The following is a 57,671-nucleotide window of genomic DNA, read 5'->3' as shown; positions in this document are numbered from 1 at the left end:
GTATAGCTGCCCCACCGGAAAGACTCATGCCCAACGCTTCTACCATACAAGCCATAGTGGAAGCTGTTCCCATGGTCATACAGTGCCCAGGACTACGCGACATGCAACTTTCCACCTCTGCATATTCATCATAAGTAATTTCGCCTTTTTTTAATTCCTCTGTCAGCTTCCATACACTTGTTCCTGAGCCTATGTCATGTCCGTGATATTTTCCGTTTAGCATGGGGCCGCCGGGAACCACAATGGTTGGCAAATCGACACTTGCCGCACCCATTAATGTAGAGGGCGTCGTTTTATCGCAGCCAGTAAGTAGCACTACTCCGTCAATAGGGTTGCCTCTTATTGATTCCTCTGCATCCATACTAGCGAGGTTACGAAACAACATAGCAGTGGGTTTCATGAGCGTTTCACCTAATGACATGATTGGAAATTCCAGCGGAAAGCCACCAGCCTCCAATACTCCGCGGCGAACACTTTCAGCAATATCACGCAGGTGGGCATTGCAAGGTGTAAGTTCTGACCACGTATTACAAATCCCAATTACCGGTCTGCCATCAAACATGTCTTCAGGCATGCCCTGGTTTTTCATCCAGCTGCGATAGATGAGGCCCATTTTATCTTTTTTCCCAAACCAGGTCGAACTTCTATATGATTTCATATCCAGATATACTATGTTGCGCTATTTTTTAACTTCCTATTTAGATTTTTTGCCGGTAGCCCTGCTTATCGAACCAATCGTTTCACTTGCTTTGGCAGCCGTTTCGAAACCTATAATTTGTTTATCATGCTACGGTATTTACAAGTGAACCAATCTCTGAAATGGTTATTTTTACCATGTCTCCGCTTTGTAAGGTGAAATCATCTGTAGGGATTATGCCAGTACCTGTCATTAAATAAGTACCATGAGGGAAATCCAATTCCCGAAACAAGTAAGCCACTAAGTCCTTGTGCTTACGTTTCATTTGATTAATGGATATTTTCTCCTTAAAAAGGATTGCCGAATCTCTGGATATTTCGATGCTGATATTCGTATCCGGATCTATTGGGCCCTCTGTTACTAAAATGCAAGGACCTAAAGCGGTAGCTCCATTGTATGATTTTGCCTGCGGTAAATAAAGCGGATTTTCGCCTTCGATGTCCCTCGATGATACATCATTACCTATGGTATAACCTTCAATAGTGCCTGCTGAGCAAATAAATAAGGTCAGTTCCGGTTCAGGTACGTTCCATTTAGAATCTGCCCTGATCCGTATTTTTCCTCCGGAACCCACTGTACGGTAAGCTGGTGATTTAAAAAAAAGTTCCGGCCGGTCTGCATCGTATACCCTGGCATAAAAATCCCCACCTTTTGCTTCTTTTGATTCTTCTATTCTGGCTTCCCTGCTACGAAAATAAGTTACACCAGATGCCCACACCTCCTGGTTACCTATAGGTGTTAAAATAGCTGAATTGGTGAGCGCTTGTAAATCATCGTTAGGCTGAAGCTGTTGCAACTCACTACTGATCACTTTAAAAAGGTTGCTTCTGTTTACAAACCGGTCCCAGCTTTTCTCTTCTGTTAAGAAATATTGGTTATTGTGGTTGATAATAATCCCGCTCGAGGTATTATAGATTCTCATCATATTTGGTTAAGTTTTTTTGGATCGAAAATTAGATTTAAACTCAATTTTCATATCCAAGCGGTAAATAATAAAGCAAATAAATGCTTTTAAAGTACATTTACAGCATAATGTTAATATAATACAATTAAATGCTGCAATACTAAAATTAAGGATTATATGACCTGATTGGTGAGAATAGGATCATGATTAACTAACCGTTTTTTTAAAGATTAGCTCACCTTAAGCAAAATGATTTAGGAATTGTGTTAACCTAAATGCCCACTAAAAGCAGCCAGCAAATATCTATTCGGTAAATTTCCTCTCTTCCGTTTTAATATAACTGGACCTGTAATCCATTGGATTTTTTTTGGTAAGTGCTTTAAACTGATGATAAAAGTGAGAGATATTGTTATAGCCACAGGCATAGCCTACCTCCGTCATGTTAAATTCCTCTTCTACCAGCAACCTGCAGGCATTTCCAATTCTCACTTCCATTAAAAACTGGATATATGTTTTTTTTGTTTTGGATTTAAAGTACCTGCAAAAAGAGTGCTTTCCCATGTTAATTAATGAGGCTACATCTTCTAATGCTACTTTTTGGTGGTAATGATTAAAAGTATATTCGAAAATGGTGTTAATGCGGCTCTGGTCGATGCTGTTTACTTCCAGGTTAAAGCCATTGGATGATATTATTTCATATTCTTTCGTAGCAGCTATTATTTCTAAAGCAGATAATAAACTAATTAATTTACGGGCAGGCGATTCGTTAAGCATTTCCTCTGCTATTTTGCCAACCTTTCGTTTAGTTGCTCCTTTTAAACGCAAACCCAGCTTACTTGTGTTTAGCAGTTTAACAATCGGACTAATTTCAGGAAGGTTCAAAAATGTATCGCCCCAGATGTTATTTTGAAAAAGAATCACGATGGTTTCTCCAACTTTTTCCGTATCGTTTTCCAGGTATTTTTGTTCACACCGGAAAGTATGTGGCAGGTTTGATCCAAATAAAAATACATCACCATTTTTAAAAGGACCAACATGGTCGCCTATCAGGCAGGTACCGTAGCTCCTTTTAACAATCAATAACTCGCACTCGGGATGATAGTGCCAGGCACTTAATATCGCATGCCCTATATCCTTATGGATATTAAAGGAATGCTCCGGGTTTGGAGTAGCCTTTTTTAACGTAGCCTTCATGTTTATAATTGGTTAACTATAGCATGAAATTATAAATTATGTGCGATATAATGACTATCTAATTTACCTATTGATAGTAAGTATGTTAACAACGCCAGGTTTTATTATTTGTACATCAGATTGATTTTGCACCAAGGTTTTTCTATAAGCAATTGATAAACAGATAGATTTACAATACCCTGTTAAAACACAACAAAATCAGGAAAGACATATCTATGTTAATATGTTACAATTTTTTGCAGCAATACTGAAATTGCTTTTCATTAAAGTTGTCTTTATTTGCCTGTGTAACATAACTGTTTCGAAACCAAATATAAAAAGAAAGTAATGCTTCTATTCCCGCAATTATTTTCTTCAAACAAGATATTTCATTAAGCATGTTTGCCTTAGATGATCAGAACAGCGATTTAATTAACTAACTAACCAATATTTAATATGAGATAGATTTACTTAACGTCCAGCCACGGCACCTAGTTGCTATACTGCTTATATTCCAAATTGATTACACAACGTTTTCCGGGATATATAAGCTTTTTATTAAAAAACCAATGCTAACCAAATTATAATGATGAAAAAAAAATTACTTCCACTGGTATTTGCATATACTGTGTTAATGGGATTCATTCTTTTCGAGCCCTTAAATGCGTCAGCCGGTGGGCTAACAACCGGAGTCTTTAGTACGCCTTCAACAACCAAAAAGTTAAAAATAGCCTTTATAGGAATCTCAGGTAAAGTTACCGATGAACAGGGCGTTGGCCTGCCCGGCGTAAGCGTAGTTGAAAAGGGAACGCGGAATGCTGCTGTAACCAATTCATCTGGCAGCTATACCATAAATGTTACCAATAATAACGCGGTATTGGTGTTCACATCCGTTGGCTATAAACCCATAGAAATAACAGTAAATACAAAAACCGTAGTTAATGTGTCTATGGTAGCGATTACAAATGCTTTAAATGAAGTTATTGTAACTGCACTCGGCATAAAAAGGGAGGCCAAAAGCCTGGGATATTCAGCTCAAAAAGCCGACGTAGAGGCATTACAAACCAACCGTACAACTAACCTCGCCAATTCGCTTGAGGGCCAAATCGCCGGGCTGGACGTTTCTCCACCGGCCGCAGGACCAGGTGGGAGTACCAAGATTCGCTTACGTGGACAATCATCTTTTACTGCAGACAATTCGCCGCTCATCGTAATCAATGGCTTGCCAATGTCGCAGGGTGCAAGCAGCAGTAATGGTTATACACAAAATGTGGATCAGGGAGATAATATGCAAGGCATCAATCAGGATGACATCGAATCGATGACTGTTTTAAAAGGATCTACCGCAGCAGCCCTGTATGGTTCTCGTGCCGTTAACGGAGCAATCATTATTACAACAAAGTCGGGATCAAAAAATAGTGGCATAGGTGTTGAGTTCAACTCTAATTTTACGGTAAACCAGGCACTGGATTATACAGATTTTCAATATGAGTACGGACAAGGCGAGAATAATATTCGTCCGTCATCAGTAGGTACTGCGCAGAGTTCTGGTGCATGGAGCTTTGGTGTGCCGTTTGATAATGTACCAACGTTTCAGTTCGACGGCGTTCAGCGTCCGTATGCACCTGTTAAAGACAGGATAAAGACTTTCTTCAGACTTGCGCCATCGTGGAGTAATACAGTTGCACTTTCTGGCGGTAATGACAAAGGAAGTTTCCGGGTGTCCCTTTCTAATCAGGATGCTCAGGGTATAATACCAAACAACGATTATCATAAAAAGATTTTTAACGTTGGCATTAACTATAAACTTACCGATAAGTTATCTACACAATTTTACGTTAACTACGATCACCAGTTTAATAACAATCCGCCACTTGTAGGCGTACAGGGAAATGCAATTCCTACCTCAATTTACAGGTTGGCCAACTCCATTTCTTTTGATGTACTCCAGGCAGGCGCAATAGATGCCAACGGAAATGAAACACCTACTTCGAGGTTTGCAACCGTTACCAACCCCTACTGGATATTAGCGAAGCAATTTCAAAGACAAACAAAAGATCATTTGTTAGGTACTGCTGTGGTACGCTATCAGTTTTTTGATTGGCTATATCTTCAGGGCAGGGCAAATATGGACCTTTTGCAAACTACTTATGAATCAAACACGCCAACGGGTACGCTGGCTGTATCTGCAGCACCAACAGGGCTATATAATGGTAGCTATGGAATAAGTACAGCAAGTACACGCCAGAATAATTTTGACTTCCTGCTGGGTGGCGGGCACAAGTGGAAAGATTTTTCATTTAATGCAACAGTAGGTGGTAATCACTTTCCCTTAATTACATCTACATTTAATGAAGCGGTAACCAACTTTTACATCAGAGATTTATACACCATAGGAAACGGTGTTACGGCAAATTCGAGCTACAATTTAACTAAACAAACCGTAAATTCATTGTATGGTACTGCAGAGTTTTCCTACAAAAATTTATTATACCTAAATGTTACCGGCCGTACAGACTGGTATTCGGTACTGGCCAGAGATATAGATCATTATTTCTATCCTTCAATCAGCGGAAGTTTCGTTTTTTCGGAATTACTTCCAAATGCAAAATGGTTAAATTTTGGAAAGTTGAGAGTTGCTGTTGCAGAAACAGGAAGTGCCCAGGGGGTTGCTCCTTACAATGCATTAACATTTTTGCTAGCTCAAAATTCATTTAATGGGCTTCCTTTAGGCAGTATTAACGGAACAGCTTCACCAAATACCCAGATTAAGCCTTTTGGCGTAAATGAAAAAGAAATCGGTATTGAGTTACGTATGTTCAACAACAGAGTGAATCTGGATGTGGCTGCTTACGATAAAAAAACGACTAATCAAGCCGTTCCAATCAGCCTGTCTGCAGCAAGTGGATACAGCACCACGTTAGTTAACTTAGGTGGTTTGGACAATAAAGGATTAGAATTTAACCTGGAATTAATCCCTGTCCAAAACAAAAACTTTACCTGGAAAACGGCTTTTAATTCTGCTTTCAATTCTTCAAAAGTATTGTCATTAGCCAACAACCAATCGCAGCTTGTAGTGGGCAGTCCTGAGTTTTTTGGGTCTATAGTTCACGTGGTAGGTTTACCCCTTAACCAAATTGTAGGTTCAACTTACAAGCGGGATGCTTCCGGAAATATCGTATTATCGGGAGGCAAACCCGTAGCAAGTGCTACACCAGTTAATTTTGGTAGCGGCCTCCCTACAGCAACAGGGGGTTGGCTAAACACATTAAATTACAAAGGCTTTACCTTTATCTCCCATATTGATTATAAAGCAGGTGGTAAAGTACTTTCGAGTACCAGTTTAAACTTATTAAGAGAAGGTTTATCAAAAGAGTCTTTACCTGGCCGTGTAGGTGGCGTAATTTTTCCTGGCGTAAATGCTACTGACGGGTTACCAAACACCACCGCTGTAAATGCGGAAGATTTTTACGCAAATTATCGTTCAACGAATATCTTAGACCCTTTCATTTACAGCTCAAGCTTTGTTAAATTAAGAAGCCTTTCGCTGGGATACGACTTATCTAAATTTATCAATAAAAAATATGTGAAAAGCTTAGTGTTATCTGCCGTATGCCGTAATGTATTAATCATTAAGAAATATACGCCGAACATTGATCCCGAAGCAATAGCCTCAAGCGGGGATAACTTAACAGGTTATGAGCAGGCATCGCTACCAACAACACGTACTTTCGGATTTAACTTAAACGTAAAATTCTAACTCTATATACAATATGAAAAATTTAATCAGAATTATAGCCATCGCCATCTGTATTCCAGTAATTTCCAGTTGCAATAAAGGGTTTGATAAATTAAATATTAGTCCAAATAATCCAACAGAACTCGACGCGGCATTCCTGTTTACAAGTGCACAATTTGGAACACATGGAGCGACAATGGAAACTGAGCCAACCATTGTACAGCAATTTGTAAATCCGTTTTCAGGAATCACCTCGGCGTTTAATTTTAATCAGCTGAATCAAACCTATACTTCGCAAAATTGGAATGCTGAATATACAGGAACAAATAGTGGCGCAACAAGCTCTTCAGGCCCTGTTCAATTACTGGTCCAGATATTAAGCCAAATTAAAGGTAATGCAGCAAGAACAAATTTATATAATGAAGCCAGAATCTGGAAAGCTTATCAATTTATGATGCTGGTAGACACTTACGGAAACGTACCCTATAGTGAAGCCGGACAAGCCTATTTATCAAATGTGCTTACCCCTAAATATGATAATCAGGCCGCGATTTATACCGATCTGATCAAAGAAGTTACTGAGGCAACGGCAGCTTTAGATCCAACAAAGGATATCGTTAAAGCTGATGTATTTTATGGCGGCAATATCGCCCAGTGGAAAAAATTGGGTTATTCGTTACTACTTCGATTAGGTATGAGGTATAGTAAAATAGATCCGGCAAAAGCGCAAACTATTGTGCAAGCTGCGGTAACTGGTGGTGTAATGACATCAAATGCCGACAACTGTTACCTGAAATACAATGCAACTTACGTGAATCCCGTGAGCCAGACGATTACGGCGATAGCAAATACTTATTATTTAGCGGCTCCCTTTGTAAATCAGCTAAAAAATAGCGGAGATCCGCGATTGAAGTTTATATCCGGTAAATATGCAAACCCATTAGCTGCACCAACAAGCGTACCAGATACCACATCTGCAAATCAGTTCGGACTCCCTGTAGGCTATAGCAGTGCTACTTTACCAACTGCTCCGGGGTTTAGAGGTGCTAACGGTTCGGGTTTTAATTATTCCCAGGTTAATTACAGTATTTTCGGCAGTTTAACCGCCCCACAATTTTTCATCACTCACGCTCAAACACAATTCCTGCTGGCAGAGGCCGCTGTTAGAGGCTGGATCACCGGCGGTAGTACAGCTGATGTTTATTATGCTAACGGTATACGTGCGGCAATGGACCAATGGACAACCTATAACCCGGCAGCCATTATTCCTTTAGCTACTCAAAATGCATTTATTAATAATCCCGTTAACGCTTATAATGCGGCAAATGCACTCAACCTGATTAATACGCAATATTGGGTGGCTTCCTGGGGCAATGGTACCGAGGCATTTGCTAACTTCAGGAGGAGCGGTTTTCCAGCCTTATCGCCCAACACCATAGCAGGGCAAAATATAATTGGTGGTTTTGTTCGCAGGTTTGTTTATCCAACGCTTGAGCTTTCTGCAAATTTAACAAATTACCAGGCAGCGGTTGCAGACAATGGCGGACCAGATAATATGGACACACGTATTTTTTGGGATAAATAGAAAAAACCTCTATAGTTGCCGATTACCTAATACGAAAGAGGCTGTCTCATAAATACATAATGTCATCCTGAGCTTGTCGAAGGACTTGTAAAAAATGCTTTAATTGGCATTTCGACAAGCTCAATGTGACAACATATATGGATTAATTGATTTATGAGACAGCCTCTTTTTTAGCGGTTTTGCTGCCCAGTCAAATAAGTAACCCATAAACTGATGGGTTGACAAAAATATGGGTAACATTCTTATTAGTTTTAACGATATATCTGGATGCTCGACTAATTATTTTGTAATTTACTTTAAAGTATTATGAACCATAGACCAAATTAAATGTTAAACCGTAGAAATTTCCTCAGCTACGCTGCAACCGCAGTAGGAACTACTGCCCTGCTTTCTGCCTTAGATAATCCTGCCTATGCCCTTTTCAGTAAGACTATTGGCGCAAACGACCAAATCAATATTGGCGTAATCGGAATCAAAGGCATGGGATGGTCCGACCTCAAGGCGGCCCTCAAAGTACCGGGCGTAAACCTGATCGCCCTGTGCGACAGTGACGCCAACGTGCTTGATGAAAGGATAGCCGAATTAAAGTCGATGAATGTTGATGCCGCAAAAGTAAAAAGATATAAAGATTACCGTGCGCTGCTTGATAATAAAGATGTCGACGCCGTAATTATCGGGACACCCGATCACTGGCATGCCCTGATGATGATCCATGCCGTACAGGCAGGTAAAGATGTATATGTGGAGAAGCCGGTCGGCAACTCTATTGTCGAATGCAGTACCATGGTTAAAGCGCAGGAAAAATACAATAAGGTGGTACAGGCAGGTCAATGGCAGCGCAGTCAGCAACATTTTAAAGATGCGGTAGATTTTGTAAAGAGCGGCCAGCTGGGAAATATCAGAACGGTAAAAGTATGGTGTTACCAGGGCTGGATGAAACCTGCTCCCATAGTGCCTGATACCTTACCCCCTGCAGGCGTTGATTATGCCATGTGGCTTGGGCCGGCGAATAAAAGAGCATTTAATGCCAGCCGATATCACTTCAATTTCCGCTGGTTTTGGGATTATGCCGGCGGGTTAATGACCGACTGGGGTGTGCATTTATTGGATTATGGCTTGCTGGGTATGAATTCACCCGTACCCAAAACCATATCTGCATTAGGCGGTCGCTTCGCCTATCCCGATCTGTACGAAGAAACGCCTGATACGCTCACTACCCTATATGAGTTCGACAAATTCAACATGGTATGGGATTCTGCCATGGGTATTGATAACGGCTCTTATAACCGCAACCATGGGATTGCTTATATCGGTAACAACGGCACGCTGATCCTCAACAGGCAAGGCTGGGAAGTTATTGAAGAAAAGATAAGTGGCAATAAAGTGAGTAAGCCCTTTGTTAAATCCTCAGATAATGGACTGGACAATCATATGGTTAATTTCTTTAGTGTGGTGAGATCCAGAAAAAAAGAAGAACTGAATTGTTCTATACAGGATGCGGCGCATGTAGCTACCGTTGCCCAAATGGGAAATCTTGCCTTCAGAAGCGGGCAAAAACTATCATGGGACAATGCCAAACATCAGTTTACAGATCAGAAGGTTAACGATAAATACCTGCTGGCCCCGTATCACAACGGTTACAGCTTACCCAAAGTTTAACGCTAAAGTTTAAACAGATCAGGAGGTATCCATTTCCGTCCGGGATCACAACACAGACTATCAAATATATAAACCCTGCAAATCGCACGATTAGCAGGGTTTTGCTTTTGGGAATTGCCTATTCGTTAATTTTTCTTTTCAACTGACATACTTATCCAGTAAATTCCCATCTGCCCCCTCTTATCCATAATGCCTTTTGGTAACTGATTTTTAGGACAGCTTAAAATGGAACTATCTGCCCCTTTTACAAATGCAGTTATGGCTTCAAGTTTATTTTCTGAAAATGGAAGTATGGTGTATCAAGATATACAGCCACTTCAAATAGTTTCTTTATTCTTGCAAAGCCAAAGATCGATTTTGCGGTTGCGATGTCTTTTTATTCAGTTGTTTCAATCTTCCATTTTGAATTTTTTTGCACCATTTTAAATTTAACATTCCTCCTTTCTCTACTAAAATAATCGAATATGGAAACATAAACCGTGTCTTTGTTTACGGTAGTGAACTGAATGTCATACACTTGTTTTTCGTTTTTCACTTCATCATACTTAAAATTTAAAGTATTTGAAGCAAACTCATTGTCAAAAGCTCCACCTGTAATTATAGTTTTATTATTTATCAGATAGTTTTCTTTAGCCTATGCTTCCGTCAACGAAATAAGGATTTTCCAATATAAATTTTATTTCCGAAAATTTCTCAATTGGTGTTGTAAATCCGTCATAGCGTTCATCGTTTCCACAAACTCCGAGGGTTCTCGCAGTAACTATAAAAAGTGAATCTTTTGGGTTTAACTTATTCACAACTTCTTTAATTATTTCTTCTTTAAGTTGTTTTGAGTTTTTAACCTCTTTTCTTTCAATCTGACAAATGAAAATTGTCAAGACTGTCAAAGTAAGTATTATTAAGATAAGGTACTTTTTCATTGCAATTTTCTTTCACGGTTCTGTAAAATTGTCGCCAACGTTTTGGGCCTTTGCGTTCGGGCGGAAAATCGAATCACAAAAGCTGGTTTTATAAATAAAGTTCAATTGAAAAACTGCCGTTGAATTTTGCACTTCAGCCCGTTTGGCCAAACGGCGAAGTCCTCACCGAAGGTAGACCCTTATTGGCGGTAGTTTTTTAATAATTTCTAAATTCGTTTCCTTTTTCCACGATTGCCTTTTGAAAATTATTTATTTGTTCTTTCGTAGCTACAATTTCAGTCAATTCAAAAATGTAATTCTTCTTTTGATTTGCACTTATCCATTTCCCTATAATATTATTTTTAGTTAAGGTACCTAAAAAAGTACCTGAAAAATTTGCAGTTGATAGTTCGACCAAACTAATATTTCCGTCATTATTTCGAAAACCCTTTAATAAAATATAATTTTTTTTGTTGTCATATTTATATGTTCCAATAATTGGGTCTGCATTTATTCCTTCGTCTAATCCTTCTAAATAAAGTGTAATTTTTATCGTATTGTTAATTGTGCCTTTGTACAATTTGCCTGTTTGTCCAAATATTTGGGTAAAAGTTATTAAAAGGAAAAGTGTAAGTATTGTTTTCATTGTTTATTCAATTATTATCTTTTTGTATAAGTATAAGCGCATCCTTCATCACAAATTATTTGATATTTCGGGGTTACCGGATTCGAATAAATTTTTGTTTCGTCTTTTTTATCATAATAAACAAAATAGTATTCTTCTTTTTTATTTAGGGTTATTTTTAGTTTTTCTCTATCAAGAGTATAAGTTCCTAAATTTCACTGTTCATCTTTTACTTTATTGTTTTTTTCAAACGACAATATTTCTCCATTTTTTATTTGTGTAGTATAAATTTTAGCACCTCCATTACTTTCACTTTGGGCTGTTCTTTGCCATTTTCCTAAAATTGAAAATTCATTATGTATTGGATAATTTTAGTTTGATTAACATAATCATCGTTACTCGTATCAGTTCTGTTACGAGTATCTTTACCACCATAACAATAGGTTAAATTCAGCAATAAAATAGTCAAGACTGTTACTGTTAAAATTATACTTTTTGCCATCTCTATTTTATTTCAAGGTCTGTTCTGCAAAATTACTGCCAACTAGTAAATATGCGCTATGCTATAGCGTATATTTTTCACTTAAGTTAACGAAATCTATCATTAGATTTCAAATATTAAACTATCCTGTGGGCTTTTTATCAAACTTTTCTGCTTTGTACTTACATGAAATATAGATCTCGGTCGTCTTTGTACTGCTGTGCCCAACAACGCTGGATATACCTGATGACTGTTCCCGCCTCCAATAAGTGTGTCGCAAATGAATGTCTAAGCCCATGCAGGGTTGGCTTCTGTTTCACAGTTTAAACAGATCAGCATGTATACATTTCCCTCTGGGATCAAACCAATCACGATCTAAATATATAAAACCCTGCAATCGCAAGATTAGCAGGATCTTTGCTTTTAGGGAACCACCAAATCGTTAAGAAGTTATTATCAAATATTTTTTTCCTTGAATACTGGCAAGAGATTATAGATACTAAATTTTTCGTTATCAGTAATTTCTTCGATCAACTTAGCTGGTCCGCCTATAAATACAGTAAAACGGTATTTCTGAAAAGTGCTTTGCTTTATCTGAATGGATTAAAAAAAATATGCCTAAAGCCGAATCACTCTAAATCCAAAACCAGCACTCTCATGTTGTTTTGTTGTGAACTTTTCTTTACATTAGGCATTAAACTTGATTTTTAGTTAATATGTAGGTATTTAATGTAATACTCAGATTTTTAATCAGCAAACTATTAATAATGTATAAATGTATTGTAATTGACGATGAGCCACATGCTATTGTTGGACTGAAAAAATATTTGGAATCCGTACCGAATATCGATTTGGTAGCAGCATATAGTGATCCTTATATGGCATTAACTGAAATTGAGACATTTAAAGATATTGATTTGATTCTTATGGATATTGATATGCCTAATATTTCCGGAATTGAGTTGTCGAAATCAATTCGAGCAAAAACTAGAAAGCTTATTTTTACGACAGGTCATACTAAATATGGTTATGAAGCCTTCAAGGCTGATGCGGATGATTATCTGTTAAAGCCTTATACGCTTGGCGAGTTCCTGATCGCTATTAACAAAGCACTTATAAAACCAACAGATTATATATCCAATAACATTTCGACATTTCTTGTTAAAAACAAGGATGATGGAAATCGAATAGTTGCTATTAAATATTGTGACGTCATCGCTGTGGAAAGTCAGCTCAACTATGTGAGTATATACACGTTAAATGCAAAAGTAACCGCATACATGTCATTAGGTGAAATGTTTAAGGTTTTGAGCCAAGCTACAGGTTTTTTGCAATTTCATCGAAGTTTTATTATATCATATAATTTTATAGATTATATAGATGGAAACACCATTAAAATGAAAAATGGATTATTGCTTACTGTTCGTGAATATTACAAAAAAAGTTTTACGGATTTTTTAAATAAGAATCTGATCAGATCCAAAAATAAAATGAAAACTGATGATCATAAGTAGACTAGCAGCCACTTACTGGATTATTTATCCTTTTTAATTCTCTATTTCTACCCCTGCTTCTGATCATTCTACATAATCACTAACAATTTATAGATAGGTTTATAGTGATTAAGCTTCTTTTTTACTTCTTTTGTTGAATATATTCAAGAAGATAGAAACAGGTTCACGCTTCAACATCAACTTAAATTTACTGTATGGTAAAAACTGCTAACATTGATGAATTCCAATACCAACTTTTGCTTGAGGCAATTGATATTGTGGAGGCAAACGATTATGTTGGACTACTTATAGACAGGGCCAAAATTATCATACAAACTCCAATTGTATCGGTCAATTTGGCGGATACATTCACATTGTACACTGATGTATTTGCGGCAATTAATCATTTGAACAAATACAGGAGTTTGAATAGAAAACTATTGATCAATGCTGAGGATGATGCTTTGCATCTGGCTTATGACCAATATTTCAATTCTCGCGTAAGATCAGGAAAACTGATTTTGAAAAAGCTTGCAGCTTTGTTACTCATTGAACAGGAATGTTAAAAATTACGCTATGCTGATCCGGAAGGAATGGCCCTATCCTCGGTATTACTGAAAGTTGTTTTCAATACATATACCACAGGGAATTAAAACAATGTTCTATTTCTTGACAGAAAAAAGCTAAAATTATAATTCAGGTAATCTAATTTTTCTGCTATATGTACCAATGCGTAATCGTTGATGATGAGCCCCACGCCATTGAGGGCTTAAAAAAATATTTGAGTAACTTCGATCGATTGTATTTATCTGCTTCGTTTACAAACCCTTTAGCAGCATTAAAATATTTCGAGTCCGTTGATTGCGTAGATCTTGTGCTATTGGATATCGATATGCCAAATATCAATGGTATCGAACTCTCCCGAATGCTCAGGAATAAAACAAAAAAAATAGTTTTCACTACTGCACATACCAAGTATGGATACGAGGCGTTCAAAATTGAAGCTGATGATTATCTTTTGAAACCTTTTACGTTAGGAGAATTCCTAACCTCTATGAATAAAGTATTCTCCTCAAATGGTCGGAAATGTAACTCTTACGATAAAAATGCTTCGTTTTTAGTCAAAAGTAAAGAAGACAGATACAAAATGCTAAATATAAAATTCTCTGATGTTGTAGCTGTAGAAAGTAAAATGAACTATGTAATGATTCATACTTTAAAACGCAAAATACTCACCTATATGACTTTGTCAGAGGTTTCAGATATATTCAAATGTCAACCAGGTTTTCTAAGATTCCAAAGGAGTTTCATTCTTGCAGAAGAACATATTGAGTACATTTCCGGTAATTCGATTAAAATGGTTAACGGTTGTGAGATGACTGTAGGTGATTATTACAAAAAAGACTTTCTTTCATTCGTTTCTGAAAAATTAATAAAAACCAAGAGGAGGTAAATCCTCCTCTTTGCTTTATCCTTTGTTAGCGATATGTGTTTGCGCAGTAGTAACAAGCGTAGTCGTAGGCTCTGTTTCTGCATAGTTTAAATAATTTGAGCTGCTTGATTTTTTGAAAATAAAAACAGTTTTGGCTTTGAGTTTTGTCTTTTGTTGTTGCATGTTTTTGTATTTTTTTTGCAACTTAGTTCGGTTACTTTCAGGAAAAAATATTGTTACATTAAATGGACGTTAACCTACACTTAAAGCAGGAAATGCATGAAAAAGATTTTGGATAAATTAAAGAGTAGCTCAGTTCATTTTATTGTATGGTCTGTCTTTATTGTTTACGAAACCATAATTGTAGGCCTAATATTTGATATTTTTGAGAATCCAGTTACTTATCTTTTCCATTATGTAGTGATAATCGTTTTTTTTTATTTTTTTTCTGACCTGGGCTTACCCTGGTCTTTCAGGAGAGATCTACAAGCATTTTGGAGGTTACCTTTAGTAATAATGATTAGTCTGGCTACCTATGTTTTTTTTCACTACTTGGCAAATTTATTATTGATCTATATCAATGTAATTATGGTTAAACGTCCATATCTTTTAGATAGGCAGTTTATTCTGAAGAATCTTTATCGGGGTATATATTTTATGTTCTTTTCAACAGGGTATTTTGTGTTTAAAAGGACACAGGTAGAAAAGCGCGAAAAAGAACAGTTAAAGGAGCTCCATCTGCAAAACATCATTAAACAGCAAAAAACTGAGCAGGAATTAGTAAAATCTCATAATTCGCTATTGAAAGCCCAAATAAATCCCCATTTTCTCTTCAATACCCTCGATTTTATATATCATACCATGACCAATAATGTACAGATAGCTTCTGATGCCGTGATCCATCTTTCCAGGATAATGCGTTTCGCAATCGATTCAGATCATATGGGTGAAGTAATCTGCTTGGGTACAGAGATCAAACATGTTGAAACGCTATTTTCACTGTACCAATTAAGGAATATCAAAACAGAAATAAGGTTAAACTATCCTCCAGAAATCCTTTCACTTCCATTCATCCCACTGGTATTATTGACCCTGGCAGAAAACATGATCAAGCATGGAGAATTTTCAAATCCACAGCAACAGGCAGTTATCGATTTTTTATATGAAAACGATACGTTAACTATTACCACCAGGAATGTGCAATCAAAAAACATCAATATTCATTCTAGTAAATTGGGTTTAAATAATGTGAGAAAGCGTCTTAAATATAAATACGGAAAGCAGGTTTCCTTAAACTATTCCATCCTTAACGAGGTTTTTACTTTAATCTTAAATGTTCCGGGGATTAGGGGTCATCATTTTTCAGATGATACTGATAGCCGATAGCACAGTAGTAAGTATTTGAAACTTTACCTAAAGTTGAACTTTACAGCGAATAATAATTGGGATGGACGAAGTTTAAATACATCTTCAGTTGTTTGATTTTCGTTCACCATAAACTGCCTGTAACTATTTTTATTTAGAATATTTGCCCACTTTAAATCAAAATCTATTTTTTTTTTAGTCCATGAAAATCGATAGCCTATATCTAAAAAGGAATTTACAAAAGTATTACCCAAAAAGTTGTATCGAAACTGATCGAGGCTTACATCCAGACTGTGGTTTAAAAAAGGAGAAATAAATAATTGAGACTTTTGTGATAAGGAATTGAACCTTGTTATGTCAAAATTATTTTTAACACGGTTAAAGGATGCTATTGCATTATAATCTATATTCAGCCACTTTAATTTGTTATAGTTTAGTTTTAAACCTACGGATTGACCATAACTATGGCTGTTAAGAAAGGTACCATTAACATAACTATTTGTATTCCCATTGCTGATGAGATAAGTTATGGAGGTATTGATTTTTTGTTCAGCAAAAAATTTAGCCAGAATTATTTGATAATTGATGAAGCTTTGTGGATTCTTCATATTAAGAGCCTCGAGTACTTGTTGTCCATTTTCATAAATTTTTCTGTTAAAAATTACATTTCCCAGTTTATTTGAGTAATTATACCCAATATTAAAGGATGTATTGTCGAGGACATTCTCATAAATAAGATTGGTTCCTAAATTTTGTGTTCTGGTTCTTGAAATGTCCGAGCCATAAGAGCTAAAATCCAGTCCACTTAATATATAGCCAGGATAAAGTGTTTCCAACGTTGCAAAATCGTTGCTAACAGCTGCTGTAGCAACGATCTTATACCTGGTAGAGAGTCGATATTCCGATTGCAAACTTGGCTCAAAAGTGTTGAGATGCAGATCCTTGCGAAAATCATGTAGCCTGGAAAGCGCAGTGATATTGTTAATTTTGGCAGGAAACGATGTAAGAATTTTAAGTTTTCTTCCGCTGTAATTAAAATCAATAGACGCAAATGATCTAAAAATGGTATAACTGATATTGTTGATGTATCGATCTGCTCCATTTTGAGCAATGTTGATATCCGAAATTCCTGAACGAAGCAAACTTCGATCAGCTTGTAAACCGAACCTTGGTGTCAAAGTAATATCATTGAAGGAAAGTGATGATGACAATGTATTTTTTGATTCAATTTTTTTTAGATAGAGCTCCTGAATTAGCAGATCTGGCTTTACGAAAGATATACCCGGGAAATACAATGAAGTTAAAGGTGAAACTTGATAATGCTGCTTTACATTAGAAAAATTGATGTACGAATGTAAATTGACTGAATATTTTTTCTTGGTTCCGATTGGGATAATCGAGCTCAAAGAATTTTGCAGCACATATTCAGGGGAGGCAAGAAACTGTGCAATTGAAGATTTACCAATCCTAATGTTTCCAATATCACTGGATCTATTATATTGGAAAAACAAAATATTCTTTAAAAAATTGCTGTCAGTGTTTTGTGTCAAAATGAGCCTTGCGTTTACTTGTTGTTTAGCCAATCGTGTTAAATTTGAACGCCCATATGAAATGATACCTTGCTGATTTCCAGAAGAATCATACTGGTTAACAATCGTTTCTTGCCCTCCCTCGCGCTCAATTCTGTCGTTCAGATAACTTACACTTCCCGTTAGCTCCAATTTTTTAGTCAGGTTAAACAATAGGTTGGCTGATGCGACATGTGTCCGGTTAAATAGATATCGCTCCTGAGCTATCGTTGGCAGAACAGTTTGAGAGATGCTGATCCACTTATTATCTGTGTTTTCTTTAGTTATGCCCTCCGAAACATCAATTACACCCAGATTGTTCATTTCTTTAGTGATGTCTTCTCCAATATTATTTGATTTGTAGTTCAATAACGACTGGTATTTTTTGCTAAACAGCATCGGTGTAAGCTTAGTTTGCCATGCGAGTGGGCTTAATCCACCACCAATTTCCCCTCTTCCGGTTGTCGTTACATTTTTTCTCAGTTTGATATTGATGGCGGCCCGCGGCGAATACAGTTTATCCTTTAGGAGCTTTATGGGTTGATGGTTTGGGAGTATTTCCAATTTATCTACATCGATATTTGGTAGAGAATTCGTTATAATTCCGTAGTTGCCAGCCATTAAATCCTTTCCTTCTACATAAAACTTATTAATGGCCAACCCCTGATATCTAATCTGGCCATTAGCACTCACCTCTATACCAGGTACTTTTTTAAGAACATCTCCTAAAGTACGATCCTGTAAGCTTGCAAAAGAATTTAAATCATAACTTAAAGTGTCGCCTCTCTTTACAATTGGTGGTTTTCGAACATCAACCTCTGCAAGTTCAATCACCTTTTGCCGTAAACTAAAATTTAACTGTTGAGTTTGGTTTTCAATCGATCGATAAAAGGTTTCATAATTCATTGCTTTTATAACCAATTGCAATTTCTTCACCTTTGAGATGAAAGAAAGTCTGAACCTACCTTCTGAATCGCTTAATACGAATGAAATCACTGCACTGTCAGCGGGTACCATTACACTAACTGATCCGTGCGGAATTGGCTCCCCGCTCGGTGAAAATAACCTTCCCGAAACGACAGTTTGACTTCTAGCTAAAAATGAAAATAGAAATATAAGCAGAAAAAGGGTACATCTGAACATTGCGCTACTGAATTCCCAAAGGTTACGGCTGTAATTCTATAGGATTGTTATCCCTCTTACGCTTTTTGTCCATGCCATCCTGCATACGCTTAAAATACTCAGGACCGCGCCCTTCAATTTGAACGTTTTTAAACATTGCTGTTGTATATTTTCCGGTACGAAACAATTCCAAACACTTCGCTTTGCTAACTTTTAGCACATTGTCCACTGGAACCCGGGGATAAATAATTTGCTCTTTTTTAAACTTTACAAGTTCATATCGATAGCTACCAGTAGCATCAGCGATTTCTATAATCAATCCTGGCAAACCATAAAATTTATATGGTCCAAAGGGAAAAGTATAATCATTAGCATACCAGGCAATCCATTTGCGTCCAAATAAAACAGTCTCCGCCCTTGTACAAGAAATGTTATTGATTCTTTTTGTCTGGTTTTTGATTTGCCATTTAGGCGATACAAACTCAGTATATTGAGGACTGGTTGGAACACTTAAATTAGCAACAGTGGTAACGGTAACTTGTCCTTTGTTAAGGTCAGTAAAAATATACTCTTCAAAATTGGTCGGGTATTTCATTCCAATGGCAACACGCTCACTTTGAGGCCTTTCTTTATAATTACTTGTTTTCCTAATACTGTCAAGGAGGAATCTGGATACAGACCTAAAACCTGAAATTTGCTGATTAAACATCAGTAACATATATTCAGAGTTTGGTTGAGACTGCATACTATCTGTTTTGAAATAGAATTTATATTGGGCGCTCCATTCAAACCGATCATTATCTTTAGACTGTGCAAAAGATATTTGAGCCGTTAAGAGAATTATCAAGCCAAGAAAAAATGATTTTAACATCGGTATTTATTTTTTTCGGAATAACCAGCACCTCAAATAGTTACCCTCTTAGATTTAAAAAAAAATAAAATTTCTTCATGGCCTTGAAGCCACGAAGAAACATGGGTAAATTAACGGATAATCTCTACCGAGCCTGGAGTTTCATTACAGTCAGCCTCATTGATCCCATTCATCATTGAAGTTAGTGTAGCATCACTCCAATTTTGATCACTGATGATTTGTACAGTAGTACCACAAGTGGTGTGAAAAGTGTACCTTGTTTTAGCGAAAGACGCTGCCATGATAGAGAAAAACAATACGGTGGTTAATAACACTTTTTTCATTTTTTTTTTATTTTGAGGTTAACAATAAATAATTATTCATATTTATTGTTTTTATAAAAATCTATCAAATCTGCTATACAGGATAGTACATTTTCTATATATAATGACTTATTGCAGGGACGGCTTTTTTATAGGCTATAGCAATAGCTTTAGTCTTCTCACATCCAATATACTGATATTTTTCTTGATATTATTTCAAGTGTGACCGATCTATTGCAACCGCTCAAGTCGTTTTTGTTAACAAAATGTTTAACTAGAACAAAATCAGCGGATCAACTGACGCTATTCAGTCTTGAAAAAGTATTTTTCAATCAATTTTCTCAGTCCAATTGAAACCTGTATTTTTCCAAAAAAATACGCCTGATTTATGCCATTTATTCTGTAATATGAATAAAATCTTTTTACTTATCCTTTTAACTTTTTATACGGCCGTAGTGTTTGGACAAAAAAAGAGACCGACAGAAACCATAAAAAGTAATCTTCCCTAAGAACAGCTACATAAATAAATGTAGTATTTTATAAATTTAGGAATATCTGACACCTGTAGAATTCTTATTGATATATGAAAACTCCCAACGCTGAACAAGCCCCAGTTTCCCACATTACAGCAAGATAATAACAGCAATATGAATTGGAATTCTTTAGTTTTGAACGTAGCTAGTTAGGGGAAGATTACATATACTTTGATGAAAACAAAATAGTGCCTATTGCATACTTAGAGGCGTTGTTGCTGTCTTGGAAGGAATTCATTGAGAAATCTTAAATTGAATTTAAACTTAATTTTAGTATATTTAAAATATAGCAATTGCAACTAAAAGATACAAGTAAAAGGTGAGTCATTCGGTGATTATCAAATCCAAAATCTCCTAGATAATGAATAATCGCTGATATTTAATCAAGGTGCAAATCCCAGCGGGTATCACAGAAATCCTCCAACGCTCATTGCAGGATTTTTTTATTTAAAAAGGATTACTATGCTAAAATCCCGAATAGCCGTTTATTGCCCTTTTTACCCGGGCTTCTCCGACACAGCTATACACCAACAATACCTTTGGCTAACTTTCTCCTTATCTGTTTTTGAGCTATTGTTAACCTGCCAATTTAAAGCGAGGTAAATCTTTGACCTACCTGACCTACACCAGGGCTACAACTCAACCGAAGTAAGGTTGAAGTAGTGTGCAAGTAAGTACCACGCAAGCCTGGCCGGAAGGTGGCCTAAACTTGGGGTAAATGTGGCGTGAAGGTGGAATTTGGAATATTTTTTTTGGAGATTTTTAATAAGACGGATTGAGTTGGGTGATCATCCTTTTGATTATCCTAATATACTAAAATTATGGCTGTCAGGAATGGAATGATCAAAATTAAAGGGCAAACGGGATCTTGTTTTTTACAAACGCGGAATTAAGGCTCTGGTAAGAAAGGTGAAATTGTACCTTCTAAAATTTTAGAATTTTTCAGGTACCTAAAGAAATACCGGGTATTTGAAATGGTTAAAAGCTAAAAGTTAGATGAGGCAACGATCCTGGTCTTCCCTTAAAAAGTATACATTTTCTTTTTTTATGATTAATTATACAATATCGTTCTTACTTTTTGCAGAAATGAATTTATTTTTGCTTCCGAATGATTTTGCAGGATTATTATCGTTTTATCATTATCTAAATGCCTTTCTATATAAGTGGAATACCCTGGCCAACCTCCGGTATGATAGACAATTTTGCCATATTTTTTCGAATTCCCTACGAACCAACCAAATCCATAATTGGTTTCTTTTCCATCGCTGGTTTTTGCAGAATTAAATATAAGTTCTTTATCTTTTGCATCTACCAATTTATTGGTATAAAGTGCTCTGTCCCATTTTAACAGATCATCTGCTGTAGCGTTTACGGTTCCGTCACCTACTATTCCATCTAGGTAATACGTGTAAAACTCTTTTCCAAAACTATCTGGAAGTACTTTGTGTCCTAAGCTATCTGTAACATAACCAAGAGCATAATTCTTTATTTGTTTTGGTTCAAATCTACTTCTATAGACAAACGTATTTCTCATTTTTAAGGGTTGAAATATGTTTTCACTCAAAAACTGTCCAAATGTCTTATCTGATACTTTTTCTATTATCAACGCTAACAAAGTATAACCTGTATCGCTGTACTGGTATTTTTCGCCTGGTTGAAAAATAACTTTTGGTCTGTATTTCGCGAAGACATCTACAATATCCTGATTGGTAGCAAATTTTGTTTTATCCCACTTTTCTTCAAAAATCTCCATATAGTCAGGAAGCCCGCCAGTGTGATTAAGTAAATTTCTGATGCTGATATTTCCGTAAAAAGCTAATTCGGGAATGTATTTCGAAATTTTGTCATCATAGTTCAGTTTTCCTTGTTTTTCTAACAAAACAATTCCCATCGCCGTAAATTGTTTGGAAACAGATGCCAACTCAAATATGGTTTGGTTATTAAGTTTTTGTCCGGTTTTCTCATTAGCAAGACCATAACTTTTTTCAAATATCATTTTCCCTTTGTCTGCAATCAGCACATTTCCATTAAACATTTTCTGCTTAAAAAGCGCGTTAAATAAGCTGTCAAGTTGCTTGTATTGCGCAGACTGACCAAATGTGAGATTAAATGATAAAAGCCCAATTGTAATCAGTAAGAATGTTTTTCTCATAGCATGTTCTGTAGAATTGCCTGTAACTTGGCAGTTATTGCCGAAGGGCGGGATTTGATGCCTTTAGTTCAGTAAATATACAAATTTTGATAGAAGCACAAAAGTTCAATTTAACACTTCAACCCCTTTTTTGGTTATACCTTGCCAACTTTCTGATTGCCTCTATCGTTCCTACAAGCAAATAAAAAAATTATAACTACCAATAAAAGGCCTTTGTTCATCTTTAATTACACACTGGAATTTTATATTATAGAAAGTGATATTCAGATGGAATATAATGCTTGTTAACTGTATATATAAATATGTTATAAATAACATACCAGTATTTAGATGGCAAATGGTAGCAGAATTTAAAAATAAGCCTAAAATGGTTTCTCTTAAATGACAACAGACTCCCTAACTGCAAGTGCCGGTTTTTTACTTCCGGTTAAGCGATCTGAATTTTAAAGGAGAGATTCCGCACACTTTTCTGAAAGCGCGAATGAAATAAGCGTAATCATTAAATCCTAATTCATGAGCAATCTCTTTCACATCCGCGTCGCTGTGATACAATAAACATTTAGCTTCAGTGCACACTTCCTGCTGTATCCAATAGCTTACCGTTGAACCTGTAACACCCTTTATCGCCTCATTTAGGTGACCTGTTGATATATTAAGCATTGAAGCATAAGCAGATGGATTTTTTATGGCCTTTATATTTATTGAAAGTAGATTTTTGAACTTCCGGGCGATTTCCGCTGAGCGGGTATGTTTATTTGCTATGGTGTCTGAAGAATTATAGCTACTGGCGGCCATTCCCAAAAACGATTGGACAAGGGCGTGGATAATCGGCAGGTAATATGGATTACCTTGCCGCTGGGTAAACTCATTATGCAGAAGGCCAAGCAGGGTTTCGTATTGGGTTAATTCGTATTTGGATAATTTACCGGGTAACTGGAGATTCAGCCTGTTCTCAAAAACATCTCTTAAGCTGCCCGCAATTAATGAAGTGTCTACAGCAAGGAACCAGCCTTCGGCCTGGTCGCCCTGTACTTTGGTATGAATTTGTGAAGGCAATACATAGTAAATGTGCCCGGCAGGAACGGTGATGTCCTGAAATTCAACCCTGAGTTTTCCTGAACCTTTTTTTAGAATGAAAAATATATAATGATCATCCCTGTGAACATCATAAATCTGGTTTTGATGCGGTTTGTCATCAGCTTTAAAAGCGATGACCTGAAGACCTGTATTGGTCTTATTTTGCAACTGATCTACTGGAATGCTCTTCATTAATACAAAATTACTTTATATCTTTAAATTCAGAAGTTTATCTGCATTTGAATGAGCAATCTTTGCCACCTGTACTTTAGGAAGCTTGATCAGGCAAACCACTGTGATATCATGCTTGTAGTTCCTTGTTGGTGAATTACCAGGAGGCCTCGCCCCCTTCTTTAAAGAATTTAGCCGTAATTCCATGCTCAAGACCAGTGGCCAGTTTAACAATTGGCATGGCACCTTGTTCTACCGTCCTGGTTCCCTGGAATTGGTTAAGGTCGGTAGCGGTATGACCAGGAGTGACACTGTTAACGCTGATGCCGCTGTTACGAAGTTCGTTTGCCAGCATTACGGTGAATGCGTTCAGTGCGGTTTTAGAAGAACCATAGGCATGGAATTTATCCCGGCTGGGGTTTCCTCCCGGTGCGCTCAGCGCGGTGAGTGAACCCACTTCACTGGAAACGTTGATAATGGATGATCGCTCCGATTTTCGCAGCAATGGCAGGAACTCCTGGGTGGTTTGTATAACACCGAAAAAGTTGGTGTCGAAAATCTCCCGTAAGTTTTTTAAATCAAGGGTAGAGAAATCCTGAGGTAATACCCCACCTGTCGCCGCATTGTTGATCAAAATGTCTAACGCGCTAATTTTACCCTCCAGCTCCTGCCTCGCCTGGCGTACAGAATTTATATCGGCAACATCAATTTGAATATTTGCTACATTCGTTATGCCGAGATCATTCATCTTTTGAATGGCTTCAAGTCCACGTTTATTGTTCCTGCTGCCTAAGTACACAAAGTAGTTTAATTGGGCCAGTTGCCTGGCAGTTTCAAATCCGATTCCTTTGTTTGCCCCGGTAATCAATACAGTTTTCATAATTCCTTTTGTTTTAAACAAAGCTGTTTAGCTTATGCTGTCATTAATTTCTATGATACAAAGAAACGTAGCAGGCTGAGGTATTACAAGACAACAATCAGGGCAGTTACAGGACAATTCACGGATTAATTTTCCTACCTAAATCAACTGCCTTGCTGTCAATAAACCCAGCCCATCGGCCGGGCCTGTGATGAATATTTTCGCCATAACTTAAGATTTTTAACTCGTCATCTTCCAATTCATACTATCAATTGCACCGATTTTGTTTTGCCCTGCCTGAACTGGTAAAAATTTTGCAACATGAAAGCCAACTTCACTGCTGATATGCACTGCGGCAAGAAAACCAGTGATTGATGTGTCCATTTGCTAACCAACCAAACTGCGCAAACCATCAGTTTTCAAAGGTATATCTCAATTAAATATAATCCGGTAGTTAATAAAACCCCTATCATTTATTAATTATAGCTTAACATAGCCGAATTATCTTTGTTCGTGCCTAAAAGCTGAAGTTAATATGGAATACCGTGCAACTGCTTATAAAGATCTTGTTGACGGTGAGTTGATAAAACTGTTGAAACTCAGTGACCAAACAGCTTACCAGGAAATATATTGCCGTTACTGGGTTATGCTGTTTCGTCATGCCAGACGGATGTTATCCAATGATGAAGAAGCTAGAGACCTGATACAGGATTTGTTTTTGACGCTTTGGAATAAGGCACCAGCGCTAAATATAGAAACCTCGCTCAGCTCCTATCTATATGGCATGATCAGGTACAAGGTATTTGATCTAATCGATAAAAGAAAAGTGCGTAAAGACCATCTGAAATCGTTGGGAGACTTTATAGAACAAGGTGAATACACCACAGATCATGCGGTAAGAGAAAATGAACTGAGCAGAATAATCGAGCATGAAATTTCCATGCTTCCTACAAAAATGCGCGAAGCGTTTGAACTCAGCAGAAAATCTCATTTCAGCTATCAGCAAATCAGCATGCAAATGGATATCTCAGACCAGACCGTTAAAAAGCAGATCTATAACGCACTTAAGATCCTACGCCTGAAACTGGGAAGCATTTGTCTTTAACTGGTTTTTTGGCTGTAGAAAAAAAAATCAAATTCGGCTACCACTTTCGTTTTAGTTAACCTACTCTACCTATAACACCGACATTCGGATAGATATGAGTAGCACACCAGAAGAGTTAATTAGGAAATACCTTGACCATACTTGTACACCAGAAGAACGTACTATCGTCGAATCCTGGTATAATTCTACGGCAGCTTCGGCTGAAGATCCCGGCCACCCAGACTACGCGGAACTGGACAACAATATCTGGAAGGAACTAAGAAAAGCCAGCCAGCCACCCAGAAGACTAAATTGGTTAGTGATCACGAGCGCCGCGGCCTGCCTGGCAATATGCCTTTTCTTCTATCATTCAAATGAACAACGCAATAATCAAAAGCCGGTCAGCATTTCCAGGATAATGCCAGGAACAAATCAGGCCGAACTGCTTTTATCAGATGGAACGGTTATACCATTATCCAATGCAAAAGCCGGGCTAATGACAGCTAAGAACGGAGCCATGGTGGCACAATTGGGAGGTGGCAAATTAACATTTAATGGCACCAATGCGTTATCTTCTGGTCCCGAAGTCAGCTATAATACCTTAAGAACACCTCGTGGTGGCCAATATCAGATTGAGCTTCCCGATGGTACAAGAGCCTGGCTAAACGCGGAATCTTCATTAAAATTTCCAAACATTTTTGGTGCTGCTGAACGAACCGTGGAAATTGTTGGGGAAGTCTACTTTGAAGTGGCAGCTAATAAACACAAGCCATTTAAGGTAATCAGCCAGGGACAGATGGTAGAAGTGTTGGGAACACATTTTAATGTGAGTAGTTATCCCAATGAGACCCTCACCAAAACAACGCTGATGGAAGGATCAGTCAAAGTGGTTACCGAAAATAATGTTGTATTAATCAAACCCGGAGAACAAACCTTGTTTAATATAGAAAGCCACCAAATAACTGTTCAAAAAACAGACCTGGAAGAGGCGATAGCGTGGAAACAGGGATATTTCCAGTTTACTAACGAAGATATAAAGAGCATTATGCGAAAATTATCCCGTTGGTATAATATTGATGTTAACTATAGCAAGAATTTCGTTGACCAGCGCTTTACGGGATCAGTATCCCGATTTGATGAAGCAGCAAAAGTGCTCAGGATGTTGGAATATACCGGAAGTATTCATTTTAAAATAGAAGGAAGGAGGGTAACTGTTATGCCATAACATTACAATCGACCGGCTAAGCCAAAAAAACCAGAAGTGCTTCGAACACTCCTGGCCAATCGCTTTGGAAAGCCTTAAATATTGCCATCATAACAAATTCAAACCAAACAAAACATATCAAATGTATGAATTTTTACATACGAAACAATCCTGCTTTATCAGGTACCTCAAAGCTCTATAAAACACAGTGGGTTATGCGCATTAAATTAACAATCCTTTTCCTAATCGCCTTTCTATTGCACGTTTCAGCTGCTAGTTTCGCACAGCGGGTAAGCCTTTCCCTTAAACAGGCATCGATAGCCACAATCCTGGCCGACATTAGGAAACAAACCGGATATCATTTTATATACAACATTCAAATGTTGGAGAAGGCCAGGCCAATTGATGTGAACATCAAAAATGTGTCGCTAACCGATGCACTGGAAAGCTGTCTCTCAGGACAACCCTTTATCTTCATCATCGAAGAAAAAACAGTAATCATTAAAGAAAAGAAAGTGGCGCCGTCATTAGCCATTGAAGTCAGGGGAACTGTAACAGACACCACAGGCCGCCCGGTACCAGGGGCGATTGTACAATTGAAAGGAACTGCTCTTGCTGTGGTGACAGATAACGCTGGAATTTACACGATAAAAGTACCTAATGATAACGATATATTGATCTTCAAATCCATTGGCTATGATACCAGGGAAATTGCCGTCTCAGGTAGAAAAATAATTGATGTAAGGCTGAGGGAAAGTGTTTCACAACTGGATGAAATGATAGTAATCGGTTACGGTACTGTTGCAAAAAGAGATTTAGTAGGATCTGTTGGATCAGCGAATGTGGCCGACATGAACAAAGCACCAGTAAGGTCTTTCGAAGAAGCTTTGGCCGGTCGTATTGCAGGTGTTCAGGTAACCTCAGTTGACGGCCAGCCTGGGTCGAACATCAATATTATTATTCGCGGAGCAAATTCAATTACAGGCACAAATGCCCCACTTTATGTAATTGATGGTTTTGCAATCGAAAATCCAAATAACAACAATATCAATCCAAATGATATTGAATCGATTGAAACACTAAAAGATGCCGCGGCTACGGCAATTTATGGCGCCAGGGGTTCCAATGGAGTAATTATTATCACCACCAAATCTGGTAAAGAGGGAACTGCGGTGATCGCTTACGATGGCAGTTATGGTGCTCAAAAGGTTATTCAGCGCATGGAGGTATTTGATGCTTACGAATTCGTAAAGTATTCCTTCGAAAGGATACCAGATCTCGCTCCTTTATTATATATTAATGCAGATCGTCCTTCTCTTGAGTCTTATCGTAATGTAGAGGCTGTAAATTGGCAAGACCGTATGTTTAGGAGTGCAGCACAACAAAACCACAGTTTGTCCATCAGCGGTGGAACAAAGGGTACCAAATATGCATTTTCAGGCAACTATTTAGATCAGGAGGGAGTTTTGGTGACTTCAGGTTACCAGCGTTACCAGGGACGTATGCGCATAACCCAGAGCGTTTCTGATAAGTTCATGCTGGCGGGGAACATCAATTATAGCCATAATAAGCAATTCGGCAGTTCACCTATTCCAGGTTCAGGTTCATTTTTATCTGAAGCATTGATGTATAGTGTATGGGGATATAGACCTGTAAATGGAAACCCGGGAGTTGATGTCGGAGAAGAAGACATTGATCTTTCTGTTGATATTGTGAATGATAAGCGGTTTAATCCCCTTAAGAACTATGAAAATATGCTCCGCGACAGGATCGGAAGTTCACTAAGTGCCAATGCATACGGAGAGTACACCTTAAACGATTTTAAGTTTAAGGTAGGTGGAAGTATCACACGTGAAATGACAAGGTTAAATTCGTTCGACGGTTCCGGTACACGTGCCGGAAGTCCCTTAACTCCACAAGGCCAGGCAAGTGGAGTGAGCGGCTCAGTTTCATTTTCTGAAGTAAATAATTATGTCAACACGAATCAGGTTACTTATGATAAGAAATTTGGAAAATATCATCAGTTAAATGCAATTGGTGTATTTGAAATCTCAGGCAGAAGTGCCAGTGGTTTTGGTGCAACGGCTAACTTTATTCCAAACGAAGCTCTTGGGGTTTATGGTTTAGACGAAGGGGTACCAAACAGCATTTCATCAAGCGCTACCGATAATACGCTTATTTCGTTTTTATCCAGGGTTCAGTATAATTATGGATCTAAATACTTAGCAACCCTATCTATGCGGGCAGATGCTTCTTCTAAGTTTTCCAAAGGGAATAAAACCGGATATTTTCCGTCAGGTGGGATTGCGTGGCGCTTTAGTAAGGAGAAATTTATGAAACCATTGAAATTTATTTCGGATGCAAAATTAAGAGCAACAATAGGTGCAACTGGTAATAACAGGGTAAGTGATTTTGCTTATATGTCTACGCTTTTCCAGTCTATCTCCGGAATCTATCCCTTTAACAATGGAATATCAAGAGGAGTGATTGCAACAGATTTAGGCAATAATAAATTGAAATGGGAAACCACTATTCAAACAGATTTAGGTTTGGAGTTATCTTTTTTTAAAGATCGTGTAAACTTAAATGTAGATGCCTATAAAAAAACCACTAAAGACCTATTACTCAATGCGACCCTGCCGCCTTCACTAGGTTTTGATCGTTCTTTTAAGAACATTGGTAGTGTAGGAAACAGGGGCCTGGAGTTTACTTTAGAAGCGTCAAATATCAGGAATAAAACATTCAGCTGGTCTAGTAACTTCAACATCGCATTTAACCGTAATGAGGTACTTGCACTAACGCAAAATCAAACAGCATTGGTTAGCCAAATTAACTGGGATACAAACTATAGGAATTTGCCAGCCTATATGGCTAAAATTGGAGAACCCATAGGCATGTTTTATGGATTAATTTGGGAAGGTAATTATCAATATGCAGATTTTAATAAACTTCCTTCAGGAAAATACCTGCTCAAACCCGAAATCGCATCAAATGGTAACGACCGCGAAGATATTCAACCAGGCGATATCAAATACCGCGACCTTAATGGCGATGGAATTGCCAATACAAGTGATTATACCGTAATTGGTAATCCCAACCCTGATTTCATCGGCGGTTTTTCTAATAATTTTACGTACAAAGGTTTCGATCTGAACGTATTCTTCCAATTTTCTTACGGAAATGAAGTATTGAATGCAAATAGAATCGTATTTGAAGGTTTTGGCCGTTCGTCGCAAAACATGTTTGCAACTTATGCCAACCGGTGGACGCCGGAAAACCCAAACAATACTTATTATAGAACAGGTGGATATGGCCCGAATGCCTACTCCAGCAGAGTGATTGAAGATGCCTCTTTTTTACGTTTGAAAACAGTTTCCCTCGGTTATCAGCTGCCTGCTAAATTAATGAAATCTATAGGAGTAAAATCCTTAAGGTTTAATTTGTCAGCACAGAATTTGTATACCTGGACCAAATATCAGGGATATGATCCTGAGGTTTCGGCCTATAACTCTGCCCTGACACCAGGATTCGACTGGTCTGTTTATCCACGTGCCAGAACAATAACATTTGGTGCAAACCTTACTTTTTAATTATCAGTTATGAAAATACAATATTTATTCCCTCTGCTCATCATCATGTTAACGGTAACATCCTGTGAAAAATACCTTGATGTAGCACCTAAAGACTTTACCACCCCAGAAACCTATTTCTTGTCTGCTGGCGACCTCGACAAGGCACTTACAGGTATCTATAGCCAACTTAATAACAGAGGTGTATATGGTAGAAACCTGGTTTTTGATTTGGCCTTTGGCAGCGATGAGGCATTTTATAAAAGATCAGCAGCTAAGATAGATCCGATTGTTTATAATGCCGATGGTTCTAATAACACCATTACCACTACCTGGAGTTCTTTATATACTGGAATTAACTCCGCTAATTTGTTGTTGGCTAATATCAATAAGCCTGTAATGGATGAAACGCTTAGAGGGAGAATTAAAGGTGAAGCCTTGTTTTTGCGCGCATTCTTTTATTTCCAGTTGGTACACAATTGGGGCGATGTACCATTGATCCTGACGCCTACCCTTTCCGGATTAGAAGTAGATCATGCCCGTACGCCACAAAAAGAGGTATATGCCCAGATCCTGGGCGATATGATCACGGCAGAAGGTTTGGTAGGTAACATCAAAGATTATGGATTTTCCGGAAGGGTGAGCAAAACAGCTGTTCAAGGCATCCTGGCAAGAGTTTGCCTAAAAATGGCCGGCGCGCCTTTAAATGATGTGTCGAAGTTTGAGGAGGCCAGAAAATGGTCGGAGATGGTTATTAAATCGGGTGTACACAAATTAAATCCTGATTACGCGCAAATTTTCATTAATCATGCACAGGATAAATATGATATTAACGAGAATTTATGGGAGGTTGAAGTTGTAGGAAATGGATTGTCAAATCCAATCTATCCGGGTGGTGGTTTTGCTAAAAAGCTATCGGTGCGTAATACATCTCCTCAATTATATGGCTATGCCGAAGTGGGTGCAACTGCAGTATTGTACCGCAAATATGATGATGCCCATGATGTTCGTAAAAATAGAAATATCGCAACCTATTATTTTCCGGTAATCACTAGTGGCAATTTAGCAGATACTTTAGCATTTCTGCCAACAGATATCTACGCCAGAGATACCGGAAAGTGGCGGATCCAGGATGAAATAGCGGTTCAAAGAAATCCCGATTTCGGACCAACAAACTTTCCGCTATTGCGTTATGCCGATGTATTGCTAATGTACGCTGAGGCTGAAAATGAAGTGAACGGACCGACCAAATTAGCGTTTGATGCATTAAATGAAGTAAGAACCAGGGCTAAAGCGAGAAACTTTACTGCCGTAGATGCTCCTAATAAAGATAAATTTCGCGCAATAATCCAGGATGAACGTTCCAGAGAACTGTGCTATGAAGCACTTCGCAAATTCGATTTGATTAGATGGGGAATATTTATCAACGTGATGAAGGATGTAGAAAATGACATCCTAAACAATGCGCCTACCAATCTTCAGTATGGTGCAACGGGTTACACCAATGTAAAAGCCCGTAATCTGCTATTGCCTATTCCAACACTAGAGTTAAGTTTAAATAGTTTAATGAGACAAAATCCAGGATATTAAATAAAAGGACATGAAAACAAAATATTTAACAGGAAAACTTGCGATACTACTGGTACTGCTTTTCCTTGGTTGTAAAAAGGAGACTGTAGATATGCCTGAATTCAACGCTACCGTTAATAAAACCACTTTTAAATTGGGCGACACGGTTATTTTCAAGTTAGATGGCGATCCGGATTTTGTTTCCTTTTACTCTGGAGAGTACCTGAACAATTATTCATTCATCGGTGGAAGGAAAATAGATATTCAATCCATTTCTCTTTCTTTTCAGTCACGGGTTCAGAATGGAAACCAGGCGAATCAGCTTAGTGTATATCTATCTTCAGATTTTAACGGAAAATTTGATATGGAATCTATAAGGGCAGGAAATTTTAAAAACGTTACAGATTTAGTCACCTTAGGTTCTGCAAACGCTGTATATGCTCCTTCCGGCACACTAGATTTATCAACCCTGGTTACCGATAGAACCAAACCTTTATATGTTGCATTTCGTTACGTTACAAAACCTCAGGATGCGGCGACCGGCACGCAAAGGACATGGACCATTAGGGATTTGGCCCTTAATACGGTAACAGAATTAGGAAAAAATGCAGCAATTGATCAATTAACTGCAGCCTGGACACTGGTACAGTCCGGGCCAATAATTGAGCCAAACAGAAGTTCGATTACGCAGAGTAATGGACAGATTGTTTTCCGTGGCAACATTACAAATGAAGGAAAACTGGTGGAAACCGACTTCTGGGCAGTAAGTAAAGCTGTAGATTTGAATACAATTATACTAGGGCCAGATAAAAGCATTCCAATCAAGGGCATTTCTGAAACCCTGCCATCAGTTTACAAATACATTTACACCAAACCTGGTGTTTATAAAGCTGTATTTGCCACATCAAATAACCGGATAAATTCCAAAAAAGAACTTTTAAAGGAAATAGAAATTACGATAGTACCATGAGAACACTAAAAATTAGCATATACTTACTTTTTACCTTCCTTTTGCTGGTAAGCAAAAATGGGCTTGCTCAGGTTTTTATCCCGGCGGGAGGAATCGTCTACCCTTTTCGGGCCTCGCCTGCCATCGTAAAAACGGGAACACAATTTCATATCCTGTACAATAATAAGGCCCAGCATCAAATTGATTCCATTGTACTCAAAGGTCCTTATAACAGGGTTTTGTTAAAGATAGATTCAATATCCAAAGGGAGGTTCGAATACGATACCTATACCACCATGTACACCAACAATAAGATCTGGGTAACTGTACCGCAAGGCCGTCCGCAAGATATGTATGACCTTATGGTCTATGCCGCAGGAGAAGTTGAAATTTCCCGACGATCGGTTAAACTGGTTAAGCAATTTTCTCCGAAGCACAGCTTTATCCATATCACCGATACGCATATTTCCCGTAACTGGGTTGGATCTGCCGATAATGGCTTTGCTGAAGAACTGCAGCTAATGGACCGGTTTATTACGGTTGCCAACATCATCTCACCCGACCTTGTTATTGTAACCGGAGATCTGATCCATGACTATACCCGATTTAATAAGGATGCCCGCGGCTGGGGTGGCGATACTATTAAGGGATACACCAAACTGCCCACCATAGAAGAAAAATACAGAAACTATTTTGAGGGTGCCCAAGGCTACAGAGGTGTGCAATATATCAATGCTCCGGTATTCTCGGTTCCGGGAAACCACGATTTTTATGGGATGAATGAAGATGACCATCCCGCTAAAGCTGCCCAATGGAATGCTTTATGCGGCATTAGGGTTTCTGGACTCGCCTATGCAGGCACCAGGTTTATGTTTATCGACGACTATCTGGGAGATCAGGAGAAAGACATTCCCAATAAAAAACCGATGTCGGGCCTGCAAGGCAAAATACTTCGAAATTTCCTGGCTCTTAACGGACCTGGCCAGTTGCGGATTATGGCACAACATCGTCATGATCGGGCTGACACCGGCTTCCTCAACGAACAAAAAATTGGCTTAATTGTAAATGGACATATCCACACGCCCCACGTAGATACGCTGGGCAAAACACCTACCATTAGAATTAGACCAGGAGTAGTGTGCAGGAGTGGCGAAAATCACCGATGGGAACAAATTCTTGGGTTTTTCCGCATTATCCGCATTGATGGAGAAAAATTCACTTATACCGACCCTCTACGCTTCTGCTCCAACCCTACCGATGCCTATAACAAGATTAAACTGAACTTAACGCTCACATTTAAGTCTAACAATGCTGGGTTAGCCACCAGTAATGTTGCCGTAATTGGAAATAAGTTACCAGTCGAACTTCCTGGCTGCAGGGTAAGATTTGTAATGAAAAAAGGCGCATATTTGGTTTCTGGCGGCCGTGTTTTCCAACAATTCAACAACGGCAAGCTAACCATTGTTGATGTTGATGCAGATGTAAATGCCGGAACCGTTAAAAAAGTAAGTATTAATTTAAAGCACTAACCAACGCTTAGTAAAATCGACTAACCTAATTATGACCTTTAAGAAATTGCTTTTTTTAGCCCTTGTTTTATGCCATTATTATGGAGTAATGGCCCAGGTGGACACCAGCTCCTACATCTTCGGTTTGTACCAGGCAAAAAACAGCACCGGGGTATTCGCTGCTGTTGACCATATCAAAAAGACCAATAAGGAAATGCTTAGGGCACAAATTAATGCCTTGCCAGACAATGCAAAGAAACAAATTATTGCAGGCACAGATGCTGCTTTAGAAAGGCCATGGACATTATTAACCTTAAGCGAGTTTAATGAATTTAAAACTACAGGCAACAGGGTAAATTATGAGAATAACTACTTCGCCCGTAGAAACAAATTAAACATTTTAATGATTGGAGAACTGGTGGCCAATGATGGCAGATATTTAAATGAAATTGTAAATGGACTTGGACTCATCTGCGAAGAAAGTACCTGGGCATTACCTGCTCACATGAGCCTCCAAAAGGCCGGTAACGGTTTGCCCGACGTAAATGAGCCTGTTATTGATCTCTTTGCAAGCCATACCGGCATGATTTTATCGTATGCGAAGTATTTGTTTGGAGATAAATTTAGTGTCTCTTATCCCCTATTAAATGAAAGAATTGATGCAGAATTAAAAAAGCGCATATTCGATCCCTACCTTAACAGGGACGATTTTTGGTGGATGGGTTTCCATACCAGCAAAAAAATGAACAACTGGAATATTTTCACCAATACGAATGTGCTCAGTTCGGCCATATTAGCGGAAGATGATGCCAGCCGACGGAAATCGATGATCGAAAAATCGATGAAAAGCGTTGATATCTTCCTCAATTCGTATAGCCCTGACGGAGGCTGTGACGAAGGCCCCTCCTATTGGGGAATAGCTGGCGGTGCGCTGATAGATTATATCGACCTGCTTTCGGTATTTTCCAACCATCAGTTAGATTTCTCTAAAAGTGAACTTATCCATCAGATAGGTGCTTACATTTACAAGGTCCACATCGATCAAAATTATTATGTAAATTTTGCCGATGCTACTGCATCAAACGCCCAGGATCCCACGAAGGTTTATAAGTTTGGCAAATTATATCAAGATAAAAAGCTGTTGGAGTATGCAGCATACATCAGAAAAATAAATAACGGCGACCAGACTTTTGACCTCGGTAACATCAATGGCTTTGTAAATTCTTTAGCAGCAAGGGATGAATTCAAATCCCTTAATCCAGCGGCACCTCAATTAAAATATGCCTGGCTAAATGATGTTCAGGTACTTACGGCCAGACAGAACGAAGGAAGCGCTACAGGCCTGTTTCTTGCCGTGAAAGGTGGCAACAATGCAGAAAGCCATAACCATAACGATATCGGCAACTTTATAGTTTACAAAGACGGCACCCCCCTGATTATTGATGCTGGTGTAGGCGTATATAACAAGCAGACATTTGGACCTGATCGGTATAAAATTTGGAACACCAGGTCTGATTGGCATAATTGCCCAACCATAAATGGTGCAGTGCAAGAGGCCGGAAAAAGTTATCAGGCCACAGAGGTATCCTTTGAAAATAAAGGAGATGTCACCAAACTTTCGATGGAACTGTCAACGGCCTACCCAAAAGAGGCACAGGTAGATACCTGGAAGAGAGCTTTCATATTTGAGCATCAGACAGAGGTTATTAAATTGAGGGAAGATTTTAAGCTGAGTGCATTTAGAACAAGTTCGTCATTAAGTTTTCTCATCAACGGCACTATATCGGCCTTAGCGAAAGGAAATCTCCAGATCAGAAACCCTCAGGGAAAAACCATATCGTTAATTTTTGATCCACAGGTATTTGATTTTGAAGTTGAACTGAAAAAAATAGATGATGCAAGATTAGCAGCGTCATGGCCCGCTAATTTGAGTAGGCTAATCTTAAAACGAAAAAGCAAAAAACTAACTGGTTGGCACCAAATTGAAATTAGAAACTAAACCCAGGAAGTTAAATCGAATTATGTACACACTAGCTATAACCAATCATATTATAAGAAAAGTATTTTTAGCCATGGGCTTCATCATTTTCCTAGCTGGCCATTGCTTTTCCCAGAACACTGATTTTGAACTTTATATTCTCATTGGGCAGTCGAACATGGCTGGGAGGGGAATCATAACACCCGAATTTCAAAAACAGGGCCACCCGAGGGTTTTTACGTTCACGAAGGATCATAAATGGCTACCTGCCAGAAACCCGCTGCACTTTGATAAGCCCAAAGCAGATGGTGTAGGCCCCGGATTAGCCTTTGGAATAGACATGGCCAACGCAAATGCTAACGTTAAGATCGGTCTGATCCCATGTGCCGTTGGCGGAACTTCAATAGAACGATGGAAGCCGGGAGCTTTCGATAAGTCTACCAGTACCCATCCCTATGATGATGCCCTACTTCGCATTAGGGAAGCCATGAAATGTGGAGTTGTTAAAGGTGTACTCTGGCATCAGGGTGAAGCCAACAGCTCAGAGGAGAAAGCCAGGTTGTACCTGGCACAACTGGATACGCTTATAAAATCCATTAGAAAAGAAGTAGGCAACCCAAACTTACCTTTTATTGTGGGCGAACTTGGCCGCTATAGAGCGCAATACGCGTTAATTAATGCCGAACTTGCTAAAGTACCGCAAAACATACCATTTACGGGCCTGGCAACTTCTGAGGGCCTGGTTCATAAAGGAGATAGTACCCATTTCGATGGCCCTTCGGCAACTAGCCTGGGGCACCGCTTTGCAAAAAAGATGATTGAAGTACAAAGCTGGCATAGCAAACAATAGCTCTCCTTATTCTGTTTCAAGCTTTCCGGCGTTTACCGCAGTTCGGTCTTACAATGCATTGCAGCAGGAAAAGTGTATTTAGTTTTTTGCAATTGTCTTGTCCTAAAATGTAGCAGGTGTGTTGTAGCTTGTCATTAAAAACAAAAAATGGCAACAAAAATCAAAGACAAACGCTCTTTCGATAATTGCAGTTTTTTTTCCTGCCTTTGCGAGGCTGTTTGCCAGCGGTACTCCTGCCTGGCCGGCACCAATAATTATCGCAATGTAATGTTTCATTGTTCTAAAATTAGCGTCGTAAATAAAAAGCAGACCATTAGAAGATAACGAAAATTTCAATCCAACGTTTCAATTTACACACAACCGCCTAAATATTAAACCCAAAATTGATTAGCTTTAATTTTAAATATAATAATATGAGCCAGCAAAAACAAAATCTCAAACACTACTTCTTTAAAACAACGATGTTTGTTTGTTTTCTATTGATCTCGAGTCAGTTATTTGCGCAGAAAGAATTAAGTCCGAGAGCGACCTACCCGGATTTATTTGAGAAAGTACAATTGGCGAGAATTTATCTGGATAGTAAATCTTTCGCAGATGCGATTCCTAAAATGCAACCTTCGAAAATAATGGCTGCTTATCAATCGCAGAAAGACTTGAAGGAATTTAATTTAAAAGCGTTTGTTAATACATATTTCTCTTTGCCCGAAAATCATAATGCCATTTACCAATCGGATATTAGCGCCGGTATTGAGAAGCATTTGGATACGTTATGGACGGTTCTGAAGCGAAATCCTGATACAGCTACAAAGTTCCAAACCTCATTAATCCCTTTACCAAAACTCTACATTGTTCCTGGCGGGAGATTTAGAGAAATTTATTATTGGGACTCGTACTTTACGATGTTAGGTTTGCAAAAGGCGGGTAAAACAGAAATCATGAAAGATATGATTGATAATTTCGCTTATCTGATTAATACATACGGCTTTATCCCGAATGGGAACAGAAGCTACTATTTAACCCGTTCTCAGCCTCCGTTTTTTGCGGCAATGGTTCAGTTGCTTACTCAAAATAATCCTGATTATAAAATAAGCGAATACAAAGGTGCGCTGGAAAAAGAGTATAATTTCTGGATGAAAGGTTCGGCAACATTAAAAAACGGGCAGGCCGCAAATCACGCTGTAAAATTAGCTGATGGAACTATTTTAAACCGTTATTATGATGCCGGCGACCAGCCCCGTGAGGAATCTTACCGGGAAGATTTTGAAGCTGCAAAATTAACAAAACAACACCCATCAGTTTTTCTTCGCAATGTACGTTCCGCAGCAGAATCTGGCTGGGACTTTAGCAGCAGGTGGTTTGCTGATGGGAAAAGCTTTAATCAGATCATCACAACTGATTTGTTACCCGTTGATTTGAATACTTTAATTTACAATTTGGAAATTGCGATAGCTGAAGCGAATAAACAATCGGGAAATACCACTAAAGCAGCTTTGTTTACGGCAAAAGCCAATAAACGTAAAGCTGCCATTTTAAAGTACTTTTGGAATCCGAAACAGATTTTTTTTACAGATTACAACTGGAAAAGTAAGCGTCTATCTAATCAAATTACCTTAGCCGCTTCATTTCCTCTTTATTTTAAAATTGCTACACCACAACAGGCAAAAGCTGTTTCAGAAAGAATTGAGAAAGATTTTTTGAAAACAGGTGGTCTGATTACCACACTTACTACAACTAAAGAGCAATGGGATGCGCCAAACGCCTGGGCGCCTTTACAATATGTAAGTATTCAGGGATTACACCATTACGGTTATCATCAACTTGCCGATACGATCACGACCCGATGGATAAACCAGAACATTGCTGTTTTTAAAGAAACCGGAAAGTTAATGGAAAAATATAATGTGGTCGAAACTTCGGGCAAAGGTGGTGGCGGTGAATACCCGCTACAGGACGGTTTCGGCTGGACAAACGGCGTACTTTTGAAACTTATGAAAAAGTAAATGTATAATTGTCAAGTTGGCGCTAATTTATTTCATAAAGGTCAATATAAAAATGACAGATGGATTTTAGCGCGTTGAATAGGCCCCGAGGATCGTCATGAATGCCGATAAAAAAAACAAAAAATAATGAATGATCTTAATGCAATAAGCTTTAAGATTAGCTTCGCTGAGCACTGCGTGGTTCCTGCCTACATCTATTGTGTGGACACACCTCTGTTAATTTACATTTGTTTTTTAGCGTTTTCGTCTAGGTCCATCGTCATGCTGAATTTATTTTACAAGTAGAAGTTAGTATTTTCAATTATCTTGTAGCTACTGCGTCGTCAGCATCTTTTCTGACAATATCAAGCTTTAATTATCTTAAAAAATATACTTTGGAGATAAATGTTGGTTTTTCCGCTCTATGCCGCGGTGGCAATGTACTTTGGAGCGCCAAAGTACCCAAAGCGCTTTGTCAATCCAGCAATGAGCCTTTTGCACAATCTCAAGCACATCAAAAAAACAGCGGCACTCTGTTTTGTGTTCAATGTTTTTTAAAGTTGAATCCTAGGTTATGAACACAAAACCACTGCGTTCCAGGTTTGTTAGTGCAATTTTTACTGTTGTGCACCTGTTTTTTTGATTTTTCCGGCTCCTGGGATTGACGGCGTACTTGGTTAAAGTCTCTGCTTTATTAAAGTTGGATAGCAAAATGCCTAAAAATACTTAATAAAGATGTGTCCACACGATAAGCCTACGCTGGAAAGACCACCACTCTATTGGAGTCTGTCAAATTGAACTTGTCGGAATATTTACTGGTTTCGACAAGTTCAAAACGACAAATTTTTAATTTTTATTTGCAACAGAAAAGGTTTTCTTTTCCATACCAACCCCCGTAATTTTAAGTGATTTCCATTTTGAAGGTAAAACGCTGGGAATTTGAATAATCCCTTTGTTCGTGATATCCAGACCTCCGAATCCCATGAGCATACTTTGTAAAACCCCGCCGGCACCCGTAGCAAAATATGGATTTGTGCCTCCTTTAGTTTCCGCAATCACCCTGAACGGTGGATTTAGATTTGGCTGATAGGCCTCGGTAAAATATTTGTATGCCTTTTCAGCATTTCCCGTTCTGGCATACAACAATGCAAAAATTGCATGTGTCATGGCAGGTGTGCCTTCATCAGGAATTCTGGTTTCGTAGTAGGCTAAATCTTTAACAATCTGACATTTGTCTGTGATCGATTTCAGCGGATAGGCTAATAAATTAACATCAGCCTGTTTAATACCTTCACCTTTATAAGTTGCATGTTCTTTGGTTACACCATCAGGAAAGGTTAAAACGGGAATGTTTTTTTCGACCAGTTCCCAATCTTTATTTTGAGGCAAGCCTAAAATTGCTGCAGCCAGGTTAGCATTTTTTAAATTCAATTTGGCAGCTGCGTTTGTAAAAGCATTATTATCTACATTTTCCGCCCATTCATCAGCGGCCACCACATTTTTGATATCATATTGGTTAGGTCCGTTACGCTCTACCCTACTTGCCCAAAAATCGGCAGTTTGTGACAGAATGGGCCAGCCCTTTTCTTTAAGCCAAACTTTATCCTGAGTTACGCAATAATAATTCCATGCGGCCAATGCAACATCGGCAGAAATATGGTGTTCAAAAGGGCCACTTAAAGCCCAAACAGGCGTTTCTTCTACGCCTGTATCCGCACTTTCCCAGGGATACATAGCGCCCTTAAATCCATGTGAAAAAGCATTCCGTTTTGCTGCTTCCAGTCGTTCAAATCTATATTCAATCAATGATTTTGCAATATCAGGATGAAGCACAAGGAGAGCCGGAAACATCCAGATATCTGTATCCCAGAACACATGTCCGTTATAGCCTAAGCCTGATAAGCCCATTGGAGAAAGTGAATAGGAAGTTCCCGCGCGCGAGAATGAAGTGAGGTGATACAACATGCTATGTACATCCTGCTGCGTTTGCGGGGCTCCATCAATTAAAATATCCGATTTCCACAAATCATCCCAGGCTGCATTATGATATTTAAGTAGTCGGTCGTGCCCCTCAAGCTTTGCAAAAATGGTCATTCTTTCTGCCTCATTAAGTGGATCCGCATGTTGAGCAGAACTTATCGTACTGCCAATAACCGAATAAGTATAGCTTTCACCTGCCTTTAGCGTTTTACTGAACTTCATTAAATGGCTGTTATTATCCCACATTTCGTGGATAATTTTTGGCTCACTGCCATGGAGCTCTGTAAACAAAAAACTGTTCGATGCACATAGCTGCAATTTACCTGTGGGGCTTTTCGCAGTTGAGGTGAGCAGGCTTAAAGTAACATGCGGCCTGTCTATTTCGTTATAATAATTCTCAACATCGCGAAGCGCATCCGGAGTTTCCATCACACTTGCCGCAGTGAATTTTAAATCTTCATTCGCCGTGATGCTTACATCCATTAAAACCGTAAATGGCAAATGGCGTAATGCGTAATAGGTGTATTTAATATTCGCTTTTTTGCCATAAAGCAATTGCGTTGTAAAAGCCCCATGCTTCATGTCTAATTGCTGCAGCATGTTGCTGGTATTTTGGTCATCAAGCCTTCTGCCATCAATTTCGATATACATATTCAGTAAGTTGAAACCGTTAAGAAAATTGCTTACACGACCGCGCCCATAGGTATCAAACGTACCAGCCAATACCACGTTTTTAACTTTAAATGGCTGTGGTGAGGAAACAATACCAATGATGCCGTTGGCAGCTGTTATTCCGAAATATTTATTAGGGTCGATTCTATCAGCACTTATTTTCCATGGGTCTTGAGCGTTTGAATTTAATGTTACTATCGCAAGCAACAAGAAAAGTACATTTTTTTTCATAACCATAAGCTCTGTAGAATATGTAAAAATTTTAAATAACAAGAGGCTGAATTGTTAGCGGATAGAAAATCTTTAACAATTGCAGCCTCTGGCTTTCAGGATTAATGGATTTTAATAGCCTGGATTTTGAACCAGGTTTGGATTACCAAGCTGATTATCAGGGATTGGAAATAACAAATATTTAGCATCACTGGCTGGTTTTTCCTGCCAGGCTGCAAGGTATTTCCCAAAACGGATTAAATCCTGTCTTCTGAAACTTTCCCAGTAAAGCTCGCGACCGCGTTCATCTAGCAAAACATCCAGAGTTAGGCTAGTCAAAGTAGAAGCACCTCTAACTGTTCTTAATGAATTTACCAATATTAAAGCCTGCGCCGTTTGCGATGTTCTTAACTGCGCTTCAGCTTTCATTAACAAAACATCCGAGTAACGGAAATAAACCCAGTCGTTATCCGGTTTCTTCGAACCAGTATTGGCATAATCAATTGGATATTTAATTACACGAATACCTGCAACTTCAAGGTGGTTCGGATCGCGCTCGATGATGGCAACCTCTGGTGTAAATGCCAAAGGATTACCTTTCCTGTCTTTTAAAGCAGCTCCATTTTGGTCAAACTGCTGACCAACAAGAAAGCCTACTCTGACGCCAGAAACATTTGTTTGTCCGGTGTAAGCTCCACCCCTTCTTTTATCGCCCGCTTCGAATTTGTCATAAAAGTTCGATAGCGAAGAGAAGCCATTATAGCCATTAGGATTTTGGTTATAGTGTAAGGTGCATTTCCACTGACCGTCTAAATCGCTACCATCATTTCCAGCAGTATTTTCTGCAGTAAAAATATTTTCTTTAGATAAAACATTGTTCGTGGGGGCAAAGTTATCGAAATAGTTAGCTGACAATACGTACCCGCCAGTTGCTATTTCATCAGCTAAAGTGATTACTTTAGCCATATCTGCTGCATCGAAAGTTGGCGCAGCACGGTTTAAGAAAGCACCTTTGTTCAGGTAAACTTTCATTAAAAGTGTTTTAGCCGCATTTTTATTCGCCACATTTGCCGGACCATTTGGTAAATCAGGAATAATAGCAGTGAGTTCACTAATCAAATAAGCAATTTCTTCGGCTGCATTTCTAACCTTGGAAGGAAGTGTTACACCTTCTCCAGTTTCACGGTAAGGAACTTGCCCCCAGCCATCTAAAATAGAAAATTGGGCGAAAGCCCTAAGAAAACGAGCTTCAGCAGCTTGCGCTGGAGTAGGATTAAATCTTAAAACAGTAGTAGCTGCATAACTGACACTATTTAAATCCCTGAAGACACCGGATATTCTTCCGTCATCTGCGGCCCATCTATGTAAATGAAGCGCTCTCCATGCACCATTATCATCCCAGTCACCGGCTCTTGTAGGTACAATTGCTTCATCTGAGGTTACCTCCTGTAAGGCAGACCAATTCCAGGGTGCCTGATACGGGCCTCTCATTGCAATATAAGTCGCAGAAATTAACCCTGGTACATTTCCCTGAGTAAGTGTTCCCGAATTTACTTGTCCGTGCAGATCTTCATCAAGTTTTGTACAAGCCGAAAAAGTAATCGCTATTACTCCCAGGCATAAAATATATTTATTTTTCATATTGAAAAAATTTAAGTTATAGAGAAAAATTAACACCAAAATTGAATGTCCTTGCTGTTGGATATGCGGTATAATCTATCCCCGCTGAAGGAACCCCATTAACACTTTTATTTACGTTAACCTCCGGATCGAAACCAGTGTAATTTGTAATTACAAACAGATTCTGACCGTTAACATAAATGTTCAGTGATTTGATTGCTTTACCAATGTTGCCGATATTGTAATTAATTGTCGCATTAGCCAGTTTCAAATAATCTCCTTTTTCTATATACCTGGATGATGCTGCAATAGGATTAGCCAATGATTCCTGAATCGCCGAATTTAGTAGTGCAGATGAGACATTTCTATTACCTAAATTCGAAATTGCCAATACAGAATTTGCGGTATTATTATAAATACTTTGGCCGAATGCTCCATTAAAATTAGCAGTAAAAGATATTTTTTTATACCTGATATTTGTACTCAGGCCCATAATAAATTTCGGATTAGGATTACCAACATAATATTTTGTAAATCCATCATCAGTGTATAAAGAGAAGCCATTCGCAGCTAAGCCGTTGTATTGTCTGGTTACCATAGCAAACAATGGCAGGCCATTTTGAATAACTTCAGTTGTTACATCACTTAATCCCTGACCGCTTAATGAACCGGTTTTAATTAAATCATTTAGATTTTTAACTGTATTTTTGATATAAGTTACATTACCACCCAAAGACCATGATACGTTGTCCTTTTCGATGATATTAGCATTCAGATTCATCTCCACACCTTTGTTGACAATCTCACCATTCAAATTTTTCCATGTAATCACATTTCCCTGCTCTGCAGGAGCAAACGCTGTTTGTGGATAGAGCAGATCTTTTGTTGTTTTATTGAAATAATCGATATTTCCCGTTATTTTATTTCCAAATAGTCCAAAATCTACACCAACGTTAGTTTGTTTATCTTCCTGCCATTTTAGATTATCGTTCTGATTATTGATACCTACCTGGGGAATAGGATCGCCGGCCTTACTAGGTGTTCTATACACAAAACGCTGTTGGGAAGAGCCTGAAGGAAAATCCTGATTACCTGTTTTACCATAACCCGCTCTGATTTTTAATAAATCCACCCATTTCACATCAGAAAAAAAGCTTTCTTGTTTAATGTTCCAGGCTATTGCAAATGAAGGAAAATATCCATATTTATTATTTGTACCAAACTTTGTTGAGCCATCAGATCTGATTGTTGCTGTTAATATATATTTATTATTATAGTTAAAAATACCCCTTGCAAAATAGGATTGTAATTCCGTTGTAGGATCGTTGCTTGTTACGAATGTTCTGTTTGACTTTAGGGTAGCCTCAAATGCATCGGTATAATCAAAAGGAAGATTTCCAAATCCAGTTGCAGTATTAACTGCACTTTTGTTTATAAAATTTGAGTATTCATATCCGATTACCATATTCACATTTAGCTTATTTGCAATTTCCTTATTAAAGTTTAAAGTATTTGTAAATTGTTGTGTAATTAATTCTGTATTGGAATAACTTGCATATCCACCTAAGAAATTACCATCTGGCTGAATACCCTGAAGATTTAAAGTACTCCTTGTTGAAGCCCTTCTGATACCTGTGCTGTAATTAACACTGGCCAGCATACGATACTCTAACCATGGCGTAATTTTATAGTAAGGCGAAACGCTTCCTAAAATGGTGGTTACTTTAGTTTTATCATTATTTGCAGCCAGTGCAGCCAAAGGATTTATGGTTGTTGAACCGTAATCGATAAACAAGCTGCCATCCGGATTATAGAAGGATTGTGTGGGATTCCATGACAATGCTTGTGAAATTAAACTTCCAGTAAAACCTGCATCGGTCGTAATTGGCGCTATACTTTCCAGGTACTGGTTACTAATCATGTTTACATCCAGGCCAAGTTTTTTGCTTTCCAGAAACTTAAAGTTTCCGTTAAAACCAGCACTGTATTTTTTAAAATCAGTTGTTTTGATAATACCCTGTTGATCCTGGTAACCTAACGAAACACGGAAAGTATTTCCGTTTGCGCCACCACTTATCCCGACAGCATAATTCTGATTATATGCTGTTCTGGTAATCGCATCGAGTGCGTCAACACTGGTGCCAAAATTTCCGTTTGCAAGCCCATATTTAGATAACGCTGCACGGTATTCATCTCCGGAAAGCACATCTACCCTCCTGGCAATATTACTGACACCTGCAGATGCGCTGAAATCAATTTTCGTATCGCCGGATTTACCTCGTTTAGTTGTAATTAACACCACACCGTAAGCGGCACGTGAACCATAAATTGCGGTTGCAGATGCATCTTTTAAAATCTCCATCGATTCGATATCAGCAGGATTGATAAAGTTTAGCGGATTTCCATCAGGCGCAGTTCCGATACCTGCACTGGTAGATGGTCTTGCTGAACGGCCATCTAATGCGACACCATCCACAACATAAAGTGGTTGTCCTGTTCCTGTAATTGCCGAGTTACCCCTGATTCTAACCGTAGAAGCGCCTCCTGGCTGACCACTATTGTTAATCATTTGTACACCGGCAACTTTGCCCTGAATTAACTGGTCGGGTGCATTTAAAGGACCTTTATTAAAGTCTTTCGCCGATACGGTTGTAGCGGCTCCTGTTAAATCGTTTTTCCTCACCGACGCGTAACCAACAACCACAACTGCATCCAGGTTGTTTAGCGAAGCCAGTGTGATGTTAATCTGGGTTTGATTGTTAACGTTTACCGTTTGTGTTTCGAAACCTACGAAACTCACAATTAACCGTGATGTTGGCGATGGTACCGTAATTTGATATTTACCATCTGCATCACTTTGTGTTTTAGTGTTAGTTCCTGCAACCTGTATAGTTGCACTGGGTAAGGGTAATTTATCACTATCGAATATTATACCTTTTACCACAGTTTGCGCAAAAGCTGCCGTGCTTAAAAGGACCATAAAGAAACTTAAAAACGTAAGTTTCTTCAATGCGTACAATTTCTGTTTCACAGGCGAGACAGACCAATTGCCTGGTAGAGTCATGTTCATAATGGAATGATTTAATTGGTTAGAATTTTTTGTTTTTTTAGTTCAGATAATTACGCTGAATCTTAAGGTGGTAGATGTTTCATGAATTCTGTTAGTTTAGTTTAGTTAGTATGATGATTATTTTTTATACAAAGGATATGGTTTTTCAATTTTCAATTTGGCTACCTCCAGCGCCTGACTAATGCATTCATCAATGGATTTTTCGTGTATAAATGCCGATAGAAATCCCGACCAGAAAGCATCTCCCGCACCGGTTACGCCAATTACGGAATTTACCGGAAGTGCCGGCTTATGCCGCCAGGCCTGGTTTTTTGTTTTAAACCAGACACCATCTTTCCCACAGGTAAGGCAGATTATCTGAGCATTCAGATTATCCAGCCATTTAACAGCTTCCTCAATAGTCAGGCTTTCCCCGGTGAAACGCTCCAAATCGTCGACACTAATTTTTAGTAACGGATCCATTTTCATCAGTTTTTTGAAAACATCTTTGCCATCATCCTCCTGCCAGATGGAGGGTGCGAAATTCCAATCGACCGACAAAAATTTACCTGATTCATGTGCTTTGGTAAAGGCACGAAGGATATTGGTTCGGGCCGGCTCTTTGCTCAGGGCAAAAGCAGTTGTATGGATCATATCCGATGAATTAATGGCAGCATCTTCTACTCTTTTTATGGCCAAATCAGCGCTGCGATAAGGAATAAAATCCGGTGTATGTTCATTTTTAGCGACTAATATCACACTTGTCTGCCTGTTTGCCGAACGGTGTATGTATTTGTCTGACAGACCAATTGTTTTAAGTTCATTAATTAAAAAAGATCCTAAATTATCTTCACCAACGGTAGCAACAAGTTCTGCATCAATACCAAGCCATTTTAAGTTCGCACATAAATTGGCTGAACTTCCACCCTGATTAGTAGAAAACTGTGAGGAAACCGCAAGAGATTCAATGTTCTGATCAGATATCATATCTACAAGTAATTCGCCTACTACTAAAACTTTTTTTGCTGAAATACCTCTTGTCGAATTCATCGTAATAATCTTTTAAAAATTAAAAAAGCGCTTTAAAATCATCACTTATAAGTGCCTGTTCAGCAATTATTGCACCTGCAGCACTCCACGTACAATTCGGTACCCCGCATGGATTTTGCGTAGAACCATGTAAACATTCGTTAAATAAATCTGCCTTTGAATTTGAGGTGTGAATGGCTGATGTAATCGATTTCGCAAATTCAGTTTCTCCGCTTAAACTTAAAGCTGCTGCCAGCCAGCCATTCCAAACCGGCCATAAGCCACCGTTATGAAAATACCCGGGTTTATTTCTGAATGAATAGGCGTAGTTATTTTTCAGCTCATTCATATCGTCATCATTCTCTTCTATCGCTGGATAAAAAGACGGCAACATTGATTGATGGTTTTCTTGTAGTTTTTTTATATAATTAATCACTAATCGATTTTGAGTTTCATTACCAGTTCCAATTAAAAGGCAAAATGTGTTTGCCTGCAAATCAAAATAATTATAAATTCTGGCCGGGTTAAAACCCATTAACCAAAAATCTGCTGATGCATCTTTCAACTGGTGGACTAAATTCGGGGCGTAGGCATTTGGCTGTCCATCAACCTTCCAATAATTCGCTTTTATTGCGTTTACAATGTCCAGGGCCTTATCATTCCAGTTTTTATTTGAAACTATTTTTGAAGCCAGTTTTAAGGCCCAAACCCTAAGTAACTGGTCAAACAAGATGTAGCCATGCTGAATATATTCATCAGCCCAATCACCACTTTGGGGCACATAAACCAAATGTTTTCCGTTAAACTCCCAGGCTTCTAAAACCGAAAGGCATTTATCTACCTGTGCCTGATGTTTTACCCAAAGCGTTTTATCTCCTGTTAATAAAGTGTAAGCACATAAGCCGATAACTGCCCACGATGGATTATCGGCCCTGCCTGACGTGCCTCCAAAACTTACCGAACCATTTTCAGGAGAAACATTCGACGGCATAAATCCGTTTATATGTTGATTATTTAAAAGTGTTTCAATTGTAGCTTTTGCAGTTTTTACCAGATCATGTTCACCACTTAGCAAGGCAGCAATACTCGTAATTACGCCATCTCTGGTCCACACGCGTTTATAATTGTCGTGGTCTTGCACTGCTGCCACAAATCCAAAAGGAGTGGATGCCTGTTGCAAAAGGTTTAATGCCTCGTTATATGCTTTTAAATCGACCATTATATTACAACTCCCCTATCTTTTTTCTTAATCAATAACACCATAAATCCTGCAACCGTAATGAGTACACCTGCAAAAACAATTGCATTTTCAGGATTGTGACCTAACAGGTACCGGTAAACGTATTTGAAGGTAATCGTTTCCAGAAGCATTGGCATTACGATAAACATATTCAGAATGCCCATAAAAATTCCTGTTTTTTCTTTTGGAATGCTTCCCGCGAGCATAGCATAAGGTGTGCCCATCATACTTGCCCATGCAATGCCCAGGCCGATTATTGGAATGAATAACAAAGCTGAATGATGAATCAACGGCAAACAAATAAGGCACACTCCTCCGAACAGCAGGCTGATAAGATGTACTTTTTGAGCCGTTATCTTTCGTGCAAAAAATGCAAGTGGAAATGCCACGAGAAAAGTTACCACGTTATAGCCACCATTAACCGTTCCGGTAAGTAATTGTGCGGAAGCAAAACCGTCAGAGGCGGCATCAGTTGTGTTATAAATAGTTTTAGCCAGACAAAGCGTTACAAATTGCCAGTAAACAAACATGGCATACCAGTTAAAAAGGTAAACAATGCCCAATTTTTTCATGGTAGAAGGCATCACCTTAAAAGCTTCAATAATATCTTTAAAAATTCTGCCTACACCGCCAGTTTCTGCCTTAATCTTTTTTATTTCGTCTTTTGATAATGGAGTTTCTTTTGTGGTTAAACAGCTAAACATAATGGAGCCGATAGAAACCACTCCCCCGATAAAAAATGCTGCATAAGTTGTATAAGGAATATTGTTTCCACTTCTGGAATGAATACCGATTAAGCCTGCGGCAATCAAAATTCCAGGCGTCAGATTAGCCAGCGTAATCCCCAAACCTGTGAAAAAACTTTGGGTTAGGAAACCAAGTGCATGCTGCTCTGAAGGTAATTTATCGCTGACAAAAGCCCGGTATGGTTCCATTGTGATGTTGTTACCGGCATCTAAAATCCATAAAATTCCGGCAGCCATCCAAATTGAACTGCTGTATGGCATAGCAAAAAGACAAATGCTGCAAATTATCGCACCAATTAAAAAATATGGCCTTCTTCTTCCGAATCGGCTCGTTGTTTTATCGCTCATTGCGCCAACAATCGGCTGGATGATTAACCCCGTCATTGGGCCTGCTAAATTTAACAACGGAATCTGATCTGCATTTGCACCCAGGTACGAGTAAATGGGTGTCATATTTGTTTGCTGCAAGCCAAAACTATATTGGATGCCAAAAAAACCTAAGTTCATGGCAATTATCGAAGAAAAATTCAACTTCGCTGCCGATGAAAAATTATTAACCTTTTCTGCCTGAGCCCCTATCATATTAATGTTGATTAAGTTTAAAAACCACAGCTTGCCACGGTTTAAGGTTAATTGTATGGTTAGCTATTGTTACAGTTTCATCAGCGTTGTTTAGTAAAAGTTGGGGTGTAGTTGTAAACCAGTATTTATTTGCAAATGAATTATCCCATTTGGTAAAGGCCCTTAAATCAATGAGTTTATGAGCGCTGGGATCGTTCCCGATATCCATTATTTCAAAATGATAGGCCCTATTTAACTCATATCTATATGCATCATTTGACGAAGAAAAAACCGGCTTATTACCCTCAGTTAGAGGCGATGCCTGCTGCGCAGCGCAGTTTAATACAGACAGTAAAATGAAAACTAAAACAACAGGAGTAAAATTTCTCATAATTTTGATAAATAAACAGCATAGCCAAAAGATCCGGCTTCAATTTATGCGCTTTTAATATTTGGTTAAACTGATGAAGCACTTACGCAAAAATTAATCTGCAGAAATACCTCATTCATTTGATAATATGAAGATAGGTTATAATTAATGTAAAAACATTAAAATAGACGTTTTATAACCGCAAACGTTTGCGGAAACATTTGCGAAAATGTTTGTTGTGGAAAACTTATATTTGATTAACCAAATATAAACCATGAAACAGAATCCAACATTAAAAAAGATTGCTGAGCGGTTAAATGTAAGTATATCTACAGTTTCGAGGGCATTGAAAGATCATCCGGATATTTCAGCGGAGACGAAGGTAAAGATTAACGAGCTTGCAGAATTGCTGGAATACGATCCAAATCCTTATGCCGTAAATTTACGTACGCACAGCAGTAAAGAATTTGCGGTTGTGGTCCCCAGTCTTTCAAATTTCTTTTATCACTCCTTTATCAGCGCCATTGAAGAAGAGGCCAGGATATTTGGTTATTCTGTAATTATTTATCGCTCATCAAACGACCCGAAAATTGAGCAGGAAATATTAAAAAGCTGCAAACATAAACGTGTATCAGGGATTTTTATCGCCATCACTTCAGAAACGATAGAGATAGAACCTTTTTTGAAACTGGATGGATATGGAATTCCGGTTATTTTTTTCGATAAAGTTCCGCAATATGAATCCTGTAACAAAATTTGTGTCGGCGATGAACATGCGGCTATCCTAGCAGCTGAAGAAATTTTAAAAAAGGGCATAGTAAATGTATTGGCAATTTTTGGCGATAAAAATATGTCGATTACCAAAGCCCGGTTCCAAAAGTTCACCTCAATATTATATAAAGAGGATAAAAAGGTAGAACTGAAAACAGTTCATGCCAGAAGTTCAGAAGAAGCCGAACAAATTACTTTAGCGCTTCTGCCCGAACATATCGGGGAAAAATTTGCCGTTTTCTGTATGAGTGATGAAATTCTTGCGGGTGCTATGAAAGCTATCCAAAGAAAAGGGCTGCAAGCGCCAAAAGATTTGGGCGTTATCGCAATAAGCGACGGCATGATTCCCCAGCTATTTTACCCGGAAATTACCTATGCTGAAACCAGTGGTTATAATTTAGGTAAGTTAGCCTTTAACAGGATGATGAAATGCATTTCAGGAAGCTCATTCGCTCAAACGATTATCGATGAATCAAGATTAGTGGTTGGGGGCTCTATTTAATAAGTAAAACGTATTGCGGGAAAACCAGAAGTCATTTACCCCATCTCACTAAAATTAAGAGAGCAATAACCTGATGGCTTATTGCTGATTTCTCTAAAACTCAAATTGGTTTATCCCATGTCTGTCCATAGCATTCCAAAGGGCGCTACGGATTAATAATAGAAAAGAGTCTGTAACTCGTTGAGGCTATCTCATAAATATAGAATTGTCAATCCTGAGGAATAATTTATTTTATAAAAATTAATATAAATGACAGTAATTAATCTACATGTAAAAATTCTCTCGCTTTACCATCATTTCGAGCGGAGTACTACCTGTACCGATTTTACATCGGTAACGCAGTCGAGAACCCGAAAGCTCTGTGAAACAAAATCTGTTTTTGATAGATCTCTCCACGTCGCACTGCTTCGGTCGAGATGACGAGCTTTTTTTTGGTATCTGTTGATAGTAGTGAGCTTGTACTGAGCGTAGTCGAAGTGAAGGACCTGTTTTAAATATTTTACGAGGTGTTTCGATACTTCATCAAGCTCATTAGAGGCTAAGCTCAACCTGACAAATTCAATTAAACTACAATTTACGATACAGCTTCTTATTCTTGTATCCGTTGAGTTGTTAACGTTTAAATTTTACAGCTTCCTATTGTTTTTTACTGCTGCACCTCAAACTGCAAACCGCTCAGGTACTTATACAGCCCTTGTTCACTTCTAATGAGTTCCTGGTGTGTACCCGATTCAATAATCTGTCCCTTTTCCATTACCAGAATCCTATCGGCTTCACGAATGGTTGATAAGCGGTGAGCGATGATAATAGAAGTACGACCACTCATTAATTCTTCCAGGGCTTCCTGTACCAGGCGTTCTGATTCAGAATCGAGTGAAGAAGTGGCTTCGTCCAAAATCAATATAGACGGGTTTTTTAGCAGTGCCCGGGCAATGGCAATGCGCTGACGTTGTCCGCCTGATAGTTTTACCCCACGTTCTCCAACCACTGTTTCGTAGCTTTCAGGAAATGCGCTGATAAAATCATGCGCATTTGCCCGTTTAGCTGCCTGTATAATTTCTGCTTTTGTAGCCGTTAGCTTGCCATAGGCAATGTTTTCCAATATCGTTCCGCCAAATAACATCACATCCTGTGGAACAATTGCGATCTGATTCCGGATATCCCTAAGCGAATAGGCAGAAGCAGGTTTGCCATCAAACAGGATTTCGCCACTTTGCGGATGGTAAAATTGCAGTATCAATCCTGCGGTAGTCGATTTGCCCGAGCCACTTGGCCCTACTATCGCTATTTTTTGTCCGGCTTTGGCCTCAAAAGATACATTATTTAAGACTTCAACTTCCGGCCTTGAGGGATAGGCAAAATTGATCTGGTTGAAAGCGAGATTCCCCACTATTTTTTGCTTTACCACATTATCCTTTTCGGTAATGGATACAGCTTCTCCTTGCTCTCCCAAGATTTCCAGTACCCTTTCGCTGGCGCCTACAGCTTTTTGAAGGTTGGCAAAAAGTTCGGGAAAACTACCCAGCGAACTGCCGAGGAACATCGCATAAAGTGAAAATTTTAAAAGTTCGCCAAAGGTAATTTCCTGCTGACTAACCAGGATACAGCCATAACCGATCACCCCCAGTACACTTCCAAAAACGCAGAGCACAATAAAGGATACAAACATACCCCTGAATTTAGCACCCTTAATAGCAATATCTGCTACCTCGCGGATGGTATTCTTATAACGTGTGGCTTCGAATGCTTCGTTTACAAATGCTTTTACATTGGAAATGCCTGATAAGGTTTCTTCAACAATACTGTTTGATTCGGCCATTTTATCCTGAGCCTGACGCGAAATCTTTTTGATAAAGCGGCCGAACAGAACAGCAAACACTATCATCACGGGTAAGATTAAAAGCAGCGCAAAGACCAGTTTTTTCGAAATGATGGCCATAAAAACTATCCCACCTACAAACAATACAAACTGCCGTAACATCTCCGCAATGGTGGTGGTTAAGGTATCCTGAACCTGCGATAAATCGGCAGAAATCCTGCTGTTCAGCTCACCTACCCTGCGGTTCGAAAAGAAGTTCATGGGCAAGGTGATCAATTTAAAGTAGGTATCGCGCCTGATGTCGGCCAGGGAGCGCTCAGCTACATTGACAAACCATAAGATTCTAAAATAAGACACTACTGCCTGCAATGCCAACACGATAAAGGCTAACATTAAGATGCCCTGAATGGTGCAGGGCAGGTAATTATTGCTGTGCTTGCCCTGTGCGGTATCAATTAATGCACCTATAAAAGATGGAAACGCCAATCCTACCAAACTTGATAAAAAGAGGAAAAACAATGCAGCAATGAATTTGCCTCGATAGGGTTTTAGATAAGTAAGCAAACGGGCCACATTGCCCAAGCTTTTCCTGTTTATTTTTGCTTTTGATAATTCAACGCCCGGTGCATTTCCACTATTTAACTGTTTTCTTGCCATTATTTTTATGTTGATCTTGTTGGGATACGATTTTCATCTTTTATTGCCCATTCTAGAACTAAAAAGGATTTTGATAATGAAGACGGATCAATGTCAAAAATACTTTAAATATCTTCAGAAATTTAAGCCGGTTACATTGCTTGTTTAATCTTCCTAAAATACCGGGAACGAAATTTTTCTGGCACAAACAGCCCTGTTAAATGTGACCCCGGCACCTATTGGGTTTCGTGTTTAAACGATAATTTTAATTTCAGATCGGATAAAACAAAAATTTGGACCAATTATAACATAAAAGATGCGCAGCGCAGCAATCAATTTTATACAGCATTGTTTTACCACCAATGGACCAAACAAAGCCCCCTCAATTGGCAGTTTTCTTTTTGGCGGGGATAAATTTGTGATCCATTTTTTTGAACAAGGCTCAATAATAGATGAATTTTTAGCGCCAGGACCTGTAAACAAAAGTGAAATTATTTTTACCCTTTCTGCAGAAACTGAAGAGGAAGTAAATGAATTTACAGATAAGGTTAAAAATGCCGGCGGTATTATCCTCAAGCAAGTGGAAAGAGATGAAGCCAATTATTATAGTTTTACTTTTACTGATCCTGATGGGCACAAATTTAATGTGATTTTAATGGATAATATGTGCTATTACGTAAGGATATAGAGACATTTCGTTTAAAATCTGGCAATTTATTTTGTATACAATTTTCTAAGTCCACTGATTATCAAATCACTATTTGTTTTGTCTTTTAATTGGATAAAAATATTTAATAATTGCTCAATCATTATTCTATATTTGCGCCCAAAATAAATATGTATATGAAATCAAAATTAACACTCTTAATTCTTCTTGTTGCAGTTTTTATCTCCTGCAAAAAAACTACTAACGTTGATGTTACACTTTCAACCAGCGGAAAACTTACCTATAGGCTAACTGACGATGCCGGAAAAGGATTGGCAAATGTAAAAGTATCTTTATTTGATCGCACAGATACTTATTATTCAAACTACAATATCCTGTTAGAAACCCGTTTAACAGACCCGAACGGTTTGGCTGACTTTGGAGACCTTAATCCAAACAATTACCTGCTTGTTGCCGATTCTGCAAAAGTTAACAATGTAGCTTACCTGGTTCAGGAGTATGTTCAGGTGCGTACTGGTGCAGTTAAAGCTAAGGAAACAAAAGTGACAGATTATTCTGGAACATTTGCATTAACAGTTAGATCTTACAATAATAATCAACCTTTAAAAAATATAGGTGTGATTATGATCCCGTCAAATAAATTCAATTACGCATCAACTACCGCTACTAATTTAAAAGTTGCCGATTATTCGGGAGTTACCAATGATGCCGGTTTGATCACTTTCAAAATCCCTTCAGCTAAGCAATATTCGGTATACCTTTATAATACGGTTACCAATGCTTCATACAATTATAATAATAGCGTATCAGTACAAAAAGATGCTACGGTTAACTATTTAATGACCATCTATCAACAATAGTTTGATTATAACCGCGCTTATTTTTATAATAATATGAAATGTAAAATCATGGTCCTGTTCGGGCTGTTTATTTTAGCATTGTCCTGTAAAAAGATTACCAATGTTAAGTTAGTTGATGGTTTAAATTCTGGCAAATTAAGTTATAAACTTGTAGATGATGCAGGGAAAGGTTTGACTGGGACTAAAGTTTCGTTATACGATGCGCAGAACATTTTAAACACGAGTTACCCAAATGCTAATGCCCTGGTAGCCACAATAAGGACAGATCAGGACGGCGTGGCTTATTTCCCTGAGCTATTGCCTAAAAACTACCTGGTAATTTGCGATACTGCCATTATCAATAACGTGAGATACCGTACTGATGAATTTGTTCAGGTTGTTGCAGATACGGAGAAAAAAAAGACCGTTAAAGTTTCTGAATTCTCAGGTATTTTAAACCTCACATTGATATCCAGCAGCGATTACAGATCTCCATTAAAAAATGTGGGCGTGGTGGCTTACCCGGTCAATGATATTAAACTTAATTCGGGTAATATTGCAGATGTGATCAATTCATCTGCCCTTAAAGGAGTAACTGATGCAAGCGGATTGGTATCGATAAAATTGCCATCGAATATTTCTTTCGATTTTATTGTATATAACCTGACAAACCGGAATCTGGGTTATGGCTATGGAAATTATAATATTGCAAAAGATGCTAAAATCAGCGCTACACTTTATTCTTATCCGTTTTAAAAATAATATTATTCAGGTCAGAAATTATTTATAGGAAAAAAACAAGGGGTTGTTCGGAAAAGATCGGACAACCCCTTTTTTAATTTCGATCCTGAAAGATATCAGTCAGCCTTTAAATAATCGCCTTATCACAGGGGTTTAATTACCCTTAAACTTTTCTACAGCTTCGGGCGTTACCGGAGTAAACAGGTTCACCAGGTTGCCATCAGGATCTCTTAATAACAAAGACTGATTGCCCCAGGGCATAATGGTTGGTTCTTGTACGATTGCGCTTTTTAAGGATTCCGCTAATTGTTCGAAACACTGCTGTACATCATTAACCCTGAATTCGATAATCACACTATGGTTCTGTGCAGGTTGGGCAACATTGTCGCCGCCAAAAAACTGTAAAGTGCGTGTGCTACCAATGGCCAATGTTGCGCTTTGGGTTTTTAACTCGGCAAAATCAGGCGTGTACCTGATGGCAGTTAAGCCTGTTACCTGTTCATAAAAATTGATGAGTGTTTCTACCTGGGCGGTAATGATGCGGGTGGATATTAAATTCATTGCTATTATTTTAATTGTGCAACGAAGGTATCGGGTACTTATGACAACTGTTTGTCAGGGCTTATATTTTCTTTATTGATCAGCAATATCCTCGCTCTCTAAATAATCATAATATATTAATGATAAACTACCGGTACACACGGATTTTTTTTGGAAACGTTGATTTCTTTCCATGCGACAAACCCATGTTCCTAGCCCAGATTGGATGGATGCCCCTGATTTTTCATCGGGGCAGGAAGTAAAGCGGGACTGTCGGTACCG

At 38.4% G+C, this 57,671-nt stretch carries 43 protein-coding genes (1 of these 43 only partly in view); 20 read left to right on the top strand and 23 right to left on the bottom strand.

Annotated features, from left to right (window positions below; all coding sequences use genetic code 11):
- The 3 genes from FFJ24_RS08605 to FFJ24_RS08595 all read right to left on the bottom strand — a co-directional run.
- Positions 1–658, bottom strand: partial view of an IlvD/Edd family dehydratase gene (locus FFJ24_RS08605; RefSeq protein WP_138821117.1) — the start only. It extends 1,058 nt beyond the left edge of the window; the window shows 658 of its 1,716 coding nt (coding positions 1–658); its start codon is at positions 656–658; its stop codon lies off the left edge, out of view.
- Positions 659–782: 124 nt separating this feature from the next.
- Positions 783–1,622 (bottom strand): fumarylacetoacetate hydrolase family protein, encoded by an 840-nt coding sequence (locus FFJ24_RS08600; RefSeq protein ID WP_138821116.1) that lies wholly within the window; start codon positions 1,620–1,622, stop codon positions 783–785.
- 282 nt (positions 1,623–1,904) lie between these two features.
- Entirely contained in the window at positions 1,905–2,795 is an 891-nt protein-coding gene (locus FFJ24_RS08595) for an AraC family transcriptional regulator (protein WP_138821115.1), read from the bottom strand.
- Positions 2,796–3,360: 565 nt separating this feature from the next.
- Between FFJ24_RS08595 and FFJ24_RS08590 the strand changes: the two genes are divergently transcribed.
- The 3 genes from FFJ24_RS08590 to FFJ24_RS08580 all read left to right on the top strand — a co-directional run bounded on the left by FFJ24_RS08590 (position 3,361) and on the right by FFJ24_RS08580 (position 9,757).
- Positions 3,361–6,534: a SusC/RagA family TonB-linked outer membrane protein gene (locus FFJ24_RS08590; protein WP_138821114.1), complete on the top strand. Its 3,174-nt coding sequence runs from the start codon at positions 3,361–3,363 to the stop codon at positions 6,532–6,534.
- A 13-nt stretch (positions 6,535–6,547) separates the two neighbouring features.
- The gene (locus FFJ24_RS08585) at positions 6,548–8,098 is read left to right on the top strand and encodes a SusD/RagB family nutrient-binding outer membrane lipoprotein (protein ID WP_138821113.1); all 1,551 of its coding nucleotides are present in this window, start codon (positions 6,548–6,550) and stop codon (positions 8,096–8,098) included.
- A 327-nt stretch (positions 8,099–8,425) separates the two neighbouring features.
- Positions 8,426–9,757, top strand: coding sequence for a Gfo/Idh/MocA family protein (locus FFJ24_RS08580; RefSeq protein WP_138821112.1), 1,332 nt, complete (start codon positions 8,426–8,428; stop codon positions 9,755–9,757).
- 629 nt (positions 9,758–10,386) lie between these two features.
- Here the strand turns inward: FFJ24_RS08580 and FFJ24_RS08575 are convergent.
- Positions 10,387–10,677 (bottom strand): hypothetical protein, encoded by a 291-nt coding sequence (locus FFJ24_RS08575; protein WP_138821111.1) that lies wholly within the window; start codon positions 10,675–10,677, stop codon positions 10,387–10,389.
- Positions 10,678–10,873: 196 nt separating this feature from the next.
- Positions 10,874–11,302: a hypothetical protein gene (locus tag FFJ24_RS08570; RefSeq protein WP_138821110.1), complete on the bottom strand. Its 429-nt coding sequence runs from the start codon at positions 11,300–11,302 to the stop codon at positions 10,874–10,876.
- A gap of 1,227 nt (positions 11,303–12,529) precedes the next feature.
- Here FFJ24_RS08570 and FFJ24_RS08560 point away from each other — a divergent pair.
- The 3 genes from FFJ24_RS08560 to FFJ24_RS08550 all read left to right on the top strand — a co-directional run bounded on the left by FFJ24_RS08560 (position 12,530) and on the right by FFJ24_RS08550 (position 14,708).
- Complete coding sequence (locus tag FFJ24_RS08560; RefSeq protein ID WP_138821109.1) at positions 12,530–13,276, top strand: LytTR family DNA-binding domain-containing protein; 747 nt, start codon at positions 12,530–12,532, stop codon at positions 13,274–13,276.
- A 194-nt stretch (positions 13,277–13,470) separates the two neighbouring features.
- On the top strand, positions 13,471–13,821 hold the full coding sequence (locus tag FFJ24_RS08555; protein ID WP_138821108.1) for a hypothetical protein: 351 nt from the start codon (positions 13,471–13,473) through the stop codon (positions 13,819–13,821).
- A gap of 155 nt (positions 13,822–13,976) precedes the next feature.
- Complete coding sequence (locus FFJ24_RS08550; protein WP_138821107.1) at positions 13,977–14,708, top strand: LytTR family DNA-binding domain-containing protein; 732 nt, start codon at positions 13,977–13,979, stop codon at positions 14,706–14,708.
- Between the two features lie 15 nt (positions 14,709–14,723).
- On the opposite strand, the gene FFJ24_RS26010 is transcribed toward FFJ24_RS08550, so the two are convergent.
- Entirely contained in the window at positions 14,724–14,870 is a 147-nt protein-coding gene (locus FFJ24_RS26010; RefSeq protein WP_168202417.1) for a hypothetical protein, read from the bottom strand.
- A 498-nt stretch (positions 14,871–15,368) separates the two neighbouring features.
- On the opposite strand from FFJ24_RS26010, the gene FFJ24_RS08545 reads away from it, so the two are divergent.
- On the top strand, positions 15,369–16,073 hold the full coding sequence (locus tag FFJ24_RS08545; protein WP_210419487.1) for a sensor histidine kinase: 705 nt from the start codon (positions 15,369–15,371) through the stop codon (positions 16,071–16,073).
- A gap of 23 nt (positions 16,074–16,096) precedes the next feature.
- On the opposite strand, the gene FFJ24_RS08540 is transcribed toward FFJ24_RS08545, so the two are convergent.
- From FFJ24_RS08540 to FFJ24_RS26005, 7 genes are all read right to left on the bottom strand, one after another.
- Positions 16,097–18,526, bottom strand: a complete 2,430-nt coding sequence (locus tag FFJ24_RS08540) for a hypothetical protein (RefSeq protein WP_246862775.1) — start codon at positions 18,524–18,526, stop codon at positions 16,097–16,099.
- 259 nt (positions 18,527–18,785) lie between these two features.
- Positions 18,786–19,613, bottom strand: coding sequence for a GLPGLI family protein (locus FFJ24_RS08535; RefSeq protein ID WP_138821104.1), 828 nt, complete (start codon positions 19,611–19,613; stop codon positions 18,786–18,788).
- 110 nt (positions 19,614–19,723) lie between these two features.
- Entirely contained in the window at positions 19,724–19,936 is a 213-nt protein-coding gene (locus FFJ24_RS08530) for a hypothetical protein (RefSeq protein ID WP_138821103.1), read from the bottom strand.
- A 1,563-nt stretch (positions 19,937–21,499) separates the two neighbouring features.
- Entirely contained in the window at positions 21,500–22,600 is a 1,101-nt protein-coding gene (locus FFJ24_RS08525) for a serine hydrolase (protein ID WP_138821101.1), read from the bottom strand.
- 417 nt (positions 22,601–23,017) lie between these two features.
- The gene (locus FFJ24_RS08520) at positions 23,018–23,869 is read right to left on the bottom strand and encodes an AraC family transcriptional regulator (RefSeq protein WP_138821099.1); all 852 of its coding nucleotides are present in this window, start codon (positions 23,867–23,869) and stop codon (positions 23,018–23,020) included.
- A gap of 136 nt (positions 23,870–24,005) precedes the next feature.
- Positions 24,006–24,728 (bottom strand): SDR family NAD(P)-dependent oxidoreductase, encoded by a 723-nt coding sequence (locus FFJ24_RS08515; RefSeq protein WP_138821097.1) that lies wholly within the window; start codon positions 24,726–24,728, stop codon positions 24,006–24,008.
- 219 nt (positions 24,729–24,947) lie between these two features.
- Positions 24,948–25,091, bottom strand: coding sequence for a hypothetical protein (locus FFJ24_RS26005; protein WP_168202415.1), 144 nt, complete (start codon positions 25,089–25,091; stop codon positions 24,948–24,950).
- Positions 25,092–25,242: 151 nt separating this feature from the next.
- Between FFJ24_RS26005 and FFJ24_RS08510 the strand changes: the two genes are divergently transcribed.
- The 8 genes from FFJ24_RS08510 to FFJ24_RS08475 all read left to right on the top strand — a co-directional run bounded on the left by FFJ24_RS08510 (position 25,243) and on the right by FFJ24_RS08475 (position 37,418).
- Positions 25,243–25,812: an RNA polymerase sigma factor gene (locus FFJ24_RS08510; protein ID WP_138821095.1), complete on the top strand. Its 570-nt coding sequence runs from the start codon at positions 25,243–25,245 to the stop codon at positions 25,810–25,812.
- Positions 25,813–25,906: 94 nt separating this feature from the next.
- Complete coding sequence (locus FFJ24_RS08505) at positions 25,907–27,016, top strand: FecR family protein (protein ID WP_138821093.1); 1,110 nt, start codon at positions 25,907–25,909, stop codon at positions 27,014–27,016.
- 125 nt (positions 27,017–27,141) lie between these two features.
- On the top strand, positions 27,142–30,585 hold the full coding sequence (locus FFJ24_RS08500) for a TonB-dependent receptor (protein WP_138821092.1): 3,444 nt from the start codon (positions 27,142–27,144) through the stop codon (positions 30,583–30,585).
- 9 nt (positions 30,586–30,594) lie between these two features.
- Positions 30,595–32,154 carry a RagB/SusD family nutrient uptake outer membrane protein gene (locus FFJ24_RS08495; protein ID WP_138821091.1) on the top strand — a complete coding sequence of 520 codons (1,560 nt, stop codon included), beginning with the start codon at positions 30,595–30,597 and terminating at the stop codon, positions 32,152–32,154.
- 10 nt (positions 32,155–32,164) lie between these two features.
- On the top strand, positions 32,165–33,103 hold the full coding sequence (locus FFJ24_RS08490; protein WP_138821090.1) for a DUF5017 domain-containing protein: 939 nt from the start codon (positions 32,165–32,167) through the stop codon (positions 33,101–33,103).
- Positions 33,100–34,611 (top strand): metallophosphoesterase, encoded by a 1,512-nt coding sequence (locus FFJ24_RS08485; RefSeq protein ID WP_138821089.1) that lies wholly within the window; start codon positions 33,100–33,102, stop codon positions 34,609–34,611. The genes FFJ24_RS08490 and FFJ24_RS08485 overlap by 4 nt, the downstream gene beginning before the upstream one ends.
- Before the next feature lie 31 nt (positions 34,612–34,642).
- Positions 34,643–36,589 (top strand): heparinase II/III family protein, encoded by a 1,947-nt coding sequence (locus FFJ24_RS08480; protein ID WP_138821088.1) that lies wholly within the window; start codon positions 34,643–34,645, stop codon positions 36,587–36,589.
- A gap of 22 nt (positions 36,590–36,611) precedes the next feature.
- Positions 36,612–37,418 carry a sialate O-acetylesterase gene (locus tag FFJ24_RS08475; protein WP_138821087.1) on the top strand — a complete coding sequence of 269 codons (807 nt, stop codon included), beginning with the start codon at positions 36,612–36,614 and terminating at the stop codon, positions 37,416–37,418.
- Between the two features lie 102 nt (positions 37,419–37,520).
- Here the strand turns inward: FFJ24_RS08475 and FFJ24_RS08470 are convergent, their stop codons facing one another.
- Positions 37,521–37,694 (bottom strand): FAD-binding protein, encoded by a 174-nt coding sequence (locus tag FFJ24_RS08470; protein ID WP_138821086.1) that lies wholly within the window; start codon positions 37,692–37,694, stop codon positions 37,521–37,523.
- Between the two features lie 137 nt (positions 37,695–37,831).
- On the opposite strand from FFJ24_RS08470, the gene treF reads away from it, so the two are divergent.
- The gene (gene treF / locus FFJ24_RS08465; protein ID WP_138821085.1) at positions 37,832–39,418 is read left to right on the top strand and encodes an alpha,alpha-trehalase TreF; all 1,587 of its coding nucleotides are present in this window, start codon (positions 37,832–37,834) and stop codon (positions 39,416–39,418) included.
- Between the two features lie 825 nt (positions 39,419–40,243).
- Here the strand turns inward: treF and FFJ24_RS08460 are convergent.
- From FFJ24_RS08460 to FFJ24_RS08430, 7 genes are all read right to left on the bottom strand, one after another.
- Entirely contained in the window at positions 40,244–42,280 is a 2,037-nt protein-coding gene (locus FFJ24_RS08460) for a glycoside hydrolase family 65 protein (protein ID WP_138821084.1), read from the bottom strand.
- A gap of 111 nt (positions 42,281–42,391) precedes the next feature.
- On the bottom strand, positions 42,392–43,900 hold the full coding sequence (locus tag FFJ24_RS08455; RefSeq protein WP_138821083.1) for a RagB/SusD family nutrient uptake outer membrane protein: 1,509 nt from the start codon (positions 43,898–43,900) through the stop codon (positions 42,392–42,394).
- Between the two features lie 16 nt (positions 43,901–43,916).
- Positions 43,917–46,949 (bottom strand): SusC/RagA family TonB-linked outer membrane protein, encoded by a 3,033-nt coding sequence (locus FFJ24_RS08450; RefSeq protein ID WP_246862774.1) that lies wholly within the window; start codon positions 46,947–46,949, stop codon positions 43,917–43,919.
- Positions 46,950–47,066: 117 nt separating this feature from the next.
- Positions 47,067–47,978 carry a carbohydrate kinase family protein gene (locus tag FFJ24_RS08445; RefSeq protein WP_138821082.1) on the bottom strand — a complete coding sequence of 304 codons (912 nt, stop codon included), beginning with the start codon at positions 47,976–47,978 and terminating at the stop codon, positions 47,067–47,069.
- A gap of 19 nt (positions 47,979–47,997) precedes the next feature.
- Entirely contained in the window at positions 47,998–49,176 is a 1,179-nt protein-coding gene (locus FFJ24_RS08440) for a glycoside hydrolase 100 family protein (protein ID WP_138821080.1), read from the bottom strand.
- Positions 49,176–50,525 carry an MFS transporter gene (locus tag FFJ24_RS08435; RefSeq protein ID WP_138821079.1) on the bottom strand — a complete coding sequence of 450 codons (1,350 nt, stop codon included), beginning with the start codon at positions 50,523–50,525 and terminating at the stop codon, positions 49,176–49,178. The genes FFJ24_RS08440 and FFJ24_RS08435 overlap by 1 nt, the downstream gene beginning before the upstream one ends.
- Before the next feature lies 1 nt (position 50,526).
- Positions 50,527–50,895, bottom strand: a complete 369-nt coding sequence (locus FFJ24_RS08430) for a hypothetical protein (RefSeq protein ID WP_138821077.1) — start codon at positions 50,893–50,895, stop codon at positions 50,527–50,529.
- Between the two features lie 253 nt (positions 50,896–51,148).
- Here FFJ24_RS08430 and FFJ24_RS08425 point away from each other — a divergent pair, with 253 nt between their 5' ends.
- Positions 51,149–52,147 carry a LacI family DNA-binding transcriptional regulator gene (locus FFJ24_RS08425; RefSeq protein WP_138821075.1) on the top strand — a complete coding sequence of 333 codons (999 nt, stop codon included), beginning with the start codon at positions 51,149–51,151 and terminating at the stop codon, positions 52,145–52,147.
- A 646-nt stretch (positions 52,148–52,793) separates the two neighbouring features.
- On the opposite strand, the gene FFJ24_RS08420 is transcribed toward FFJ24_RS08425, so the two are convergent.
- Complete coding sequence (locus tag FFJ24_RS08420) at positions 52,794–54,623, bottom strand: ABC transporter ATP-binding protein (RefSeq protein WP_138821074.1); 1,830 nt, start codon at positions 54,621–54,623, stop codon at positions 52,794–52,796.
- Between the two features lie 295 nt (positions 54,624–54,918).
- Between FFJ24_RS08420 and FFJ24_RS08415 the strand changes: the two genes are divergently transcribed.
- The 3 genes from FFJ24_RS08415 to FFJ24_RS08405 all read left to right on the top strand — a co-directional run bounded on the left by FFJ24_RS08415 (position 54,919) and on the right by FFJ24_RS08405 (position 56,864).
- On the top strand, positions 54,919–55,290 hold the full coding sequence (locus tag FFJ24_RS08415) for a VOC family protein (RefSeq protein ID WP_246862773.1): 372 nt from the start codon (positions 54,919–54,921) through the stop codon (positions 55,288–55,290).
- 155 nt (positions 55,291–55,445) lie between these two features.
- Positions 55,446–56,129 (top strand): hypothetical protein, encoded by a 684-nt coding sequence (locus FFJ24_RS08410; protein WP_138821072.1) that lies wholly within the window; start codon positions 55,446–55,448, stop codon positions 56,127–56,129.
- A gap of 33 nt (positions 56,130–56,162) precedes the next feature.
- Positions 56,163–56,864: a hypothetical protein gene (locus FFJ24_RS08405; protein WP_138821070.1), complete on the top strand. Its 702-nt coding sequence runs from the start codon at positions 56,163–56,165 to the stop codon at positions 56,862–56,864.
- 138 nt (positions 56,865–57,002) lie between these two features.
- On the opposite strand, the gene FFJ24_RS08400 is transcribed toward FFJ24_RS08405, so the two are convergent.
- A complete protein-coding gene (locus FFJ24_RS08400; RefSeq protein ID WP_138821068.1) occupies positions 57,003–57,410 on the bottom strand; it encodes a VOC family protein in 408 nt (135 codons plus the stop codon).
- Between the last annotated feature and the right edge of the window lie 261 nt (positions 57,411–57,671).

Origin of the sequence: Pedobacter sp. KBS0701 (genome assembly GCF_005938645.2) — a bacterium.
Taxonomy (GTDB): Bacteria; Bacteroidota; Bacteroidia; order Sphingobacteriales; family Sphingobacteriaceae; genus Pedobacter.
This window is presented reverse-complemented; position numbering and strand designations above follow the sequence as displayed.

Coding starts and splice junctions, on each gene's coding strand:
- FFJ24_RS08600 (WP_138821116.1), bottom strand. CDS start 1,622: ATGATGAGAATCTATAATACCTCGAGCGGGATTATTATCAACCACAAT.
- FFJ24_RS08595 (WP_138821115.1), bottom strand. CDS start 2,795: ATGAAGGCTACGTTAAAAAAGGCTACTCCAAACCCGGAGCATTCCTTT.
- FFJ24_RS08590 (WP_138821114.1), top strand. CDS start 3,361: ATGATGAAAAAAAAATTACTTCCACTGGTATTTGCATATACTGTGTTA.
- FFJ24_RS08585 (WP_138821113.1), top strand. CDS start 6,548: ATGAAAAATTTAATCAGAATTATAGCCATCGCCATCTGTATTCCAGTA.
- FFJ24_RS08580 (WP_138821112.1), top strand. CDS start 8,426: ATGTTAAACCGTAGAAATTTCCTCAGCTACGCTGCAACCGCAGTAGGA.
- FFJ24_RS08575 (WP_138821111.1), bottom strand. CDS start 10,677: ATGAAAAAGTACCTTATCTTAATAATACTTACTTTGACAGTCTTGACA.
- FFJ24_RS08570 (WP_138821110.1), bottom strand. CDS start 11,302: ATGAAAACAATACTTACACTTTTCCTTTTAATAACTTTTACCCAAATA.
- FFJ24_RS08560 (WP_138821109.1), top strand. CDS start 12,530: ATGTATAAATGTATTGTAATTGACGATGAGCCACATGCTATTGTTGGA.
- FFJ24_RS08555 (WP_138821108.1), top strand. CDS start 13,471: ATGGTAAAAACTGCTAACATTGATGAATTCCAATACCAACTTTTGCTT.
- FFJ24_RS08550 (WP_138821107.1), top strand. CDS start 13,977: ATGTACCAATGCGTAATCGTTGATGATGAGCCCCACGCCATTGAGGGC.
- FFJ24_RS26010 (WP_168202417.1), bottom strand. CDS start 14,870: ATGCAACAACAAAAGACAAAACTCAAAGCCAAAACTGTTTTTATTTTC.
- FFJ24_RS08540 (WP_246862775.1), bottom strand. CDS start 18,526: ATGAATTATGAAACCTTTTATCGATCGATTGAAAACCAAACTCAACAG.
- FFJ24_RS08535 (WP_138821104.1), bottom strand. CDS start 19,613: ATGTTAAAATCATTTTTTCTTGGCTTGATAATTCTCTTAACGGCTCAA.
- FFJ24_RS08530 (WP_138821103.1), bottom strand. CDS start 19,936: ATGAAAAAAGTGTTATTAACCACCGTATTGTTTTTCTCTATCATGGCA.
- FFJ24_RS08525 (WP_138821101.1), bottom strand. CDS start 22,600: ATGAGAAAAACATTCTTACTGATTACAATTGGGCTTTTATCATTTAAT.
- FFJ24_RS08520 (WP_138821099.1), bottom strand. CDS start 23,869: ATGAAGAGCATTCCAGTAGATCAGTTGCAAAATAAGACCAATACAGGT.
- FFJ24_RS08515 (WP_138821097.1), bottom strand. CDS start 24,728: ATGAAAACTGTATTGATTACCGGGGCAAACAAAGGAATCGGATTTGAA.
- FFJ24_RS26005 (WP_168202415.1), bottom strand. CDS start 25,091: ATGGACACATCAATCACTGGTTTTCTTGCCGCAGTGCATATCAGCAGT.
- FFJ24_RS08510 (WP_138821095.1), top strand. CDS start 25,243: ATGGAATACCGTGCAACTGCTTATAAAGATCTTGTTGACGGTGAGTTG.
- FFJ24_RS08505 (WP_138821093.1), top strand. CDS start 25,907: ATGAGTAGCACACCAGAAGAGTTAATTAGGAAATACCTTGACCATACT.
- FFJ24_RS08500 (WP_138821092.1), top strand. CDS start 27,142: ATGAATTTTTACATACGAAACAATCCTGCTTTATCAGGTACCTCAAAG.
- FFJ24_RS08495 (WP_138821091.1), top strand. CDS start 30,595: ATGAAAATACAATATTTATTCCCTCTGCTCATCATCATGTTAACGGTA.
- FFJ24_RS08490 (WP_138821090.1), top strand. CDS start 32,165: ATGAAAACAAAATATTTAACAGGAAAACTTGCGATACTACTGGTACTG.
- FFJ24_RS08485 (WP_138821089.1), top strand. CDS start 33,100: ATGAGAACACTAAAAATTAGCATATACTTACTTTTTACCTTCCTTTTG.
- FFJ24_RS08480 (WP_138821088.1), top strand. CDS start 34,643: ATGACCTTTAAGAAATTGCTTTTTTTAGCCCTTGTTTTATGCCATTAT.
- FFJ24_RS08475 (WP_138821087.1), top strand. CDS start 36,612: ATGTACACACTAGCTATAACCAATCATATTATAAGAAAAGTATTTTTA.
- FFJ24_RS08470 (WP_138821086.1), bottom strand. CDS start 37,694: ATGAAACATTACATTGCGATAATTATTGGTGCCGGCCAGGCAGGAGTA.
- treF (WP_138821085.1), top strand. CDS start 37,832: ATGAGCCAGCAAAAACAAAATCTCAAACACTACTTCTTTAAAACAACG.
- FFJ24_RS08460 (WP_138821084.1), bottom strand. CDS start 42,280: ATGAAAAAAAATGTACTTTTCTTGTTGCTTGCGATAGTAACATTAAAT.
- FFJ24_RS08455 (WP_138821083.1), bottom strand. CDS start 43,900: ATGAAAAATAAATATATTTTATGCCTGGGAGTAATAGCGATTACTTTT.
- FFJ24_RS08450 (WP_246862774.1), bottom strand. CDS start 46,949: ATGAACATGACTCTACCAGGCAATTGGTCTGTCTCGCCTGTGAAACAG.
- FFJ24_RS08445 (WP_138821082.1), bottom strand. CDS start 47,978: ATGAATTCGACAAGAGGTATTTCAGCAAAAAAAGTTTTAGTAGTAGGC.
- FFJ24_RS08440 (WP_138821080.1), bottom strand. CDS start 49,176: ATGGTCGATTTAAAAGCATATAACGAGGCATTAAACCTTTTGCAACAG.
- FFJ24_RS08435 (WP_138821079.1), bottom strand. CDS start 50,525: ATGATAGGGGCTCAGGCAGAAAAGGTTAATAATTTTTCATCGGCAGCG.
- FFJ24_RS08430 (WP_138821077.1), bottom strand. CDS start 50,895: ATGAGAAATTTTACTCCTGTTGTTTTAGTTTTCATTTTACTGTCTGTA.
- FFJ24_RS08425 (WP_138821075.1), top strand. CDS start 51,149: ATGAAACAGAATCCAACATTAAAAAAGATTGCTGAGCGGTTAAATGTA.
- FFJ24_RS08420 (WP_138821074.1), bottom strand. CDS start 54,623: ATGGCAAGAAAACAGTTAAATAGTGGAAATGCACCGGGCGTTGAATTA.
- FFJ24_RS08415 (WP_246862773.1), top strand. CDS start 54,919: ATGCGCAGCGCAGCAATCAATTTTATACAGCATTGTTTTACCACCAAT.
- FFJ24_RS08410 (WP_138821072.1), top strand. CDS start 55,446: ATGAAATCAAAATTAACACTCTTAATTCTTCTTGTTGCAGTTTTTATC.
- FFJ24_RS08405 (WP_138821070.1), top strand. CDS start 56,163: ATGAAATGTAAAATCATGGTCCTGTTCGGGCTGTTTATTTTAGCATTG.
- FFJ24_RS08400 (WP_138821068.1), bottom strand. CDS start 57,410: ATGAATTTAATATCCACCCGCATCATTACCGCCCAGGTAGAAACACTC.